Annotated in this window: 51 protein-coding genes (1 of these 51 running past the window's edge); 29 read left to right on the forward strand and 22 right to left on the reverse strand. The window is 71.5% G+C overall.

Annotation, left to right across the window (positions count from 1 at the left end; translation table 11 throughout):
• The 3 genes from ACWIF2_RS06570 to ACWIF2_RS06580 all read left to right on the forward strand — a co-directional run.
• Window positions 1-142: the end of an SAM-dependent methyltransferase gene (locus ACWIF2_RS06570; protein ID WP_454358935.1), read on the forward strand. The gene continues 659 nt to the left of window position 1, outside the view; 142 of the gene's 801 nt are visible here — the last part of the coding sequence; its start codon lies off the left edge, out of view; the stop codon is at window positions 140-142.
• Window positions 143-233: 91 nt separating this feature from the next.
• A complete protein-coding gene (locus tag ACWIF2_RS06575; RefSeq protein ID WP_454358936.1) occupies window positions 234-917 on the forward strand; it encodes a nucleotidyl transferase AbiEii/AbiGii toxin family protein in 684 nt (227 codons plus the stop codon).
• 53 nt (window positions 918-970) lie between these two features.
• Complete coding sequence (locus ACWIF2_RS06580; RefSeq protein ID WP_454358937.1) at window positions 971-1,444, forward strand: MarR family winged helix-turn-helix transcriptional regulator; 474 nt, start codon at window positions 971-973, stop codon at window positions 1,442-1,444.
• 15 nt (window positions 1,445-1,459) lie between these two features.
• On the opposite strand, the gene ACWIF2_RS06585 is transcribed toward ACWIF2_RS06580, so the two are convergent.
• Window positions 1,460-2,650: an MFS transporter gene (locus tag ACWIF2_RS06585; RefSeq protein WP_454358938.1), complete on the reverse strand. Its 1,191-nt coding sequence runs from the start codon at window positions 2,648-2,650 to the stop codon at window positions 1,460-1,462.
• A gap of 71 nt (window positions 2,651-2,721) precedes the next feature.
• Between ACWIF2_RS06585 and ACWIF2_RS06590 the strand changes: the two genes are divergently transcribed.
• The 3 genes from ACWIF2_RS06590 (at window position 2,722) to ACWIF2_RS06600 (ending at window position 5,169) form a co-directional block, all read left to right on the forward strand.
• On the forward strand, window positions 2,722-3,714 hold the full coding sequence (locus tag ACWIF2_RS06590; protein ID WP_454358939.1) for an ArsR family transcriptional regulator: 993 nt from the start codon (window positions 2,722-2,724) through the stop codon (window positions 3,712-3,714).
• Window positions 3,715-3,723: 9 nt separating this feature from the next.
• A complete protein-coding gene (locus tag ACWIF2_RS06595; protein ID WP_454358940.1) occupies window positions 3,724-4,227 on the forward strand; it encodes a glutathione peroxidase in 504 nt (167 codons plus the stop codon).
• Window positions 4,228-4,296: 69 nt separating this feature from the next.
• A complete protein-coding gene (locus ACWIF2_RS06600; protein WP_454358941.1) occupies window positions 4,297-5,169 on the forward strand; it encodes a MerR family transcriptional regulator in 873 nt (290 codons plus the stop codon).
• Between the two features lie 102 nt (window positions 5,170-5,271).
• Here the strand turns inward: ACWIF2_RS06600 and ACWIF2_RS06605 are convergent, their stop codons facing one another.
• The 3 genes from ACWIF2_RS06605 to ACWIF2_RS06615 form a co-directional block, all read right to left on the reverse strand.
• On the reverse strand, window positions 5,272-5,463 hold the full coding sequence (locus ACWIF2_RS06605) for a DUF397 domain-containing protein (RefSeq protein WP_382495485.1): 192 nt from the start codon (window positions 5,461-5,463) through the stop codon (window positions 5,272-5,274).
• 196 nt (window positions 5,464-5,659) lie between these two features.
• Window positions 5,660-6,520 carry a helix-turn-helix domain-containing protein gene (locus ACWIF2_RS06610; protein ID WP_454358942.1) on the reverse strand — a complete coding sequence of 287 codons (861 nt, stop codon included), beginning with the start codon at window positions 6,518-6,520 and terminating at the stop codon, window positions 5,660-5,662.
• 231 nt (window positions 6,521-6,751) lie between these two features.
• Window positions 6,752-7,507 (reverse strand): GOLPH3/VPS74 family protein, encoded by a 756-nt coding sequence (locus tag ACWIF2_RS06615; protein WP_399017842.1) that lies wholly within the window; start codon window positions 7,505-7,507, stop codon window positions 6,752-6,754.
• Between the two features lie 236 nt (window positions 7,508-7,743).
• On the opposite strand from ACWIF2_RS06615, the gene ACWIF2_RS06620 reads away from it, so the two are divergent.
• The 6 genes from ACWIF2_RS06620 to ACWIF2_RS06645 all read left to right on the forward strand — a co-directional run bounded on the left by ACWIF2_RS06620 (window position 7,744) and on the right by ACWIF2_RS06645 (window position 15,980).
• Window positions 7,744-10,416: a D-alanyl-D-alanine carboxypeptidase gene (locus tag ACWIF2_RS06620; RefSeq protein WP_454358943.1), complete on the forward strand. Its 2,673-nt coding sequence runs from the start codon at window positions 7,744-7,746 to the stop codon at window positions 10,414-10,416.
• Window positions 10,417-10,612: 196 nt separating this feature from the next.
• Window positions 10,613-12,490, forward strand: coding sequence for an MFS transporter (locus ACWIF2_RS06625; RefSeq protein WP_454358944.1), 1,878 nt, complete (start codon window positions 10,613-10,615; stop codon window positions 12,488-12,490).
• A gap of 205 nt (window positions 12,491-12,695) precedes the next feature.
• Window positions 12,696-13,373 carry a Crp/Fnr family transcriptional regulator gene (locus tag ACWIF2_RS06630; protein WP_454358945.1) on the forward strand — a complete coding sequence of 226 codons (678 nt, stop codon included), beginning with the start codon at window positions 12,696-12,698 and terminating at the stop codon, window positions 13,371-13,373.
• Between the two features lie 358 nt (window positions 13,374-13,731).
• On the forward strand, window positions 13,732-14,211 hold the full coding sequence (locus ACWIF2_RS06635) for a hypothetical protein (RefSeq protein ID WP_454358946.1): 480 nt from the start codon (window positions 13,732-13,734) through the stop codon (window positions 14,209-14,211).
• A gap of 28 nt (window positions 14,212-14,239) precedes the next feature.
• Window positions 14,240-14,650, forward strand: coding sequence for a hypothetical protein (locus ACWIF2_RS06640; protein ID WP_454358947.1), 411 nt, complete (start codon window positions 14,240-14,242; stop codon window positions 14,648-14,650).
• A 40-nt stretch (window positions 14,651-14,690) separates the two neighbouring features.
• Entirely contained in the window at window positions 14,691-15,980 is a 1,290-nt protein-coding gene (locus ACWIF2_RS06645) for an ATP-binding protein (protein WP_454358948.1), read from the forward strand.
• 19 nt (window positions 15,981-15,999) lie between these two features.
• On the opposite strand, the gene ACWIF2_RS06650 is transcribed toward ACWIF2_RS06645, so the two are convergent.
• A complete protein-coding gene (locus ACWIF2_RS06650) occupies window positions 16,000-16,839 on the reverse strand; it encodes a hypothetical protein (protein WP_454358949.1) in 840 nt (279 codons plus the stop codon).
• A gap of 96 nt (window positions 16,840-16,935) precedes the next feature.
• Here ACWIF2_RS06650 and ACWIF2_RS06655 point away from each other — a divergent pair, with 96 nt between their 5' ends.
• Window positions 16,936-17,724: an SDR family oxidoreductase gene (locus ACWIF2_RS06655; protein WP_454358950.1), complete on the forward strand. Its 789-nt coding sequence runs from the start codon at window positions 16,936-16,938 to the stop codon at window positions 17,722-17,724.
• A 126-nt stretch (window positions 17,725-17,850) separates the two neighbouring features.
• The gene (locus ACWIF2_RS06660) at window positions 17,851-19,422 is read left to right on the forward strand and encodes a sodium:solute symporter family protein (protein ID WP_454358951.1); all 1,572 of its coding nucleotides are present in this window, start codon (window positions 17,851-17,853) and stop codon (window positions 19,420-19,422) included.
• A gap of 20 nt (window positions 19,423-19,442) precedes the next feature.
• On the opposite strand, the gene ACWIF2_RS06665 is transcribed toward ACWIF2_RS06660, so the two are convergent.
• Window positions 19,443-20,558, reverse strand: a complete 1,116-nt coding sequence (locus ACWIF2_RS06665; protein ID WP_454358952.1) for an ADP-ribosylglycohydrolase family protein — start codon at window positions 20,556-20,558, stop codon at window positions 19,443-19,445.
• Window positions 20,559-20,714: 156 nt separating this feature from the next.
• On the opposite strand from ACWIF2_RS06665, the gene ACWIF2_RS06670 reads away from it, so the two are divergent.
• Window positions 20,715-21,284, forward strand: a complete 570-nt coding sequence (locus ACWIF2_RS06670) for an N-acetyltransferase family protein (protein ID WP_454358953.1) — start codon at window positions 20,715-20,717, stop codon at window positions 21,282-21,284.
• Here the strand turns inward: ACWIF2_RS06670 and ACWIF2_RS06675 are convergent.
• A complete protein-coding gene (locus tag ACWIF2_RS06675; protein ID WP_454358954.1) occupies window positions 21,281-23,680 on the reverse strand; it encodes a tetratricopeptide repeat protein in 2,400 nt (799 codons plus the stop codon). The two genes, ACWIF2_RS06670 and ACWIF2_RS06675, sit on opposite strands and share 4 nt — an antisense overlap.
• A gap of 198 nt (window positions 23,681-23,878) precedes the next feature.
• Here ACWIF2_RS06675 and ACWIF2_RS06680 point away from each other — a divergent pair, with 198 nt between their 5' ends.
• Complete coding sequence (locus ACWIF2_RS06680; RefSeq protein WP_454358955.1) at window positions 23,879-24,391, forward strand: DUF2165 domain-containing protein; 513 nt, start codon at window positions 23,879-23,881, stop codon at window positions 24,389-24,391.
• Here ACWIF2_RS06680 and ACWIF2_RS06685 read toward each other — a convergent pair.
• Both ACWIF2_RS06685 and ACWIF2_RS06690 read right to left on the reverse strand, forming a co-directional pair.
• Window positions 24,384-24,944, reverse strand: coding sequence for a hypothetical protein (locus tag ACWIF2_RS06685; RefSeq protein WP_454358956.1), 561 nt, complete (start codon window positions 24,942-24,944; stop codon window positions 24,384-24,386). The two genes, ACWIF2_RS06680 and ACWIF2_RS06685, sit on opposite strands and share 8 nt — an antisense overlap.
• 234 nt (window positions 24,945-25,178) lie before the next feature.
• Window positions 25,179-26,171, reverse strand: coding sequence for a glycosyltransferase family 2 protein (locus tag ACWIF2_RS06690; protein WP_454358958.1), 993 nt, complete (start codon window positions 26,169-26,171; stop codon window positions 25,179-25,181).
• Between the two features lie 96 nt (window positions 26,172-26,267).
• Between ACWIF2_RS06690 and ACWIF2_RS06695 the strand changes: the two genes are divergently transcribed.
• Window positions 26,268-26,738 (forward strand): GtrA family protein, encoded by a 471-nt coding sequence (locus ACWIF2_RS06695; RefSeq protein WP_454358960.1) that lies wholly within the window; start codon window positions 26,268-26,270, stop codon window positions 26,736-26,738.
• Between the two features lie 18 nt (window positions 26,739-26,756).
• Complete coding sequence (locus ACWIF2_RS06700) at window positions 26,757-28,169, forward strand: hypothetical protein (RefSeq protein ID WP_454358962.1); 1,413 nt, start codon at window positions 26,757-26,759, stop codon at window positions 28,167-28,169.
• A gap of 4 nt (window positions 28,170-28,173) precedes the next feature.
• On the opposite strand, the gene ACWIF2_RS06705 is transcribed toward ACWIF2_RS06700, so the two are convergent.
• From ACWIF2_RS06705 to ACWIF2_RS06720, 4 genes are all read right to left on the reverse strand, one after another.
• Entirely contained in the window at window positions 28,174-30,759 is a 2,586-nt protein-coding gene (locus ACWIF2_RS06705; RefSeq protein WP_454358963.1) for a bifunctional FO biosynthesis protein CofGH, read from the reverse strand.
• A 43-nt stretch (window positions 30,760-30,802) separates the two neighbouring features.
• Window positions 30,803-31,009, reverse strand: coding sequence for a hypothetical protein (locus ACWIF2_RS06710; RefSeq protein WP_454358965.1), 207 nt, complete (start codon window positions 31,007-31,009; stop codon window positions 30,803-30,805).
• Window positions 31,010-31,086: 77 nt separating this feature from the next.
• The gene (locus tag ACWIF2_RS06715; RefSeq protein WP_454358967.1) at window positions 31,087-31,932 is read right to left on the reverse strand and encodes an LLM class F420-dependent oxidoreductase; all 846 of its coding nucleotides are present in this window, start codon (window positions 31,930-31,932) and stop codon (window positions 31,087-31,089) included.
• Window positions 31,933-32,046: 114 nt separating this feature from the next.
• Window positions 32,047-32,745 (reverse strand): class I SAM-dependent methyltransferase, encoded by a 699-nt coding sequence (locus tag ACWIF2_RS06720; RefSeq protein WP_454358969.1) that lies wholly within the window; start codon window positions 32,743-32,745, stop codon window positions 32,047-32,049.
• A 135-nt stretch (window positions 32,746-32,880) separates the two neighbouring features.
• On the opposite strand from ACWIF2_RS06720, the gene ACWIF2_RS06725 reads away from it, so the two are divergent.
• From ACWIF2_RS06725 to ACWIF2_RS06740, 4 genes are all read left to right on the forward strand, one after another.
• Window positions 32,881-34,074, forward strand: coding sequence for a sensor histidine kinase (locus ACWIF2_RS06725; RefSeq protein ID WP_454358999.1), 1,194 nt, complete (start codon window positions 32,881-32,883; stop codon window positions 34,072-34,074).
• Window positions 34,071-34,721, forward strand: a complete 651-nt coding sequence (locus ACWIF2_RS06730; RefSeq protein ID WP_454358971.1) for a response regulator — start codon at window positions 34,071-34,073, stop codon at window positions 34,719-34,721. Before ACWIF2_RS06725 ends, ACWIF2_RS06730 begins: the two co-directional genes overlap by 4 nt.
• A 148-nt stretch (window positions 34,722-34,869) precedes the next feature.
• Complete coding sequence (locus ACWIF2_RS06735; protein WP_454358973.1) at window positions 34,870-36,387, forward strand: CehA/McbA family metallohydrolase; 1,518 nt, start codon at window positions 34,870-34,872, stop codon at window positions 36,385-36,387.
• Between the two features lie 46 nt (window positions 36,388-36,433).
• A complete protein-coding gene (locus ACWIF2_RS06740; RefSeq protein WP_454358975.1) occupies window positions 36,434-36,826 on the forward strand; it encodes a nitroreductase/quinone reductase family protein in 393 nt (130 codons plus the stop codon).
• A gap of 15 nt (window positions 36,827-36,841) precedes the next feature.
• Here ACWIF2_RS06740 and ACWIF2_RS06745 read toward each other — a convergent pair whose 3' ends face one another.
• The 6 genes from ACWIF2_RS06745 to ACWIF2_RS06770 form a co-directional block, all read right to left on the reverse strand.
• Entirely contained in the window at window positions 36,842-38,293 is a 1,452-nt protein-coding gene (locus tag ACWIF2_RS06745; protein ID WP_454358977.1) for an aldehyde dehydrogenase family protein, read from the reverse strand.
• Entirely contained in the window at window positions 38,290-40,020 is a 1,731-nt protein-coding gene (locus tag ACWIF2_RS06750) for an N-acyl-D-amino-acid deacylase family protein (protein WP_454358978.1), read from the reverse strand. The genes ACWIF2_RS06745 and ACWIF2_RS06750 overlap by 4 nt, the downstream gene beginning before the upstream one ends.
• A gap of 92 nt (window positions 40,021-40,112) precedes the next feature.
• Window positions 40,113-41,231 (reverse strand): LLM class flavin-dependent oxidoreductase, encoded by a 1,119-nt coding sequence (locus tag ACWIF2_RS06755; RefSeq protein ID WP_454359001.1) that lies wholly within the window; start codon window positions 41,229-41,231, stop codon window positions 40,113-40,115.
• Window positions 41,232-41,340: 109 nt separating this feature from the next.
• Window positions 41,341-42,111: an SDR family NAD(P)-dependent oxidoreductase gene (locus tag ACWIF2_RS06760; RefSeq protein ID WP_454358980.1), complete on the reverse strand. Its 771-nt coding sequence runs from the start codon at window positions 42,109-42,111 to the stop codon at window positions 41,341-41,343.
• A gap of 8 nt (window positions 42,112-42,119) precedes the next feature.
• Window positions 42,120-43,022: an LLM class F420-dependent oxidoreductase gene (locus tag ACWIF2_RS06765; RefSeq protein ID WP_454359003.1), complete on the reverse strand. Its 903-nt coding sequence runs from the start codon at window positions 43,020-43,022 to the stop codon at window positions 42,120-42,122.
• 14 nt (window positions 43,023-43,036) lie between these two features.
• Window positions 43,037-44,287 carry an amidohydrolase family protein gene (locus tag ACWIF2_RS06770; protein ID WP_454358982.1) on the reverse strand — a complete coding sequence of 417 codons (1,251 nt, stop codon included), beginning with the start codon at window positions 44,285-44,287 and terminating at the stop codon, window positions 43,037-43,039.
• Between the two features lie 226 nt (window positions 44,288-44,513).
• On the opposite strand from ACWIF2_RS06770, the gene ACWIF2_RS06775 reads away from it, so the two are divergent.
• Together ACWIF2_RS06775 and ACWIF2_RS06780 are read left to right on the forward strand one after the other, a co-directional pair.
• Window positions 44,514-47,507, forward strand: a complete 2,994-nt coding sequence (locus ACWIF2_RS06775) for a BTAD domain-containing putative transcriptional regulator (RefSeq protein ID WP_454358984.1) — start codon at window positions 44,514-44,516, stop codon at window positions 47,505-47,507.
• A gap of 230 nt (window positions 47,508-47,737) precedes the next feature.
• The gene (locus ACWIF2_RS06780; RefSeq protein WP_189726957.1) at window positions 47,738-47,923 is read left to right on the forward strand and encodes a hypothetical protein; all 186 of its coding nucleotides are present in this window, start codon (window positions 47,738-47,740) and stop codon (window positions 47,921-47,923) included.
• 99 nt (window positions 47,924-48,022) lie between these two features.
• Here ACWIF2_RS06780 and ACWIF2_RS06785 read toward each other — a convergent pair whose 3' ends face one another.
• Window positions 48,023-48,352 (reverse strand): hypothetical protein, encoded by a 330-nt coding sequence (locus ACWIF2_RS06785; protein WP_454358986.1) that lies wholly within the window; start codon window positions 48,350-48,352, stop codon window positions 48,023-48,025.
• 65 nt (window positions 48,353-48,417) lie between these two features.
• Window positions 48,418-48,696 (reverse strand): hypothetical protein, encoded by a 279-nt coding sequence (locus tag ACWIF2_RS06790; protein WP_454358987.1) that lies wholly within the window; start codon window positions 48,694-48,696, stop codon window positions 48,418-48,420.
• A gap of 149 nt (window positions 48,697-48,845) precedes the next feature.
• Between ACWIF2_RS06790 and ACWIF2_RS06795 the strand changes: the two genes are divergently transcribed.
• Window positions 48,846-49,781, forward strand: a complete 936-nt coding sequence (locus ACWIF2_RS06795; RefSeq protein WP_454358989.1) for an SMP-30/gluconolactonase/LRE family protein — start codon at window positions 48,846-48,848, stop codon at window positions 49,779-49,781.
• Here ACWIF2_RS06795 and ACWIF2_RS06800 read toward each other — a convergent pair.
• Window positions 49,724-51,373, reverse strand: coding sequence for a FadD3 family acyl-CoA ligase (locus ACWIF2_RS06800; protein WP_454358990.1), 1,650 nt, complete (start codon window positions 51,371-51,373; stop codon window positions 49,724-49,726). The two genes, ACWIF2_RS06795 and ACWIF2_RS06800, sit on opposite strands and share 58 nt — an antisense overlap.
• Before the next feature lie 94 nt (window positions 51,374-51,467).
• Here ACWIF2_RS06800 and ACWIF2_RS06805 point away from each other — a divergent pair, with 94 nt between their 5' ends.
• The 4 genes from ACWIF2_RS06805 to ACWIF2_RS06820 are packed head-to-tail and all read left to right on the forward strand — an operon-like array spanning window position 51,468 to window position 54,814.
• On the forward strand, window positions 51,468-52,616 hold the full coding sequence (locus tag ACWIF2_RS06805) for a lipid-transfer protein (protein ID WP_454358991.1): 1,149 nt from the start codon (window positions 51,468-51,470) through the stop codon (window positions 52,614-52,616).
• Between the two features lie 10 nt (window positions 52,617-52,626).
• On the forward strand, window positions 52,627-53,040 hold the full coding sequence (locus ACWIF2_RS06810; protein WP_454358993.1) for a Zn-ribbon domain-containing OB-fold protein: 414 nt from the start codon (window positions 52,627-52,629) through the stop codon (window positions 53,038-53,040).
• On the forward strand, window positions 53,037-53,810 hold the full coding sequence (locus tag ACWIF2_RS06815; RefSeq protein WP_454358994.1) for an enoyl-CoA hydratase/isomerase family protein: 774 nt from the start codon (window positions 53,037-53,039) through the stop codon (window positions 53,808-53,810). Before ACWIF2_RS06810 ends, ACWIF2_RS06815 begins: the two co-directional genes overlap by 4 nt.
• A gap of 50 nt (window positions 53,811-53,860) precedes the next feature.
• A complete protein-coding gene (locus tag ACWIF2_RS06820; protein ID WP_454359005.1) occupies window positions 53,861-54,814 on the forward strand; it encodes an alpha/beta fold hydrolase in 954 nt (317 codons plus the stop codon).
• The last annotated feature ends 70 nt before the right edge of the window (window positions 54,815-54,884 follow it).

Consider the following 54,884-nt stretch of genomic DNA (forward strand, 5'->3'; position numbering starts at 1 on the left):
CGAGATCGCCGGGTTCTTCGACGGGCTGGAGTTGGTGAGGCCGGGGGTGGTGCGGGTTTCGGAGTGGCGGCCCGAGGTGTCCGGCGGGGCCGGTGTCGATACTGCTGTGGATGCGTACTGCGGTGTTGGGCGCAAGCGGTAGCGGGTTCGTCGTTCGGTGCGGCGCCGTGGGGGCTGGTCGCGCAGTTCCCCGCGCCCCTAAAGATCCACAGCCCTCGGACGATAATCAGGGAATGATCTCCCCTCCCCCCGCCCCCGAGCCGCGTCACCGTCTCGTCGGGGATCTTCTCGCGGTCGGTGAGGCGTACTCCCTCGTCCTCGCCGGCGGGTACGCGATGCTCGCGCACGGGCTGGTGGAGCGGGCCGGGCCGGATGTGGACGTGGCCACCGAGGACCCCGCCGGGATGGAGGCCATCGCCGATGCCGTCCGGGCCGGGCTGGTGGCGCGGGGCTGGCTCGTGCAGACCCGGGAGACCGAGCCGCTGTCCGCCCAGTTCCTCGTCACGGACGCGGCGACCGAGCAGGAGTACGACGTCGGCGTCCACAAGGAGGTGCTGTGGCGCCCGCCCGTGCTGACGGAGCTCGGGCCCGCGCTCGCCCTCGACGACCTCGTCGGCACCCGGGTGCGGGACCTGGCCGACCGCGGACTCGCCCGCGACCTGGTCGACGTACACGCCGCCGCGGCCCGCTGGAGCCACCCCGAGCTCGAGGAACTCGGGCGCCGCCACGCACCCGACACCTTCGACCTCACCGACCTCCAGGCCCGGCTGACCGGCACGGACTGGATCGACGACCGGGCGTTCACCGTCCATGGCCTCGAGGTCTCCGCCGTCGCCGGACTGCGCCGCTGGGCGCAGGAATGGGCCGACGACATCGCGGAACGGCTCATCGAAGGAGAGGCCCCGGACGAGGAGTGACCGGTACGCACCGAACCGCCGAGGCCGGACCTACCGCTCGGTACCCTGACCCGATGGGGAACGGGGCAGGCGGGCAGGTGGGTGTCGTCGCCGCGCTGGTGCGGGCGGCGTTCCTGGTGGACAGTGTCTACGCGGAGGCCAGCCGGGCGTACGGGCTGACGCCCCAGCAGGGACAGCTGCTGTGCGTGCTGATGCCGCAGCCGTACGGGATGGGGGAGCTCGGGGACACGCTCGGGCTGGCGAAGTCGAGCCTGACCGGGCTGGTGGACCGGACGGTGCGGCGGGGGCTGGTACGGCGGGAGGCCGACCCGCGTGACGGCCGGGCCGTGCGGGTGGGGCTGACGGAGGAAGGGGCCTCGCTCGCCGGGAGGTTCTACGCCGAGACCGTACGCCGGATGGAGGCCCTGCCGTCGGGGCTCAACGGCGTCGAGCGGGAACGGCTGGCCGTGCTGCTGTCGCGGGTCGTCGTCGACAACGAGGTTCCCGAGGTGTTCGCGGAGGCGGAGAGGGACCTCGGCGTCGAGTAGCCGAGATCCCCCGGGTCATGCCTGCCGTGCCAGGGGTGCGGCGGCCCGCTCCTCGCGCCTGCCCGCCGCCATCAGGGACAGCGTCACCGCCGTCGACACCGTGGCCATCAGCGTCATCGCGACCGCCGCAGAGGTCAGTTGGGCCACGGAGCCCGCGAGCGCGGCGGCCACGCCCTGCATCGTGAGCATGCCCGCCGAGTGCAGGCCCAGGGCATGGCCCGTCAGGGCGTCCGTTGTCAGGGCCACCAGGCGCTCCTGCTGCACGAGGCTCGCGCCGAAGCCGACGGAGGCCAGCGTGACCGCGGCGGCCGCGAGCGGAAGCCGAGGGTGCAGGAGAAAGGGCACGTACGGGACGGCCAGGAGCAGCAGGAGCGGGAAACCGAGACGGGGGCGCAGCCGCGGTGGGACCAGACGGCCCACCAGGACGTCCCCGGCCAGCATGCCCAGCGCGGCACAGGCGAACAGGGTGCCCGCCGAGGCGGGGGCGTAGGAGACGTAGAGGGATTCGCAGCCGACGATCAGGCCGTTGGGGATCCAGAGGGCCAGATAGACCTGGCGGCGGGGCGCGGACGACCACAGCAGCGCGTTGGCGCGCCAGGTCGCCGCGACCGAGGGGCGGCCCGTCGTACGGGACGGACGGCGGGTCAGGCCCAGCCGGACGACCGCGGCCGCCAGGAGGTAGAGGGCAGCGGCCACCAGCAGGGACACCCGTGGCGACAGCAGCGCGACCAGGGCGCCGCCGGTCGCGTAGCCGGCGATCTGCATCAGGCCGCTCATCATGTTGAGGACCGAGCGGCCGAGCAGATAGCCGTCCTTGGAGAGGATCTCGTTCAGCAGACCCCAGCGCACTCCCCCGCCCACCGACTCCGCCAGCCCCTTGGCGAGGACGATCACGAAGAGCGCCCAGAGGGGCAGTCCGGGCAGGGCCAGGGCGGCCGTGGCCGCCGCGAAGAGCAGGGGCAGGGCCGTCAGGGCAGCGCGCGGGGGCAGGCGGTCGGCCGCCGACAGCAGGAACGTCGCGCCCAGGACCTGCACCAGGGACGAGCCGAACATGCTCACCGCGGACAGCAGCGGCGACTCGGTCGCCCGGAACACCAGGGTGCCCAGGGCCAGCCCGCCCATCGTCTGGGCCACCGTCTGTGCGGAGGCGGCCAGGAAGAACGGGGTGAACTCGGGGGTGCGGAAAAGGTCGCGGTAGCTGCGCATGCGGGGAGTCTCCGACGGCCCGAACGACGCGGTTATTGTTTCGCGCGGGGGCGAAACTTCGGGGGTGTGCGGTGGGCTGGTGGCAGGTCAACGCCGACACCCTGGCCGGAAGCCGGTTCGTGCTCTCCCCGCTCGCCGAGACCTTCGCCTGCCTCCAGTTGCTGCACCGGGGCACACCCGCGCACCCCGGCGAACAGGCCTGGCTGCGCGACCATCTGCCCGGCTACCGGGCCCGGCTGGCCGCCGACCCCGTGACCGCGCTGCTCGTCCGCGCCGGACTGGGCCGGTCCTGGATCGCCGACTTCCTCACGCCCACCCCGAGGAGCGGGGAGAGCTTCGAGGAAGGAGTGGCACGGGTGCGGGCGGCCCGTCCCTGCGAGTCCCGAGCCAACCTGCGGATCTCCCTCGCGGGCCCGCTCCCCGCAGACCTGGACCGGGACGACCTCCCCGAGCGGGCGGCCGGCCTGCTGTCGTACGTCTGGACCGAGACCGTACGACCGGACTGGAACCGGCGCCGACGGGTGCTGGAGGCGGACGTGGTCGCCCGGACCGCGCAGGTGAGCCGGGGCGGCTGGGCGGCGGCGCTGGACACACTGCGACCGGGCCGGACCCGGTGGCTGGGCGACAACCGGCTCCAGGTGAACCTGCACGAGTACCCGCCCCGCGAGATCTCGGGCGCCGAGCTGCTGTTCGTGCCGGTCACCCCGAAGACCGGCTGGGTGTCCTGGGAGGAGCCCGACCGGTACGCGGTGGTCTACGCGTGCGCGGGCGCGCTCGCCGACCCCGGTGGCAGGACCGTGCCCGCGAGCCTCGGCGCCCTGCTCGGCACCGCCCGCGCCGGGGTGCTGGTCCGGCTCGGCTCCCCCTTGAGCACCAGCCAGCTGGTCGCCGTGACCGGGCAGGGGCTCGGCTCGGTGGGGCGGCATCTGCGGGTGCTGCTGGACGCCGGCCTGGTGGAGCGGCGGCGGGCGGGCAGGTCGGTGCTGTATTCGCGGACGGCGGCGGGTCAAGTCCTGGTCGACGCGGTGGAGGCCGGGCCCCGGGCCGGCACCCGCCGGAGCTAGGCTCCGGGCATGACGACTTCCAACGGTTCCTCTCCCCTCGACGTCGAGATCGGTGCACTGCAGGGCGGTTCCGCCGACCTGTCCCAGTACGCGGGCAAGGCCGTGCTCGTGGTGAACGTCGCCTCCAAGTGCGGCCTGACCCCGCAGTACACGGGGCTCGAGAAGCTCCAGGAGCAGTACGCGGAGCGCGGCTTCACCGTCCTCGGCGTGCCCTGCAACCAGTTCCTCGGGCAGGAGCCCGGCAGCGCCGAGGAGATCGCCGAGTTCTGCTCGGCGACGTACGGCGTGACCTTCCCGCTGACCGAGAAGGTCGAGGTCAACGGCGACGACCGGCACCCGCTGTACGACCGCCTGACCGGCTTCGCCGACGCCGAGGGGCACAGCGGCGACATCCGCTGGAACTTCGAGAAGTTCCTCATCGGCCGGGACGGCCAGGTGGTCGCCCGCTTCTCGCCGCAGACCGAGCCGGAGTCGGCCGAGGTCGTGACGGCGGTGGAGTCGGCGATCGGCTGACGCGGCCCCTTGACCTTGCCCCTGGGGCAGGGCCGAGCGTCCTGGTCACCGGGCGGAACCGTCCGCCCGGTGACGGAGGATGAGGCCGTGGACGACGAACTGCTCACCATCGGGGCGTTCGCCGCGCGGGCCAGGCTGTCGGCCAAGGCCCTGCGGCTGTACGACCGGCTGGGGCTGCTCGCCCCGGCGCATGTCGACGAGGTCAGCGGCTACCGCTACTACCGCGCCGGCCAGGTCGAACGGGCCCGGCTCGTGGCCATGCTGCGCCAGCTGGACATGCCGCTCGCCCGGATCGCCGAGGTGGTCGCGGCGGACGACGGGCCCACGGCGGCCGCTCTGCTCGGCACGTACTGGGCGGATGTCGAGGCACGGGTCGCGGGGCAGCGGACGCTCGCCGAGTACCTCCGTGGACGACTGTCGGGGAGGAGCTCCGAGATGTACGAGAAGTTCGCGGTCGAGACGGTGGACGTGCCGGCGCAGGTGGTGATCAGCGAGGCACGGCATGTGCTGGCGGGCGAGCTGCCCGCGTGGATCGGGGCGTCGCTGGGCCGGCTGGAGTCGGCGGCGCGGGAGTGCGGCGGCATCACGGCGCCGCCGTTCGTCGTCTACCACTCCGAGGTCTCGATGGAGAGCGACGGCCCGGCCGAGTCCTGTGTGCCCGTGGCCGACGAGGCGGCGGCCCGGGCGTGGGCCGAGCGGCACGGCCGTACCTGGGAGGCGAAGGTACGGGTGGAGCCGGCCCGGCGTCTCGCCTACACCCGGATCACCAAGGCGCAGGTGGCGCATCCGCAGATCCTGGCCGCCTTCGAGGCGGTGGAGGAGTGGATCACCCGGGAGGGTCTGGAGCAGGCGGGCCCGTGCCGCGAGGTGTACTTCGTGGAGGACTGGGACGGTGCCGGGGCACAGGACCCGGTGTGTGACGTGGCGTTCCCGGTGAGCTGAGCCCACTGGGGTCCGGGCACGAGCGGAGCCCTCTCGGCAAGGACGGCGATGCTGGTCGAGAGGGCTCTGTCGGTGGTGCTTGTGCGGTTGTCGAGCGCGCGGTCAGGCCTTGACCGAGGTCACGAAGGCGTTCCACGCGTCGGCGGGAAACGCCAGCTTGGGGCCCTCGGGGATCTTGGTGTCCCCGAGCTCCAGGGCGGCTTCGACGGTCGACCTGACCATCACGCACGCGCCGTTGTTGTTGGTGTAGGAGGACGTCGTCCACGTTTCCGTGGCGCCCAGACGAATTGCCATGTTCGCTCCGTAGCCAGTTGCGTTTACGCCAACCCGTGCTGGTGGTTGGCGTGATCGACGCTACTCGCCAACATCCTCGTTCGGAGCAGTCATTCACTCGACCGGATGGCATATTCCAGGGGACACTTCCAGTCAGGCGTGTCAGGGGTGTAACATCCCGCGCTTTGCCCGACGGAAGGTCACTTCTCCCCCTCGACTAGCCGCGCGCGTACTCCTTCGCCACCCGCTCGATGAGCTGCCGCGACTGGTCCACGTTCAGCGACTGGGCGCGCAGATGCTCGTACATCACCGTGTACTTCTGCACGTCGAGCGGCTTCTCCAGGTACAGGTCGCTGGTGACGCCCTCGATGTACACCACGCTCGAGTCGGCCGCGTCGGCGAACTCCAGGATCGAGTACTGGCCGTTGATGCCGGCGTGCGCACCGACCTCGAACGGCAGGACCTGCACGGTGATGTGGGGCAGCTGCGACATCTCGACGAGGTGCTCCAACTGCTCGCGCATCACCGGGCGGCTCCCGACGATCCGGTGCAGGGACGCCTCGTCCAGGACCACCCACAGCCGCAGCGGGTCCGTGTCGGCGGTGATACGGCCTTGCCGGCGCAGCCGGACCTCGACGCGCTTGTCGTTGTCCGCCTCCGACGCCTCGGGCGAGCCGCCCCGGATGATGGCATCGGCGTACGCGCGCGTCTGCAACAGGCCGGTGATGATCTGGGGTTCGTAGACTCTGAGCGACTCGGCGTCCGTCTCCAGGCCGATGTAGACGCTGTACGGGATGTCCCCGAAGGCATGCCACCAGCCCTGCTGCCGCGAGTCCTTGGCCATCTGCATCAGCGAGTCGACGATGCGCTGGTCCTCCACCTCGTAGACCCCGCACAGATCGCGCACGTCACGCTGGCTGATGCTGCGCCGGCCGTTCTCCAGCCTGCTGATCTTCGACTGCGACACCAGCAGCCGCTCGGCGACCTCTTCGGCCGTCATGCCCTTGAGCTCGCGGAGCCTGCGGAGCTCCTGGCCCAGCCGGCGCCGCCTGACGGTGGGATTGACATTGGACGCCACGGGACGTGCACCTCCGGCTGCGTGCCTCTACTTTGCGTATCTGCTGTTGAGCAGACTGCCACCAAGGTGCTTACTACCGCTGGGAAACGGTGGATATGCGACGGGTACACGCCAGTTCGGACAGGCACGCCGAGCGGGGCGGGGAGAGTGTGTGCTCTCCCCGCCCCGCTCGGACAGCGGCTCCCGTGACCGGGTCGTGGGTGCGGCGGCGTGCCGGTGGTGCGGCGCGGCTCAGTGGGCCGGGACGCGGGCCATGCTTCCGCGGTGTGGCTGCATCGGAACACCGCGGGCGGGTTCCGGTGCGGACCTGGCCCCGCCGGCGGCCTGGCGGCCGGGCGGTGCCGGGTTGCGGCGCGGCTGCGCGGCCACGCCGTTCTGGACGTCCATCACGGCGTGCGCGACGAGACCGCCCATGGGGTCGTGCCTGATCAGGTCCCGCAGCCGGGACCGGGACGAACGTCCCTCGTTCCCCGGATACAGGTGCTTGCCGAGGCCGACCGCGTGTGCCAGGGCGGCGAGCGCGGCGGTCCGCGGGTCCGGCGGTACGCCGGTGCGGATCGCGGAATCCAGCCTGGCCCTGATCTCCCGGCTGATTTCGGTGTCCGTCGCCTGGTAGCGAGTCGTCGGCAGCACTCCGCACATCTGGCCGGCCACGGCATGCACCATGCCGCACCTCTCCAGATGCGAGAGGTAGGTCTGGCGCAGCCCCAATCGTGGCCCGCCGATCCAGTGGACGGCCCGCACGGGAGCGCCACGCCTTCGCAGCAACTCCAATGCGCAGTCCAGTGTTGGATCTCCAGTCGGCCGTGGTGCCACCACGGCGATACGATCCCCGTCTGGGGCTATCCGTCCGGCCAGCGCCAGCTCTACTAGCTGTGCTCCGGCCAGACCGAGGTCGAGCGACTGCGGCTGTGCAGTGGTACCCGTGGTCGGGTCCAATGCCAGCAGCAGAAGCTCCTCCGGAAGTGTTCTGCGGCTCCTGCCCATCCATGCCTCCCCGCGTGGATGAAAGACAGGGTGACCCCTCTCACATTGGTCTGTCGAGGGTGCGTGACCGGTTCGTAGTGGAACCAGTAGGTATGTCGTTCTCGTCTACCGGTTCGGTTCGACCCGTACACAGGACACTGGTACATGGTTCGGACAGCGCCGGGGAGCGGTGTCACGGCGGCGGTTCACGGTTCGTTACGCGTACGCGGGGAGTGCGGCGCGAGGAGGAGGCATCGGTGGCGGGCGAGTCCCCCGACAGGTCGAAGAAGCGCGAGTCGTCGGCACAAGAGACGTCGGGGAGCGCGAGTCCGGTTCCGGAGGCCAGGAGCGAGGCGGCCGCGGAGGCCCGCGACCCGCGCCTCGCGGTGGCCCGGGACGCGGAGAAGTCCTCCGCTCGCGGTGGCGTCGATACGGCGACCCGCGTGTTCTCCGTACGCGCCCCGGACGAGCCGACGGACACCCCGCCCGACTCCCCCGGCCCCAAGAAGCCCACGGACGCGACGCCTGACGCCGAGCAGGGCGATGGCGACGCGGGCGCCGAGGGCGCGGCGGGTGACGCCGAGGACACCGCGGGCAGTGACGGGCGGCTGAGGGACGCGGTGGCCGCGTGGGTCGCGTCGGCGGAACCGGACGAGGAGCCCGTCGCCGCCGAGGATCGGGACGAGCGTGCCGAGAGTGCCGGGAAGGACTCCGGGGACGACCAGGAGGCCGCCGAGAGCACTGACGAGCCCACGAAGGCCGAGACGGACGACCAGGAGGCCGAGGGCGCTGACGAGCCCGCCGAGGCCGACGCGGACGCCCGGGACGGCCAGGAGGCCCCCGAGAGCGCGGACGAGAGCCCTGACGGGGCTGCGGACGCTGCGGACGCCCCTGAGGCCCAGGAAGCCGCAGAGCAGGCGTCCGAGGGCGCCGAGGCGAGCCAGGACGAGGACGACGAACCCGAGGCGGACCGTTCCGCCACCGCCACCGCCACCGCCACCGCCGGCGAGACGGACACGGACGCCCCCGAGTCCGACACCGACGCGCCCGAGTCCGGCACGAAGCCCGACGAGGCCGACGGCACGGCGAGCGACGCCGGCAGCACCACGAAGGCCGACAGCGCGGCGGACGCCGACGACAAGACCGCCGAGCCCAAGGACCCGCGCGCGGCCGACGACACCGAGGCCCCGGCCAAGGCCGACAAGGCCGACGACACGGCGGACACCGACGACAAGACCGCCGAGCCCAAGGACCCACGCGCGGCCGACGACACCGAGGCCCCGGCCAAGGCCGACAAGGCCGACGACGCTGAAGGCGACGGCACCGGCGAGGGCGAGGGGCAGGAGAAGGATCAGAAGTCGGATGACGGGGGCGGCCCCGTCAAGCCCGGCGTCGATCAGCCCACCGCCGTCTTCAAGGCGCCGCGGCCGGCGGTCGATCAGCCGACCACGATGCTGAAGATCGGGGGCGCGGCCAAGGGCAAGGACGCCCCCGAGAGGGACGCCGAGCGGACCAGCAAGTTCGTCGCGCTCAAGCAGCTGGACGACCCGGCGACGAAGAAGCCGGCCGCCTCCGCCCCGGCCCCTGCCGAAGCCACCGCCCCCGTCCCCACCGTCAGCCCCGAGCGGACCACGCAGCAGCCGTTGCCGCCGCGGCCGCCGCTCGACATGCTGGCCGAGCTGACGAACACCCCGCCGCCCCCGGACACCCCGCTGCGGACGGCCGTACGGCGGGTGAAGATCTGGACGCCGCTGGCGCTGCTGCTCGTGATCGTCTTCGCGGTCGTGCAGAGCGTGCGCCCGCTGCCGACGCCCACGCTCGAGCTCACCGCGAAGGACAGCTACACCTTCGAGGGCGGCAAGGTCGACATCCCCTGGCCGGCCGACGGCCAGGCCGCGCTGGATGTGCAGGGCATCGGGACGTTCGGCTCGTCCGGCGAGCAGAAGCCCGTGCCGATCGCGAGCGTCGCCAAGGTCATGACCGCCTATGTGATCCTGCGTGAGCACCCGCTGAAGAGCGGTGAGGACGGGCCGAAGATCGGGATCGACCAGGCCGCCGAGGACCAGTCCGACGCCGGCCAGGAGTCCACCGTCGATGTGACGAAGGGCGACAAGATCACCCAGCGGGAGGCTCTGGAGAGCATCCTGATCGCGTCCGCGAACAACGTGGCGCGACTGCTCGCCCGCTGGGACGCGGGGTCCGAGAAGGCGTTCGTGCAGAAGATGAACGACGCCGCCAAGGACCTCGGCATGAAGAACTCGACGTACACCGACCCCTCGGGCCTGAACAACACGACCGTGTCCACGGCCGTGGACCAGGTGAAGCTCGCCCGGGCCGCCATGGAGCAGCCCGCCTTCCGCGAGGTCGCGGCGATGATGTCGTACGTCGACTACAAGGGCACCAAGCACGACAACTGGAACCGTCTGGTCGGCTCCAACAACGTCACCGGCATCAAGACCGGCACCACCACCTCGGCGCTCGGCAACCTCGTCTTCGCCGCGAAGAAGGACGTCGACGGCGAGACCCACCGGGTCATCGGCGCCGTGGTGCGCCAGCCGGCCGGCGGTCCGGACAACACGATCCTGGGCGCCGCCCTCCACGAGGGCGACAAGCTGATCAGGGCCGCGCAGGGCGCGCTGGAGTCGGCGACGATCCTGAAGAAGGGCGACATCGTCGGGTACGCCGACGATGGTCTCGGCGGCCGTACTCCGGTCGCCGTCACCGAGGACGTCACGGCCGTCGGCTGGGCGGGCCTGTCCGTCAAGCTGACGTTCGCCCCGGACGAGCTGCCGCACACGGCCAAGGCCGGCCAGAAGGTGGGCACGCTCACCGTCGGTGACGGCAGCACGAGCGCGGTCAAGGTTCCGGTCGCCCTCCAGGAGGACCTCGTGGAGCCGGGCTTCGCCGACAAGCTCACGCGCATCGGCTGAGCCGGGACGCCCAACCGCACCACCGCACCCCGTCGGCAGCGGCCCGTCCGGGCTCCGCTCGGCGGGGTGCGTGCTAGCGTCCCGAATCGGGGCAGTCCGCCGTCCGCGGCGGCGCGGCCGCGAACCGAGGGTGAACGGTACGCGGCCGGGAAGCAGAAGCTGAGAACAGAAGACGGGACACGGGGAGTGCCTTTCAGTGGCCACTGCGGAGCCGACACGCACCGAGAAAGCCGATCCGGGCCCGGGATCCGGCCCGCGAATAGGCGTGCCCACGACGCTGGAGACCGACGAGCGGGACGCTGACGGCACGACCGGCCGTGAGCGCGACACCCGGCTGCGCACCGCAGTACTGACGCTGCGTGAGCGCATGCTGCGCCACCCCGTCCTGTCCGTCACCGGCCTCGCCGGAGTGCTCCACGTCGTCTGGTTCTTCACGTTCGCGAACAGTGGCGGTGACCTCGCCGCGCAGGACGCGTGGGCCGAGTTCGTCGGCCGGCACCCGGACTCGGCGTACAACCTCGCCTGGTACGGCGGGATGCACCCGGTCTCGTACAGCGTCGTGTCGCCGTATCTGATGTCGGTACTCGGCGTGCGGACGACGATGATGATCGCGGGGACGGTGTCGGCCGGGCTGCTGACGCTGCTCCTGCTGCGCAGCAGGTCCGTCCGCAACCCCCTGTGGGCGTCGCTGGCGGGCGTGTTCGGGCTGTTCTGCAACGCGGTGTCCGGACGGGTGACGTTCGGCCTCGGCATGATGTTCGCGCTCGGCGCGGTCGCCGTCGTGTTCTGCTGGCCGTACCGGTGGCGTTACAAGCGCTGGGCGAAGGCCCTGAGCGCGGCGCCGCTGGCCGCGCTGGCCACCATGGCGTCGCCGGTCGCGGGTCTGTTCGTGGGTCTGGTGGCGGTCGCGCTGTTCCTGCAGAAGCGGCGGCCGGGCGCGTGGGCGCTGGGGCTGGCGCCGAGTGCGGTGGTGGCGGTGTCGGCGTTGCTGTTCCCGTTCTCGGGGACGCAGCCGATGATATTCGGCTCGGTGATCCTGCCGGTCGCGTTCTCGGCCTGCGCCTACCTCCTGGTGCCGAAGGACTGGAAGACGGTCCGGCTGACGGCGGCGGTGTACGGGCTGGGCGTGGTGCTGGTGTGGCTGATCAGCTCCCAGATCGGGTCCAACATCACGCGGCTCGCAATGCTGTTCGCCGGCGTCGCGCTGGTGGCCGCGCTGCCGTACACGGTGCCGCGCGGCCGCAGGTGGTACGCGGCTGTGGTCGCGATGGTCGCCTTCGCCGGGTGGATCGGCTTCAAGACGGTCGACGACGTCGTGCACATGGCCCCGGCGGCGTCCTGGTCGCGCGAGCTGGCGCCGCTGCTCAACCAGTTGCAGGAGGTCGGCGCCGAGAGGAGCCGGGTGGAGGTCGTCCCCGCCCGCTCCCACCGGGAGGCCGCAGCGCTCGCGCCGTACGTCAACCTGGCCCGCGGCTGGAACCGCCAGGCCGACATGGAGCGCAACCCCCTCTTCTACGACGACACGCTCAACTCGGCGAACTACCGCGAGTGGCTGCAGCGCTGGGGCGTGCACTACGTCGTGCTGCCCAAGGGCGAGCCGGACGGCGACGGCGGGGTGCGGGAGCGGGCGCTGGTGCAGCGCGGGCTGCCGTATCTGACCCAGGTCTGGGGCGACGCCAACTGGCAGCTGTTCAAGGTCACCGACCCCACCCCGCTGGCCGAGCCGAACACCGTCGTCGAGCGGGCCGAGCAGGGCGAGATGGTGCTCCGGGTGAAGAAGCCGGGCCGGATCCTGGTCCGCATCCCGTACACGCCGTGGCTGAGCGTCGTCGACTCCGAGGGCAAGAGCCTGAAGCCGCCGCAGGAGACGGAGGAGTCCAGGAACCGTCCCGACGGCGAGCCGAAGACGTACGTCAACGTCAACGGCTGCCTGATGGACACGGAGGAGGACGCCCAGGGCGTGCGCTGGACGGAGCTGCTCGCACCGAAGGCCGGGACGTACCGGCTGGCGGCGCCGTACCAGTTCCCCCGGGGGCTTCCCTGCCCGAAGGAACTGCGGGACGAGCAGCACTGAAGCCCGCGGGGTTTCATACAAATGTCCCCATAGAGCAGAGGTCCCCATACAACGGATTGCTGTCATAAAAGTGGGTAATATCCCGCGCACACAGTGGCCGGTGGGGGACCTCGACGGCGTGAAGGGGGCAACGCGCGCCGTCGGCCGCCCCTGATCACCCCTTCCTCCGTGGCTGCACAGGTGTGTTCCAGGGGGGAGTGGTGACATGTTCGACGTGGCCGAGGAGAGCGTGTTAGCCCGGCTGGCACCGGAAGACCGGCAGCAATTCCTTGCTCTCGGTGCCCGACGTCAGTTCGACGCAGGCAGCGTCCTGATGCGTCAAGGCGAAGTCGCGGACATGGTCTATGTCCTGCTGGACGGCTATGTAAAGGTGACCGCGATCAGCGAGGAGGGGGACCTGGTCTTTCTCGCCGTACGCTCCCGGGGTGAGCTCGTCGGTGAGATCGGCGTCCTGGACGGCAGCCCTCGACCGACCACAGTGACAGCGACCGGAGCGGTTGTGGCGCTGGGCATCGGCGGACCGGCATTCCTCGACTTCCTCGCCCGGCGTCCTTCCGCGGCAGCCGCCGTCACCCGGAGCGTGACCGAGAAGTTCAGGTTCTCGATCCAGCGACGACTGGACGACGTCGGCTCCGTCCGCGCCCGCCTCGCCAGGGTCCTGCTCGACCTCGGCGTGCGCTGGGGCCTGTCGGGACCGCGCGGAACGGAGATCGCGGTCGGACTCAACCAGGGCGAACTCGCGGCCCTGGTGAGAGCGACGGAGCGCTCGGTGAACGAGGCGCTCGCGGACCTCCGGTCGTACGGAACCGTATCCATCGGTTACCGGCGCGTGGTGATCCACGACTGGGACGGTCTGCGCAAGGCGGCGGGCAGCACACCCTGATCCCGGGCGCGCGTGGCTCCGTGCGGGCGCGAAGCCGGCTTCCCGACGAGAGAAATTTGGCCAAATCCCGCAGCAGGACGGGGAGTCGGGAAGCACCACCGGCCTCTAATGGTGCGGTACCCGCCGTTTGACTGGCCCCTACCCCTGTTCGCCCTGGATTCGATGGCATCGCCTGCACGGGGAGAAGACCATGGACCAAAACGAACGTCCCTCAGCACGGGTGCGGATCACGCCGGAAGGCGCCGCACAGGTGACCGTGCACGGCCTCCCTCCACGCACACCCTTCCGGTTCTGCCTGGTCGACAAGCGTGGACGGGGAGTCCTGGAGTCTCCGGAATCGCTCACGGACGAGGACGGAGTGGCCGCGGGCGTGCTGCCCTGGACGGTCGACTGGTCGAAGCTGCGCTGTGTCGTATCACTGCCGCTGACCGGGAGCAGGATCGAACTGCCGGAGCCCGCCCATGCCGATCTGCACCGGCCGACGTACACCGATGAGCGACGCACTTTCACCGGCCTGATGCGTCGCGGACTCAAGGAAAGCGGCTTCGAGCAGGCCTTGGGCCGCGCGCTCGCGTCAACGCCCCACTCGGGGCTGCCGGTCCCGCTTCGGAACGCGGTGGAGGAAGCCCGCAGCTACGGGCCTGGCCGGGTGCTGGTGAGTCAGGAACGGGCCAAGGGCCAGCCCGTTTTCGCCGTGTACCACCAGGCCCCTCAGCAGCAGCGTCCCCAACTCGTCGAGCAGGTGCCGGCCGGCGCGGTCGGCCCGTGGCAGGGCACATCTGTCGATTCCTGGCCGGCCGCCGGGTCGGCCGACACGCGCGCCTGGGAAATCAGCTGACACGACGTACGGGGAGGGAGTGGCCGTCATGGCATTCAGCGACGTGCTGGACATGTTGGACGACTGGTTCGACGACGCGCTCGACTGGGTCGCGGAGCAGATCGAAGGGCTGCTGGTGGCGACGTTCGCCGCGCTGGGGTCGGCGGCCGCCTGGGTGGTCAACACCGTCGGACGGTATTTCAAGAGCGTTCTCGACTGGTTGTTCGGCTTCTCGTGGGTCCGCCAGCAGGCCGGGAGGCTGTTCGTCTGGCTCAAGGGCGGCGAAGCCACGGTGGTCGTTCCCACCCCGTACCAGATCGAGGAGGTGAAGAGCCTCGATCAGCTGAAGAACCTGCCACCCGTCGCGAAGCGAACCGTGACGCTGACCGACACCGAGCGTCAGGCGTTCGGCCAGACAGGACTGGACACCGGAAAGCTGTACGTCGTCGATCACGGCTGAACCGCCGGCGACGGCGCGCGGCAGAAACGTGGGGGAAGCCATGCGGATCGTCTCGTTGTTCCCGCCCGAGTTGTCCGGTTCACTGGCCGGGCAGATCAAGGAAATACTCCCGGAGAAGCTGCTGGGGGAGGCATTCCGGCTGGTTTTGGCGCCGTCGCCGTCGGATGTCGAAACCCTGGTGCACGGTGCTTCTCGTCTGGCCTACCTGGAGTGCGAGAGCCGGTTCGCCGAGAGGACCTCGCAGGTGCGTGCCTTCGCGGTCTCCGGCCATCGCGACCAGGAGCACGGTGAGCAGCTTCTCGCCCAGCTCCAGGACGTGCCCATTCGCCTGCCCGTCGGGGTGCCGCTGCTGCACGTACACCTCGACGGTGCGAGCCCGGCGGCGCACGACAGCGACCGTGACGATTCCGCCCCTGACCGGCGCGGCACCGATCCCGCGTCGCTCTACCAGCTGATCCGTCCCAGCGCCGGGCTGGACGACCTGGTCCTCGCGGAAGCGACCAAGAACCGGCTCCTGCGGAATGTGACGGTGCTCCGCCATCGCGACACCCTGCGGGACTGGGGTTTTTACGACATTCCCGGCTACGAGAACCGCCTGGGAAGTTCCCTGAACTTCGTCGGCCCCTCCGGGACCGGGAAGTCACTGGCAGCCAAGGCCGTCGCCCACGAGCTGGGCCGCCCCCTGCTGGTGGTGGATTACGCGCAGCTCGAATCGGCCTATGTGGGCGAGACGTCCAAGAACATCAAGGCCGTATTCGATGCCGCCAGGGAACAGCAGGCCGTCCTCTTCTTCGACGAGGCGGATTCCTTTCTCGGCGCCCGGGTGCGAGAGGTCCGGCAGTCGTACGACACCGCGGTCAACAGCACCCGGGCGGTCATGCTCATGCAACTTCAGGAATTCGACGGTGTGGTGCTCTTCGCCACCAATCTGCCCTCGAACTACGATCAGGCGTTCTTTCGCCGGATCCTCGATCACGTCGAGTTCCCGCTCCCGGACGAGCAGTCCCGCGCCCGCATCCTCGCTCTGCACACCCCTGCGCGCTTGCCCGGGAAGGAGTCACTGGACTTCGCCGCACTGGCCGCGCGCAGCGAGGGACTGAGCGGTGGCGACCTGGCCAACGTCATGTACCTGGCCTCTCTGCGCCTGCTGGAGCGCGTAACTGCCGGGGAGGAGCAGGCCGTGCTGGCGGAGACGGACGTCATCGATGCCGTGGACGACGTCCGCAACGGCAAGAGCATGATGGGTGAGGGGCGGCCCACGCCTCCGCGACTACGCGAACTCACCGAGCAGGACCTCGGTCTTGCGTCGGATTCCCCGAACGACGAATGACGTCAGGAGACCGGAGGACTCACCGCAGCTCGCCGACGTAACGGTCCGTGCCCGGCACCGTAGGGACGAACGGTGCCACCAGTTCCACCCTGCCGAGCCCCGATTCCGCCACCGCCGTGTCGAGGCCGGTGAAGTGGCTCTGCCAGCACTCCCTGGGGTCCGTCTGGAGGAACCACAGCAGGGTCAGGCGGGTGTCGACGCCCTCGACCTGCTTGACGTAGGTCATGCGGTCGCCGGGGAGCGGGGTCGGGCGGAAGGCCGTCACCATGGCCGCCGGGGAGCCCGCGAGGCGCTTGGGGAGGTGGCGGGAGCGCAGCCACTCCAGGAGTTCGGCGCGCTGCTCGGGGGTGTCGGCCTCGACGACCTGGAGGACCAGGCCGGCGTAGGGGTGGTCGAGGGCGTGCTGGTCCCTCGGGCCCGCCGCGCCGTCCCGGTACACGGTCGCCTCGTGGTCCTGGAACGCGGTGAGGACGTGGGTGCGGTCCTGGTAGACGCGGCCGTCGCGGTTGAGGCGCTTGTTGATGGAGACAGTCCAGCGCATGTGGTCGTCGTAGCGGCCGGCGGTGATCCAGTAGGTGGAGAGGTAGCAGCCCGTGGTGACGGGCTGGGCGATCGCCGACTTCTCGGGGTAGCGCAGGAGTTGCAGGTCCCGGGTCGCCACCCAGCGGCGGCCCGCGTACATCCAGGGCATGGCCATCGCGCCGGCGTAGTAGTGGTCGTCCTCGTACCAGCGGTTGTAGGCGTACTCGTGGCCCGGGTGCGGTTCGACCATGGTGATCAGGGCGTGGCCGGGGTGGGTGCCGTAGGGGCCGACGGCGGCCAGTTCGGCGTACAGCTCGCTGCGGGTGTCGTCGCTCATGCCCTTCCCCTTCGTCGGTGACAGGCCCATACTCTGACGCTCCGTCAGATAAAGCGCCAGGGGTCCGGTCCGGTCCGGCTTCGGGGAGGTTCTGTCATGTCAGTGCTCGCGGGGAAGACGGTCGTGGTGTCGGGAGTCGGGGCCGGTCTTGGGCGGCAGGTCGCGGCGGCCGTCGTACGGGACGGCGGGCGGGCCGTGCTCGGTGCCCGGACGGAGGCGAACCTGGCGAAGACGGCCGCCGAGCTCGATCCGGACGGGACGCGCACGGCGTACCGGGCGACCGACATCGCCGACGAGGCGCAGTGCGAGGCGCTGGCGGGGCTGGCGGCGGAGCGGTTCGGGCGGATCGACGCGGTGGTGCATGTGGCCGCGCTGGACAGCTACTTCGGCGGTGTCGAGGACGCGGACTTCGAGACGTGGCGTGCGGTGCTGGACGTGAACCTGCTGGGCACGCTGCGGATGACCCGGGCCTGTCTGCCGGCACTGAAGAAGGGCGGCGGCGGGTCGGTGGTGTTCGTCGGGACGCAGTCGGCGGTGGCGGCTCCGTCCCAGGTGCGGCAGGCGGCGTACGCGGCCTCGAAGGGTGCGCTGACCAGCGCGATGTACTCGCTGGCGCGGGAGCTGGGGCCGTACCGGATCCGGGTCAACACCGTGCTGCCGGGCTGGATGTGGGGGCCGCCGGTGCAGGCGTATGTGCGCTTCACGGCACAGACGGAGGGCGTACCCGAGGCGGTGGTCCTGGAGCGGCTGACCGGGCGGATGGCACTGCCCGAGCTGGCGGCGGACTCGGATGTGGCCGACGCGGCGGTGTTCCTGGCGTCGGACCGGGCCCGGTCGATCACCGGACAGTCATTGCTGGTCAACGCAGGGGAGTTAATGCGATGAGTTCATGTAGGTGAACCAAGGCCATCACGCCGAACATTTTTACCCCTCCTTGACCTTACCGTCACTTGTCGTGTTCACGCGGTAGCGTCCACGATGAGCGCCGGGCTGACCCCTGGGAGGGCGCACATGAACGGTCTCGACTGGGCCGTGCTCATCGGCTACTTCGCCGTGATGGTCGCGATCGGCGTCTGGTCGCACAAACGCGTGGACAACGTCAGCGACTTCTTCACCGCCGGCGGCAAGATGCCCTGGTGGCTCTCCGGCATCTCCCACCACATGTCGGGCTACAGCGCGGTGATGTTCACCGGGTACGCGGGCATCGCCTACACCTACGGCGTCACCTCCTTCGTCACCTGGTCCTTCCCGATCGCCCTCGGCATCGCCATCGGGTCGAAGCTGTTCGCGCCGCGCATCAACCGATTGCGCTCGCGCCTGCATGTGGCCTCCCCGCTGGAGTACCTGAAGAACCGTTACGACCTGAAGACCCAGCAGGCGCTGGCCTGGTCCGGCATGCTGCTGAAGATCGTCGACGTGGGCGCGAAGTGGGCGGCGATCGCGACGCTGCTGTCGGTGTTCACCGGGATCTCCCTGAACCAGGGCATCCTCATCACCGGTGCCATCACGGCGATCTACTGCACGATCGGCGGCCTGTGGGCGGACGCGCTGACCGAACTCGGCCAGTTCATCATCCAGTTGCTGGCCGGCATCGCGATGTTCGTGGCCGTCTTCGTCCGGCTCGACGACCACGGCGGCTTCTTCGGGGTCTGGGACTCCCCCGAACTCCAGGGCCATGAGAAGCCGCTGGTCGGCCCGTACGGCACGGTCTTCCTGCTCGCGTTCCTCTTCATCAAGCTCTTCGAGTACAACGGCGGCATGCTCAACCAGGCCCAGCGCTACATGGCCACGCCGAACGCGAAGGAGGCCGAGCGGTCGGCGCGGCTCTCGGCGGTCCTGTGGCTGGTCTGGCCGCTGGTGCTGTTCTTCCCGATGTGGATGTCGCCGCTGCTGGTCGAGTCGCAGAAGCCGGACGGCTCCGACTCCTACGCCCTGATGACCGAACAGCTCCTGCCGCACGGCCTGCTGGGCCTGGTCATCGTCGGCTTCTTCTCGCACACGATGGCCATGTGCTCCTCGGACGCCAACGCCATCGCGGCGGTGTTCACCCGGGACTGCGCGCCGGTGATCTGGGCCAGGGCACGGACGTGGAACCAGAGCCAGGGCCTGCGGGTCGCCCGGATCGCGACGGTCGTCTTCCTCGGCCTGTCCATGGCGGCGGCGACCCAGGTCAACTCCCCCGCGTTCAAGGACATCATCACGGTCGTCATCAAGTGGGTGGCCGGTCTGATGGGCCCGATGGCCATCCCGATGATGCTGGGCCTGCTGCGGGCGTTCCGCCGCTCCGGCCCGACGGCCGCGCTCGTCAGCTGGTCGATGGGCCTGCTCGCGTTCTGGCTGGTGAACTACCCGATCCACTGGAACGTCGAGGGCGGCGTCCCGCTCCAGTACCAGGTCTCGATACCGCTGGCGGTGTCCCTGGTCCTCTACATCCTCGTCGGCTACATCAAGCCGGAGGACACCCCGGAGCGGCTGGCGCTGATCGAGAAGATCAACACGGACGGGGACGGGGCGGCGGCCGCGGCGGTCCCGGCGCCGGCCGGTCCCGCGGACGAGGTGGTACGGACGACGGCCCGGGAGTGACCCTTGGGTGCCTGTGCCGGTCAGGCCCGGGGGTAGCGGGCGAGCCACCCCGGCGACGATCCCCCGGGCCCGTGCAGGGCGGGCCCCTGGGTCATCTCCATGGCGAAGTCGTCGGCCAGCTCCAGGACGGTGGGACGGCCCTCCAGCTCGGCCAGCCAGGCCGGGGGGAGGGCCGTTTCCCCGTGCAGGGCGCCCAGCAGGCCGCCGGTCAGCGCGCCGGTGGCGGCGGACGGGCCGTCGTGGTTGACGGCGAGACACAGCCCGTGCCGGACGTCGGCGGCGACGAGGGCGCAGTACACGGCGGCGCCGACGAGGCTCTCCGCCGTACCGGCTCCGCACAGCTCGCTCACGCGCTCCGGGCCGGGCATGCCCTGCCGTACGGCGCCCAGCGCGTGCTGGAGGGCGTCCGACACGGGCTGGTGCCCGGGCCGGGCGGCCAGCATCGCGAAGGCCCGCTGCACGGCACCGTCGAGGCTCTCGCCGAGGGCGAGGGCATGCACGATCACGGCGTACGCGCCCGCCGCGAGCGAGGCCGTGGGGTGCCCGTGGGTCTGCGCCGCGCACTCGACGGCGAGCTGCGCGACCAGCTGCGGCTCCCATCCCACCAGCAGTCCGAACGGGGCGGACCGGGTGGCGGCCTCGGGTCCGGCCGCACCGGGGTTCTTGGGCGCGTCCGGGGTGCCCATGATCTCGTCGCCGAGCCCCAGCAGCAGGGAGCGGTCGGGATCGCGCCGCGCGTACAGCCACTCCTCCCGCGCGAGCCAGCCGTCGTCCTTGCGGCGCTCGTCGGGTCCCCAGTCCCGCTGGGTGGCGGCCCAGCGCAGATACGCCCGGTGCACATCGGTGGGCGGATGCCAGGCTCCGGTGTCGCGGCGCACCTGGGCCCGGATCAGTCCGTCCACGGAGAACAGGGTGAGCTGCGTGATGTGCGTGACAGCGCCGCGTCTGCCGTAGGCGGGGGCCAGATCGACCAGCCCCTCGGCCCCGTGCGCCTCCCTGATCCCGTCGATCCGCAGCCCGTCCACGGGCGTGCCCAGCGCGTCCCCCACGGCCACGCCGAGCAGCGTGCCGCGCACCCGGCTGCGGAAGTCCTGCTGCTCCGTACGGCCCCAGACGGCGCCGGCAGTCGCACCCACCTTGACCTCCCAGGGACCGTCCATACGTACGACAGCTAGGCACTGTAATCGAACGGGGACGGTGGGTTCAGCGGGCGGAATACCGTCTTCACTTGCGGTTTACGGACCGTCGCTCTCAGCGTTCGAGACATCGGACAGGCGTGCGAGGATCCCTGGGTGAACGATCTACGTGTGCGCCCGGCCACCGAGGCCGATCTGTCCACCCTCGTCCGCCTCCGCGACGACGCGGCCCGATGGATGCTGGCCCGGGGCATCACCGGGCAGTGGCAGCCGGGAGAGCTGGACGAGTCCCACTTCCGCCGGGTCATGACACGGGGCGAGGTCTGGCTCGCGGAGGCGGGCGGGGGCGTCGCCGGCGCCTGGGAACTGTGGTGGGAGGACGAGGCGGCCTGGGGCCCACAGCCACCTGTGGCCGGGTACGTGCACCGGCTCATGGTGGACCGGAGCGCGTCCACGCCCGGGACGGGGCGGCTGCTGCTGGAGGCCGCGGAACGCCGCGTAGCTGCGGCGGGCCGAACCCACGTACGCCTGGACTGCCTGGCCGGCAACACCGCGCTCACCGCGTACTACCGCGAGGCGGGCTACCGAATAGTGGGCCACAAGGAGGGCAAGCCCCAGCCGGGCGGCACGCCCAAGTCCTTCACGCTGCTGGAGAAGGAACTCGGGCGTCTGGCATTCACCGGCGGCGCCTGGTCCGAGTTCCTGGAGTTCGCGACGGAGCGCTAATCCACGCCCGCGAGGAACGGCCCCAGTACCGCGCGGTCCGCATCCGAGAGGCGTTCCAGTGCCCCGGGATCCAGTTCGCGTACGCGTTCCACATCGGCGCGGGCCTCCTCGGGCCGGGACATGGTCGCGTGGAGCGCGGCCCGGCGGCACAGGGCCCAGACGTAGCCCGGGCGGAGTTCCACGGCCCGGTTCAGGTCCGTGAGGGCTTCGGTGTGGCGGCCGAGGTGGGCGAGGGACGCGCCCCGGCTGGCGTAGGCCGAGGTGTAGGCGGGGTCCAGGGCGAGCGCGTGGTCGAGGTCGGCGACGGCCTCCTCGTCGCGACCGGCGGCACGCAGGGCGTCACCGCGTTCGCAGCGGGCCCACGGCCAGTCGGGGGTCAGGGCGAGGGCGCGGTCGAGGTCGGCCAGTTGGCGGGCGGAGTCGCCCAGGGCCCGCCACACCCGGGCGCGGCGGGCGAGCGCCCAGGCGTAGTCCGGCTTGAGGTCCAGTGACCGGCCCAGGTCGGAGAGGGCAGCTTCCAGGTCTCCCCGGCGTTCGTGTGTGGCGCCCCGGGACGCCCAGGCGAAGTCGTTGGCCGGGTCCAGGCGGATCGCTTCGGTCAGGTCCCGGATCGCCTCCGAGTCGTGCCGGGCGATGCGGTGGTGTTCGCCGCGCAGGGCGACATACCCGGCGTGGTTCGGCTCCAGCGCCACCGCCCGGTCCAGGTCGGCGATCGCCGCGTCGTGGTCGCCCCGGTCCCCGCGGATCCCGGCCCGGTGGCGGTAGGCGACCGCGAGTCCGGGATCGAGGGCGACGGCCCGGTCGTACTCGGCGAGGGCCTGCGCGTACGCGCCCTCGCCGCGCAGCTCGTCGCCCCGGACGACTCGGGCGCGGGCCTGGGCCGGCGCGTCGAGTACCGCACGGCTCAGGAGCAGGCCGAGGGCCGCGCCGATCCCCTCCGCGTCGAGTGCGTCCGTCAGCTTCGTCCCCCACTCGGCCACCGGCTCCACATCGGCGTCCTGTCCGGCGTCCACCAGGACTCGTGCCCATCGCACGGCCATGACCTCACCGGCTTCACAGGCGTGGACGAAGTCCCCCAGCGCCTGCGGCAATGCGTCCCGCTCACCCGCGCAGAGGAGGTGGTACGACTCGGCCTGGCGCAGGTCCCGCCAGGTGTCGTGCGACCAGAGATCTTCCAGCCCTCGTCCGGCCTCCTCCCGCCATTCCCGGAACGTCCGCGCCAACCGCCGCTGCCGCTCGGCCCATCCGCGTGGCGACCGCCGCCGTTCGGCGCGCAGCATCGGCGCCCGTACGACGTCGTGGTAGCGCAGCCGTCCCCCGGCGCGCTCGACGACGAACGGCATGCCCCGCAACCACGCGTAGAGGGAGGGAAGTTCCTCCTCCGGGCAGTCGGCCGCCGCACGGAACACATCCCCGTCCAGCCACCTCGGCAGCGCGCAGGACAGCGCGGCGGCCCGGCGGGCCGGGTCCTGCTCCCACTTCAGGAAGCGGTCGACCGCCGTGGCGCTCGGGTCGCCGACGTCCTCCGCGTCGGTGGGGCGGGACTCGGCGAGGGTGGAGACCAGGACGGGGAGGCCACCGGTGAGGCGCAGAACCTCCTCGACGACCGGTTCGGCGGTCACCCCCTTCCCGGCCAGCAGGCCGCGTGCCTCCGCCTCGGTGAAGGGGGCCAGCGGGACCTCCGCCACGAAGTCCCGCACACCGCCCCAACGGGTCGCGCCCAGGGGGCGTTGGCCCGCCGTGACCACGACGAGCGTTGCGGGCACGGCACCGTGGCGGTCGGTTGTCATCGTCTCGTGCAGCCAGTGGTCCAGGTACGGGGCCGTCCGCTCGTACGTGTCGAAGAACAGGGCGATCCAGGGGACCGAGGCCGTCGCGTCGGTGAGTTCACGCAGCAGCACGGGGGTCAGCACCTGCTCGGGGGCGAAGACCAGTTGCACGTCCTCGTGGTTGCGGAAGCGGGCCATCACGCTCTCCCGGAGCCGGTCCACCCCGCCCGCGAACTGCTCCGTGTCGAGCATGCCCGCGAGGGGGCCGACCACCGGGACCATCCCCAGCGCGATCACGCCGCCCCGGGCCACCACTCTCCCGCCCGTCGACGGGCCGGTGTCCTCCGGCTGCCCGTCCAGTGCGGCGAGCGCGGCCACGGTCGCCTCATGGCGGCGCTCCTCGTGGGCGGCGAGCAGGCGGTTCAGCTCCTTCAGCCTGCGCCCCTGGGCGGTGAACTGCCGGCTGATCTCCGCCATCACCTCCGGCACACTGCCGGCGCTGTCGTCCACGTACGCGGTCAGCGCGCCCTGTTCACGGGCGATCTGCTCCAGATCCCGCAGCAGGAAGGTCTTTCCGACGCCCGCGTTGCCGTGCAACATGGAAGCGGAAGCGGTGGCGTTCGTCATCCGGGGCGGTGGCGAAGTTCGCGCGGAACAGGGCCCGTTCGGCCCTCCGGCCGATGAAGCCGGCCCGGGTGCGTTGCCGTATCAGGTCCTGCATCGACGGTCCCGGCTGCGCCATCCGTACGTTCCCCTCGTCTCGCCCGGTCGGCTTCCGCCGTCATTGTCTCGCGCTCGCCCCGGCGTCCGGGGAGAATGATCGGCATGGCCACCTCCCCAACTTCACGCGGCGTGCTGCCTCTTGCCGCCATGCTGCTCACCGCCACCATCGCTCTCTACATGGCGCTCGTCGCCTTCGGGAACATCACCGACTTCGGCACCAACCAGCAGTTCGTCCGGCATGTGCTGGCCATGGACACCACGTTCAAGGACGAGGACCTGATGTGGCGGGCCATCACCAGCGAGGCGCTTCAGGACGCCGCCTACATCGCGATCATCGCGTGGGAGACCGTCGCCGCGTTCGTCCTCATAGCCGGGACCTGGCTGTGGGCCAGACGTGATCAGCGGCGTGCCCGGCAGTTGTCGACCTACGGACTGCTGATGGTGATGCTGCTGTTCGGGGCCGGGTTCATCGGGATCGGCGGCGAGTGGTTCTCGATGTGGCAGTCGAAGAGCTGGAACGGACTGGACGCGGCGACCCGGGTCTTCCTGTTCAGCGGTGTCGTGCTGATCGTCAACCAGTTGCCGGTCGCGCGGACGGAATCCTCCACTACCTGACCACGGTCACGGTCGTACCGACCGTGCCGAACGCCCACAGTGCCGTGCCGTCCGCCTTCCGCATCCGGACCCCGCCCGTCTTCGTGCCGGAGGCGGCGGGCGGCGGTGAGGCGCCGTCGACCGCGTTGGAGAAGGCGACGGAGACGCCGGACTTCGCGGCGAAGTACATGATGTGCTCGATCTGGACGCCGTCCGAGCCGGTCGTACTCTCCATGCGCGACGACACCGTGTACGAGCCGGGGTCGGGGCTGACCGTGCCCGGCCACACGGTGAACGTACGGCGGCTCCCCTCGCTCGCGTCGACCAGCCACACCCGCTTCTCGCCGAGGGAGTAGACGACGCGCCGGCCGGTGCCGGAGCCGTCGGGCACCCGGGTCGGGGCGGACGCGGAGGGGGTGGGCCGCACGCCCGCAGACGCCGCGCTGCTCGGCTTGGCCGAGGAGGCGGTGGGATGCGGGCCCCGGTCCGCCTGCACGGCCAGGACCGTCACCGCGGCTATCGCTCCCACGGTCAGCCCGGTCGTCCAGGCCCACGAAGGAAGTCGGGCAGGCACGGGCACGCATCTCCTCAGTCACGGGACCCCGTACAGCAGGCGGGGTTCCGATCATCGTACTGCGCGCCCGCCTCTTCAGGGGCGGTGGACACCACGCCGTCCCAGCCCTCTCCCGGAAACCGTGAACACTTTTCGCGAAAGTGTTCACGGTTTCCGACACACGTCCCGACCCCGGCCGATTCGGCCACAGCGACCGTCGGTCTCAGCGGCCGTCGGTCTCAGCGGCCGTCGGTCTCAGCGGCCGTCGGCGGTCTTGCGGACGGGCACCGGGCCCGTGCCGGCGCCATGGGCGGTGTGGAGCGGCGCGCGGGCGGGGGCCGGGTAGGAGAGGTGGACGAGCCGGGACTGCTCCTGCCGCATGTGCGTGAGGGACTCGAGGATGTAGCCCACGAGCAGGACGAGGGCCGCGATGGTCATGATGGCGGCGGCGAGGATGGCCGTGGGGACCCGGGGCACGGTGCCCGTCTCGATGAAGTCGGCGATGACGGGGATGCCGAGGATGAGCGAGACCAGGGCCAGCACGCCCGCGATCACGGTGTGGACGAGCGAGGGGCGCTCGCGCCGCGCCAGGTCCAGGATGACCCGCAGGATGCGCCAGCCGTCCCGGTAGGTGCGCAGTTTGCTCTCGCCGCCGGCGGGCCGGACCCGGTAGTCCACGACGACCTCCGCGGTGGGCAGCCGCAGGTGCAGCGCGTGGATCGTCATCTCGGTCTCGGTCTCGAACTCGCGGGCCAGCGCCGGGAAGGACTTCACGAAGCGCCGCGAGAAGACCCGGTAGCCGCTGAGCATGTCGGTCACGTCGTTGCCGAACAGGGACCGCACGGTCCCGGTGAGCACCTTGTTGCCGACCGCGTGTCCTGCCCGGTAGGCCCCGTCGACCGTCACCCGGCGGGCGCCGACGACCTGGTCGTAGGGCCCTTCGAAGAGCAGGTCCACCAGGTCCCGGGCGCGGGTGGCGTCGTAGGTGTCGTCGCCGTCGATCAGGAGGAGCGCGTCCGCGTCGACGTCGGCGAAGGCGCGCCGGATGACATTGCCCTTGCCCTTGCGGGGCTCCTCCCGGACGATCGCGCCCGCTCCCCGGGCGATCTCCACCGTGCGGTCGGTGGAGGCGTTGTCGTACACGTAGACGACGGCCTCGGGGAGCGCCGCCCGCAGGTCGCGGACCACCTTGCCGATGGCCGCCTCCTCGTTGTGACACGGCACGACACACGCGATCGTCGGTTGCACGGCTGCTCCTCTCGAACCGGTACCGAATACGACGAAAATAATGCGATATGGGCGGGTCTGGTCGGCGAGGGCGCGCCGGGCCGTTAGTCTCACCGTGTGCCGGTCCTCGCAACTGTCGCGCTGCGTGCGCGTGACGCCGTCAAGGGCGTCTGGCGCGAGGCCGCCAAGTTCGGAGTCGTCGGCGCCTTGGCCTTCGTCGTGGACAACGGCGGCTACAACCTGCTGGTCTTCGGCCTGCCCGGCGGCGCGGAGGGCGGGCCGATGCGGGCCTCCCCGGTGCAGGCGTCCGTCATCGCGACGACGGCGGCCGCGCTGTTCAGCTGGGCCGGGAACCGCTACTGGACCTACCGCGACCAGCACCGCGAGAAGGTGACCCGCGAACTCGTCCTGTTCCTGGTGGCGAACGGCGTCGGGCTCGCCATCACCGCGGGCACGGTCTTCGCCTCCCGGCAGCTGCTCGGGCTCGACTCGGCGCTCAGCGACAACACCGCCCGGATCTTCGGCTGGGTGCTCGCGACCCTGTTCCGCTTCTACGCCTATCGGCGCTACGTCTTCGTCGTCCCGTGAGCCGTTAGCATCCGACTTATGGGACAAATCGGATGGATGCCGCGGGTGCGGCGCTGGGTCTGGGTACTGGCCGCCGTCGCCGCGGTCTGCTGTCTGGGCACGATCCTGGTCTTCGCCCCGGGCTACCTGAGTCCCGACAGCCTCGAGCAGCTCCGCCAGGCCGAGGGCAAGCTGCCCCTGACGGACTGGCACCCGCCGGTGTTGAGCCTGGTGTGGCGTGCGCTGATCGCCGTGACCGGGTCGTTCGCGTCCATGGCCGTTGTCCAGTCACTGCTCTTCTGGGGCGCGCTCTGGACTCTGGCCTGGTGCGTCTACAAGCTGACCGGGAGGCGCGCCGGTTCACTCGCCGTGCTCGGGCTCGGGCTGACCCCTTGGGTGATGACGTTCGTAGGGGTGGTGTGGAAGGACGTCCACGCGGCGTTCGCGCTGCTCGCCGCCTGCGCGGTCGCGTTCACCGGGCTGCGGCTGCGGGACCGGGACCTGCGCCGTCCCGCCCTGCGGTGGGGGCTGCTCGGGCTGGGCGTGCTGTTCCTCGCGTACGCCATGCTGGTTCGCAAGAACGCCTTCTTCGCCGCGATCCCCGTCTTCGTCATGCTGGTCCTCGCGCTGTGGCGCACTCCCGGACGCCGTACGTGGGTGATGTGCACGGCGTCGCTCGTGGCCGCCCTGGTCGTGCCGGCCGCAGCCATCTCCCTGTTCGCCCGGCCCCTGGAGACGAAACAGGGCGCGCAGATCATGCTCGACGACCTGGTCCACGTCCTGAGGGTGGACGAACTCCGGTCGGCGGACGTGTCCCCCGGCCTCAGGGGACGGCTGGTGTCCGCCGCCGAGGAGTGCAGACGGGTCGGCGCCCTGTCGGACGCCTACTGGGCCTGTTACGCCCGCCCGGCGGACGGGCTGCGCGGAGACTCGGGCGAGATCACGTCCCTGTGGCTGGACGAGATGAGCGGGCATGTGCCGGGGTATCTGCAGTACCGGCTGCGGCTCTTCGCGAGTCTGCTGTTCGAGACCGGCTATCACTACAAGGCGGGGATCACCCGCAACGACCTGGGCATCGAGGTGGCGCACCCCCGTCTCGAGGACATGCTCGGCACCTACGTCGACGGCATGGCCGGGGACCTGCGGTGGCTGTTCCGGGGCTGGTTCTGGCTCGCCGTGGCGCTGGTACTGGCCGTCCGCCCGGGCAAGAGCGTGTTCTCCATGCCGGTCCGGGCGCTGGGCATCAGCTCGGCGGCCTACATCCTCGGCTATCTGCCGATCATGCCCGCGACGGACTACCGCTACATCTACTGGCCGGCGATCGCCTGCTCCCTCGGGCTGGTCCTGCTGTGGCTGGGCCGGGGCGCGACGCCCCCGCCACCGAAAGGCCCCGGCGCCCCGGCCGACCGCGCCCTGGCGACGCATCAGCCGGCGGACGCCGGGGGCCAGTAGACCGTCAGTCCAGTACGGGCAGCAGTTCCGGCAGATGGCCGTCCGATTGCAGTGCCGCCCGCTGCCGCTCTTGCGGGATGTCTCCGTAGAGGGTGTTCCGCGGCTTCGCCGGGCGGCCCGCCGCGTCGGCCACCGCGATGAGGTCCTTGACCGACTTGTACGAGCCGTACGACGAGCCCGCCATACGGGAGATCGTCTCCTCCATGAGCGTGCCGCCGAGGTCGTTCGCGCCGGAGCGGAGCATCTCGGCCGCGCCCTCGGTGCCGAGCTTCACCCAGCTGGTCTGGATGTTGGGGATGTGCGGGTGCAGCAACAGCCGGGCCATGGCCGTGACCGCGCGGTTGTCCCGCATGGTCGGGCCCGGGCGGGCGATCCCGGCCAGGTACACCGGCGCGTTGGTGTGCACGAACGGCAGCGTCACGAACTCGGTGAAGCCGCCCGTGCGCTGCTGGATGCCCGCGAGGGTGCGCAGGTGCCCGAGCCAGTGGCGGGGCTGGTCGACATGGCCGTACATCATCGTCGAGGACGACCGGATGCCCAGCTCGTGGGCCGTGGTCACGACCTCGATCCAGTCCGCCGCGGGCAGCTTGCCCTTGGTCAGGATCCAGCGGACCTCGTCGTCGAGGATCTCCGCTGCCGTGCCCGGGATGGTGTCCAGGCCCGCCTCCTTGGCGGCGGTCAGCCACTCGCGGATGGACATGCCGGTGCGGGTCGCGCCGTTCACGACCTCCATCGGCGAGAAGGCGTGCACATGCATGCCCGGGACGCGTTCCTTCACCGCCCGCGCGATGTCGAAGTACGCCGTGCCGGGCAGGTCCGGGTGGATGCCGCCCTGCATGCAGACCTCCACCGCGCCGACGTCCCAGGCCTGCTGGGCCCGGTCGGCGACCTGGTCCAGGGAGAGGGTGTAGGCGTCGGCGTCCGTGCGGCGCTGGGCGAAGGCGCAGAAGCGGCAGCCGGTGTAGCAGACGTTGGTGAAGTTGATGTTGCGGGTGACGATGTAGGTGACGTCGTCGCCGACGGCCGACTTGCGTACGTCGTCGGCGACCCGGGCGAGCGCGTCCAGCGCGGGGCCGTCGGCGTGCAGCAGGGCCAGCGCCTCGTCGTCGGTGAGCTTCGTGGGGTCGTCGGCGGCCGTGCGCAGGGCCTCGCGTACGTCGGTGTCGATGCGCTGCGGTGTCATGCCGGGGGCGGCGGCCTCGCGCAGGGCGCCCCAGTCGCCGTACACCTCGTCGAAGTCGTCCCGGCGGTCGGAGGTACGGCCCTCGGTGTCGATCGCGGCGTGCAGGTCGGTGCGGCCGGTGGCCGTGAAGACCTCCTCCGGCTCCTGCCACGGCAGGCCCTGCGGAAGGGCGTCGGGGCGGGCAAGCCCGGTCTCCGGGTCGGCCAGCGCCGCCACGTGCGGCCGCAGCCGCGGGTCCAGCCAGGGCTCGCCGCGCCGCACGAACTCCGGGTACACGCAGAGGCGTTCGCGCAGCTCGAACCCGGCGGCCCGGGACTTCTCGGCGAGCTGCTCGATCTGCGGCCAGGGGCGCTCGGGGTTGACGTGGTCGATGGTGAGCGGCGAGACGCCGCCCCAGTCGTCGATGCCGGCCTTGATCAGCCGCTCGTACTCGTCGTCGACGAGGTTGGGCGGAGCCTGGATGTTGCCGCTCGGGCCCATGAGCAGCCGGGCGACGGCCACCGTGGCGACCAGTTCGTCCAGTTCCGCGTCCGGCATGCCGCGCATCGCGGTGTCCGGTTTGGCGCGGAAGTTCTGGATGATCAGCTCCTGCACGCCGTGGTAGGCCCGGGTCACCTTGCGCAGCGCGAACAGCGACTCGGCGCGCTCCTCGTAGTTCTCCCCGATGCCTATGAGGACGCCCGAGGTGAAGGGCACGGAGGAACGCCCGGCGTCCTCCAGGACGCGCAGGCGTACGGCGGGCTCCTTGTCCGGGGAGCCGTGGTGAGGGCCGCCCGGCTCGGACCAGAGCCGGGTCGCGGTCGTCTCCAGCATCATGCCCATGCTGGGCGCGACCGGCTTCAGGCGCTGGAAGTCGGTCCAGCTCATGACGCCCGGGTTGAGGTGGGGCAGCAGGCCCGTCTCCTCCAGGATCCGGATGGAGATGGCCCGTACGTAGGCGAGGGTGTCGTCGTAGCCGTGCGCGTCGAGCCACTCACGCGCCTCGGGCCAGCGGTCCTCGGGCTTGTCGCCGAGGGTGATGAGGGCTTCCTTGCAGCCGAGGGCGGCGCCCTTGCGGGCGATGTCCAGGACCTCGTCCGGGGACATGAACATCCCGTGACCCTCGCGGCGCAGCTTGCCGGGGACGGTGACGAACGTGCAGTAGTGGCACTTGTCCCGGCACAGCCGGGTCAGGGGGATGAAGACGCTCTTCGAGTACGTGATGACACCGGGCCGGCCGGCCGCCTCCAGGCCGGCGTCCCGGACCCGGGCGGCCGAGGCCGACAGGTCCTCCAGGTGCCCGCCCCGGGCCTGGAGGAGCACCGCCGCCTCGGCGACATCGAGGGAGACGCCGTCCCTGGCCCGTTTCAGGGCGCGACGCATGGAGTTCTCGGTGGGGCCCGTTCCGGAGGTCGCGGAAGTCGTCATCCTTCGAGCATACGAGTGCGCTGATCAACCCGGGTGAGCCCCGTCAGTGGAAGGCCAGCCAGCCTATGCCCAGGGCGGAGGTGAGCCCCGCCGCGACAACGGCGGCCGGCCTGTTGCGGTGCAGCGCGAACCAGACCAGCGCGGCGGTCACGAGCACGGCGACCGTGCCGATCGCGGCACGCAACAGCCCTTGGCTGTAGCCGTACTCGCTGAAATTACGGACAAGCCAGGACAACCAGGCAAGCCTCATGAGGCTCTCTCCCCCCGTGGTGAACTGACCGGTAGTTTAGTAGAGGGCGCCAACCTCCCTTGCCGGTGGGGGAGTTGTCAGAGATACCCGGCGAACCCGTCCAGCGCCTTCAGCACCTCCGCCTCCCCCGCCGGAGGCAACTGCACCACGACCTCCTCGATGCCGAGGCCGGCGTAATGGGCGAGCTTGCCCGGGGTGGGGTGGACGGCATAGGGGACGACCTGGAGGGCCTCGGGGTCGCGGCCCGCTTCGGCCCAGGCGGTGCGCAGCCGGGGCAGGGAGTCGGAGAGGCCGCGGCCGCCGATGGGCAGCCAGCCGTCGGCGTACTCGCAGATGTGGGCGAACAGCTTCGGCCCGGCGGCCCCACCGAGCAGCGTGCGCGGCCCGACGACCGGGCCGCGCGGCTTCCGCACGGGCTTCGGGTGCGCGTGACTGGCCCGGACACTGCCGAACTCCCCCTCGTACGCGACCGGTTCCTCCGACCACAGCGCCCGCATCAGCGCCATCCGGTCCCGGCCCAGCTCGCGCCGGGTGCGCCACCGCACGCCGTGGTCGGCGGCCTCCTCGACGTTCCAGCCGAAGCCGACCCCGAGGGTGAACCGGCCGCCGGAGAGGTGGTCCAGGGTCGCCACCTGCTTGGCCAGGTCGATCGGGTCGTGCTGGGCGACGAGCGTGATGCCCGTGCCGAGACCGAGCCGCTCGGTGACGGCGGCGGCCTGGCCGAGCGCCACGAACGGGTCGAGGGTGCGGCCGTACTCGCGCGGCAGCTCGCCGCCCGCCGGCCACGGAGTGGTCCGCTCGACGGGGATGTGCGTGTGCTCGGGCAGATACAGCCCGGCGAAACCGCGGCCCTCCAGCTCCTGGGCGAGCCGGGTGGGGGTGATCGTCTCGTCGGTGAGGAAGATCGTTACGGCGATACGCATGGCCTATCTCTACCCGAGGCGGACCCGCGCGTCCATACCAACCGGTCGGGCTTCATTCCAGCGCCGTGTAGGCGGCGGTGGCGGAGATCTGGCCGAGAAGGTCCGAGGGGACGGTCACCGGCCGGCTCCGACGACCTCGTACGGCTCGTCCCGCATGTCCTGCGCATCACGGTGCGGGCTCCGTAGCTGCCAGACCGTGGCCGGAGGAAGGTTCGCCCACACCGACCAGCGGCCGGTGGCGTAGCGGCGCTGGTAGCCGTCCATGACCTCCTGGGCGGCGTGGTGCCGGTGGGCCTCGGCACGGGAGGAGAACAGGGTGCGGGCCTGCCCGGTGCCCAGGTAGGCGAAGTAGGTCAGGGTGCCGCCCGGGTGCAGCAGCTCAAGAAGGCGGGCCACGATCGCGTCGGCCCGGTCGGGGGTGAAGTTGGTCAGGGGCAGGCCGGCGACGATCACGTCGTAGCGGCCCGCGCCGGGCAGGTCCTCGACGTAGGAGCGGTGCACCCGGACCCGCTCGGGCTCGCCCGCCAGCCGGGGGTGGGTGTCGACGAGCCGGCACAGCCGGTCGGCGAAGCGCGGGTTGGCCTCGACGACGTCCAGACGGCTGCCCGGGGACAGTCGGTGGATGAGGGCGCGGGTGACCGCACCGGTTCCGGCCCCCGCCTCCAGAACGGTCAACGGCCGCGGGGCCAGGGTGCGCACCGGTTCGGTCAGCGCGCGGGCCAGGGCCCGCCCGCTGGGGGCGACGGCGCCGGTGGTGCGCGGATCGCGTGCCGCTTCGGTGAGGAACGTCCAGTCCATGGTGCGTAGATCCATGGTTTCGACGCTAGGAACGAGGCCATGCCCGGAGATCACTCGTTGTGCGGCCGTCCTCCCCTACGAAAGTAGGGGGTCGCATGCGACCGGGGTCGGACGACCGTCCTGCCGGGCCCGCCTAGGATCCCGGGAGTGATGCGGAGAGAGAGCTTCCGGTGGAGCACGTGCGGGCGCTGGTGCCTGGTCGTGCTGCTGACCGCCCTCGCCGTGCTGAACAGCGCCTCCACCGCCGGCGGCCGGTATCTGACGCCGTCCACCGTCCTGGCCGTGCTGTGCGGACTGGCCCTGCTGGTGCGCCGGTCGCCCTGGTACGCCTCGGCCGTGCCGGCCACCGTGGCGACCGGGCTGTGGGGGTGGCCGCTGCTGCCGCTGCTGCTCGTCGCGCTGTTCGACCTGTCGGCGCACCGGCGGGCCCGGGTGGCGGCGGGCTGCGCCGCGGTCGCGCTGAGCGCCAACCTGCTCATCCCTCCGGCGATCTCGCTGTGGACCCCGCAGCAGTACGGCTCCACCCTGTTCGTGCTGCTGGCCCTGGTGGGCGGGATGTGGGCGGGCAATCGCCGGCGGCTGCTGGAGGCGCTGGGCGACCAGGTCAAGCATCTGCGGATCGAGCGGGAGTTGCGCGAGGAGGCGGCCCGGTCCGCCGAACGGTCCCGGATCGCGGCGGAGATGCACGACGTACTGGCGCACCGGCTGAGCCTGATCGCCCTGCACACCGGCGTCCTGACGACCAGGAGCGAGCAGTTGCCCGAGCCGGTCGCGGCCCGGCTGACCCTGCTGCGCACCGCCTCCACCGAGGCCCTGGCCGATCTCCGCGACATTCTCGGGGCCCTGCGCGATCCCGGGGCCGAGCGCGCCGAAGCCGCTCCCGTCCCCGTCCTGCGCGATGTGGACGAGCTGGTCGAGCAGGCCCGGACAGCGGGACAACGGGCCGAGCTGCGGGTCGAGGGCCGGCCCGAGCAGGCGCCGGCCGCGCACCGGCTGGCCGTCTACCGCCTCGTCCAGGAGGCGCTGACCAACGCCCGTAAGCACGCCGGGGGTGCCCCGGTGCGCATCCACCTCGGCTACCTGCCGCCGGCCACCACCGTGCAGGTCACCAACGCGCCCGGCAGCCCGGCCGTGCATGCCGTCGCCTCCGGTTTCGGGCTGGTCGGCCTGCGCGAACGCGTCACCGCCCTCGGCGGCCATCTGCACGCGGGCCCGGGCGGGGCCGGCAGCTGGCGACTGGCGGCCCGTATCCCCCACCCCTCCCCGGCCCTCGCCGAGACCACCAAGTCCCCCGAGACCTCCGAGGCCTCCAAGCCCCCCGACCAGAACGGCACCCCCGCATGATCCGCGTCCTGATCGCCGACGACGACGCCCTGGTCCGCCTGGGCCTGACCGACCTCCTCGACGGGGACCCGGGCATCGAGGTCGTCGCCCAGGCGGCCGACGGACTGCACACCGTCGAGCAGGCCACCGCGCATCGCGTCGACGTCGCCCTGGTCGACGTACGCATGCCCCGCATGGACGGCATCACGGCCACCGCCCGGCTGCGTGCCCTGCCCCAGCCGCCGAGGGTGATCACGCTGACGACCTTCGATCTCGACGAGTACGTCTACGACGCCCTCGCGGCCGGGGCCGACGGCTTCCTGCTGAAGGACACCGACCCGGCCGAGATCCTGCGTGCCGTCCACCTCGTCGCCGCCGGCTCGGCGATGCTCCACCCCAGTGCCGCACGCCGTCTCATCGACCGCTACCACCGGTCGGGCGGGCCGCAGGCGACCGCCGCCCGGGCCGGGCTCGACCGGCTCACGCCCCGGGAACGCGACGTACTGGCCCTGCTCGCCCAGGGCGAGACCAACGCCGACATCGCCGCCCGGCTCGGCATGCGCGAGAGCACCGTCAAGGCCCACGTCAGCCGCATCCTCACCGCGCTGGAGGTCACCAACCGGGTGCAGGCGGCCCTGCTGGCCCGCGACGCCGGCCTCACCGCCTGAAGTCCCCGGCCCACGCGGCCTGTTCCCCTGCCGCCCGCCGCCGGATCCCCTTCCCTTGTCCGCGAGTTCACGGCTGAATACAACGGTGGCACGCACCACCCCTGCACCACCCATGCCTTGTCACCGACGACACCTTGGGAGCAGCAGCATGTGCGAGGACCATCAGGAGGACGGCCACGGCGGGCTCGCCCGGCGGGCTCTGTTCGTGACGGGAGCGGCCGCCGCGCTTACGTTGGGAAGCGTGAGCTTCGCTGCAGCGGCCGACGGGGACCAGGAGACGAGAACGGTACGGGGCACCCTGCCGCCCGGCTCCCCCGACTTCGTGTACGTGCCCGTCGAGGTCCCGGCCGGGGTCCGGGAGATCAAGGTCTCCTACACCTACGACCGGCCGTCCGTCCCGGCCGGCACCACCGGCAACGCCCTCGACATCGGCGTCTTCGACGACCGGGGCACCGATCTCGGCGGCCGGGGCTTCAGGGGCTGGTCCGGCGGGGCGCGCACCGAGTTCTTCCTCCGCGCCGACGACGCGACGCCCGGCTACCTCCCGGGCCCGGTGCGCGAGGGCACCTGGCACATCGCGCTCGGCCCGTACACGGTCGCCCCGCAGGGCCTGTCGTACGAGATCACGATCACGCTGACGTACGGCGAGCCGGGCGAGACCGCCCGGCCGGTGTATCCGCCCGAGCGGGCCAAGGGGCGGGGGCGGGCCTGGTACCGGGGCGACTGCCATCTGCACTCCTGGTACTCCGACGGGCGTCGCACCCCCGCCGAGATCGGGGCCCTGGCGCGGGCCGCGGGGCTGGACTTCATCAACTCCTCCGAGCACAACACGCACTCGGCGCACGCGCACTGGGCGGATGTGGCCGGGGACGATCTGCTGGTCATGCTGGGAGAGGAGATCACCACGCGGAACGGGCACGTGGTGGCGCTCGGCACCGACCCGGGCACCTTCGTCGACTGGCGCTACCGTGCCCGCGACAACCGCTTCGGCCGGTTCGCCCGCCAGATCCGCCGCGCCGGCGGCCTGGTCGTCCCGGCCCATCCGCACGCCACCTGCGTCGGCTGCAACTGGAAGTTCGGCTTCGGCGAGGCCGACGCGGTCGAGGTGTGGAACGGCCCCTACACGCCCGACGACGAGGTGACGCTGGCCGACTGGGACAGCATGCTCGTGGCGTCCGTACGGGACGGGCGTGACTGGATCCCCGCGATGGGCAGCAGCGACGCCCACCGCGACCCGGACCCCGTCGGCAGCCCCCAGACGGTCGTCCTGGCCGACGACCTGACCCGCCGGGCCATCCAGGAGGGCATCCGGGCCGGACGGTCGTACATCGCCGAGTCCGCGAAGCTCGCGCTGTCGTTCCGGGTGTCCGGGGGCCGCGGCGAACACGCCGGCATCGGCGAACGGCTCGCCGTCGGCCGCGACACCCCGGTCACCGTCCGCCTGGACGTCACGGGCGCCCCGCGCTGCACGGTCCGCTTCGTCACCGACCAGGGCGTGCTGCACACGAGCGCACCGCTGCCGGTGGCGGGTGCGGGCGTCGTGGAGTGGCGCACGACACCGTCGTACGCGGCGTACGTACGGGCCGAGGTGCGGCACGAGGCGGCGGCGGGACCGATCCCCGGGCCGCTGGCGGCGTTCACGAACCCCATTTTCCTGGGGCGTTAGCGATGCACGCCCTGCCCGCCCTCACGTGCCGAGGAGTCCGCTGACGATGTCCCGTGTCGCCGACGTCAGGTTCCGCGCCGCCACCGCCTTCCAGCGCCGCGTCAATCCACTCCTGCGCCGCCTGCCCCTCCAGACGGTCATCGAGACCAAGGGCCGCGTCTCCGGGCTGCCCCGGCAGACGCCGGTGGGCGGGCGGCGGGTCGGCGACGCCTTCTGGCTGGTGTCGGAGTTCGGTGAGCGGTCGCAGTACGTCCGCAACATCAAGGCGGATCCGCGGGTGCGGGTGCGGATCCGGGGTCGGTGGCACACGGGGACCGCCCGGCTGGTGCCGGACGACGACCCCGTGGCGCGGCTGCGGCGGCTGCCGCGCGTCAACGGGCTGGGAGTGCGGGCGCTCGGGACGAATCTGCTGACGGTGCGGGTGGACCTGGACGGCTGAGGACACTGAGAAGCCTCAGCCCGGCCACACGATCGCCTGCACCTCGCTGTAGGCGTGCAGGGCGTACGAGCCGACGTCCCTGCCGACCCCGCTCTTCTTGAACCCGCCGAAGGGTGCCTCCATGTTGCGGCCGACGGTGTTGACCCCGACCCCGCCGGCCCGCAGCCGCCGCGCCACCCGGAAGGCGCGGGCCACGTCTCCCGACCAGACGTAGTCGATGAGGCCGTAGTCGGTGTCGTTGGCCAGTTCCACACCCTCCTCCTCGTCGTCGAAGGGGATGACGACCACGACCGGCCCGAAGATCTCCTCGCGGGCCACGCGCATGTCGTTGGTGCAGTCGGCGAGGAGGGTCGGGGGAACGTAGAAGCCCGTGGGGAGCGCGGGCCGTTCGCCGCCCGTGACGACCACCGCGCCTTCCTTCCGGCCCAGTTCGACGTACGACTCCACACGGTCCCGGTGCGCCGCCGAGATGACCGGCCCGACCACCGTGTCCCGCTCCCTCGAGTCACCGACCTTCAACCGGCCCGCATACACGGCCAGTTGCTCGACGAGACGGTCGTACACCCCGCGCTGCGCCAGCACCCGCGTCGGTGCGGTGCAGATCTGGCCGCTGTAGAAGGAGAAGGTGGTCCCGATCCCGGCCACGGCCGAGCCGAGGTCCGCGTCGTCGAAGACGACCGCCGCCCCCTTCCCGCCCAGTTCCATCAACTGCCGCTTCATACCGCGCCCGCACACCTCGGCGATGCGCTGCCCCACCGCAGTGGAGCCGGTGAAGCTGACCATGTCGACGTCCGGCGACTCCACGGCCGCCTCACCGACCTCGGCCCGCGAACCGCTGACCACGTTCACCACGCCCGGCGGCACGCCCGCCGCCTCCAGGGCCTCCGCCATCCGGTAGACCGACAGCGGGTCCTGCGGGGCGGGTTTCACCACCACCGTGTTGCCCATGGCCAGGGCCGGGGCGACCTTGCCGGCCGCGTTGGCCCAGGGGTTGTTGTACGAGGTGACGCAGGTGACGACCCCGACGGGCTGGCGGACGGCCAGCGCGCCCATCACACCGGCCCGGCCCATGGGTCCGGCCTCGTTGATCTGGGGCGGGATGGCCCACTCGGCGGGCTCCACGCGCGCGTAGCGCCGGAAGCGGGCGGCGGCGACCCCGACCTGCATGGCGCGTGCGGTGGCCGTGGTCGCGCCGGTTTCCGCCCGGGCCAGCTCCGCGTACTCCCCGATGCGTCCGGCGATGATCCCCGCCGCCTTGCCGAGGACGGCCGCCCGTTCCTCCGGCGAGGTCCGTGACCACGGCCCGAAGGCCTCGCGGGCTGCGGCACAAGCCGCGAGCACCTGATCCCGCGAGGCCTCCGGCGCCCACCCGACGGTCTCCTCGGTCGCCGGGTCGATCACCGCGTAGTGCCCGCCGTCCGGCTCCGCCCAGGAGCCGCCGACGAACAACGCCTGTCGCCCCTTCACCTGGTGCTCACCGTCTCCGTGTCCCGGCCCGAGCGCAGCACACGCCCCGGTACGGCACCGGTCACCACGTCGTCCCGGATCGCCTCGACGCCGTTGACCCACACGGCCCGTACGCCGAGCGCCCGGGAGTCCAGCCGGGGGCTGTCACCCGGCAGGTCGTGCACCAGGGTGGCAGGGCCCGCGTCGATCCGCTCCGGGTCGAACAGGACGAGGTCAGCGTGCCAGCCCTCCCGTACCCGCCCCCGCTCCCGCAGGCCGAAGAGCCGGGCCGGGTCGTCGGTCAGCATCCTCACCGCCTGCTCCAGACCGACCAGCCGCCGGCCCCGCAGACAGTCCCCGAGGAACCGGGTCGTGTACGGCGCCCCGCACATCCGGTCCAGATGGGCGCCCGCGTCGGACCCGCCGAGCAGCACGTCCTCGTGCTGCCAGGTCTCCGCCCGCAGTGCCCAGGACGCCGGGTCGTTGTCCGTCGGCATCGGCCACAGCACCGTACGCAGCTCGTCGGCGGCGCAGATCTCCACCAGGCACTCGAAGGGCTCCTGGCCGCGCTCCTCGGCGATGTCCTTCACCACGCGCCCGGTCAGCCCGGCGTTCGCGTCGCTGTAGGTGTCGCCGATGACGTACCGCCCGAAGTTCGCCAGCCGCCGGAAGACGCCCGCCTCCTTGGACGTGGCCCGGCGCAGCAATTCCGCCCGCACGGCCGGATCGCGCAGCCTCTCGATCCGCTCGGGCACGGGCAGCGCGAGCACCGGCCCCCACCCGGGGATGAGATTGAGCGCGCAGAACGTGCCCAGCGACATGTTCATCGGCGTGAGGATCGGCATGGTCAGCGCCACGACCCGCCCGCCCGCCTTCCGTGCCTGCTCGCTCGCGAGGAGCTGCCGGGGCACGCGCTCGGGAACGGCCGCGTCGACCGTCAGCACGTTCCAGTTCAGCGGCCGCCCCGCCGCCGCGCTCATCTCCACGAACAGATCGATCTCGGCGTCACTGAACTGATCCAGGCAGCCCGCGACGATCGCCTCGATCTGCGTGCCCTCGTGCTCACCGACGGCCCTCGACAGCGCGAGCAGTTCGGCCGGCCCGGCGTGCCGGGAGGCGACCGGCCGCCCGTCCCCGTCGGAGTGGCTGGTCGACTGGGTGGTGGAGAACCCCCACGCCCCGGCGTCCATGGCCTCGCGCAGCAACCGCACCATCTCGGCGAGCTGCTCCGCACTCGGCTGCCCGCCCACCGCCTCCGGCCCCATCACATACCGCCGCAGCGCACAGTGCCCCACCATGAACCCGGCGTTGACCGCGATCCGCCCCTCCAGGGCGTCGAGATACTCCCCGAAGGAATGCCAGCTCCACGGCGCCCCCTCCTCCAACGCCACCAGCGCCATGCCCTCGACCTTCGACATCATGCGGCGCGTGTAGTCGGCGTCCTCGGGCCGGTCCGGGTTCAACGGCGCAAGCGTGAATCCGCAGTTCCCGCCCGCGACAGTGGTGACACCGTGATTGAGCGAGGGCGTGGCGTACGGGTCCCAGAAGAGCTGTGCGTCGTAGTGGGTGTGCGGATCGACGAAGCCGGGGGCCAGGACGAGACCGGCGGCGTCTTCGGTGGTGCGGGCTTCCTGGGTGACCTCACCGATGACGGCGATACGCCCGTCCTTGATGCCCACGTCGGCGGTGATGGCGGCCGCACCGGTCCCGTCCACGACGGTCGCGCCCTTGATGACGTGATCGAGCATGAGCATTCAACTCCTTTGAGTCCGTCGCCTTTCTTGGGGGCGCGGGGAACTGCGCGACCAGCCCCCACGAACCCGCACCCGCCAACGAACGCTCAAACCCCCTGCCGAAACCGCGAAGTCCGATGCACAGGATCCGTATCGATCTTCGGAATCACGTACTCCCCGACCAACCGAATCGTCTGCAACGTCTCCTCCTTCGGCACCCCCACCGGCAACCCGAAACTCAACTGATCCGCCCCGGCCCGCTCCCACCGCTCACACTGCCGACGCACCTCGTCCGGATCCCCGCAGATCAGCAACTCCTCCTCGATGAGCACCTCCACGAACTCCTCCGTGTACTCCGGCAGCGTCTCGGGCCACACCGGAAACCCCTCGGGCCGCGGAAACGTGTCGTGGTACCGGAACACCAGCGAGGGCAGATAGTGCAGCCCCCCGCTCGCCGCGATCCGCACAGCCTCCGCGTGCGTCGGCGCGCAGATCGCCGTGGTCGTCACCATCACGTTGTCGTTGACGAAGTCACCCACCGGCTCCGCGTCCACGATCGCCGACTTGTACTGCTCCAGCACCCACTCCATGTCGGAGACCTTCTGCACGCTGAAGCCGAGCACGCCCAGCCCCTTCTTCGCGGCCATGGCGTACGACGGCGGCGACCCGGCCGCGTACCACATCGCCGGGTGGGACTTCCCGTACGGCTTCGGCAGGATCTTCCTCGGCGGCAGCGACCAGTGCTTGCCCTGGAAGCCGGCGTACTCGTCCTGGAGCCACATCTTCGGGAACTCGGCGATGGTCTCTTCCCAGAGTTCCTTGGTGTGGTTCATGTCGGTGATGCCCGGCAGGAACCCGAGGATCTCGTGCGATCCGGCGCCCCGCCCGCTGCCGAACTCGAACCGCCCCTCGCTGAGGTGGTCGAGCATGGCGACCTTCTCGGCGACCTTCACCGGGTGGTTGACCGGGGCGAGCGGGTTGAAGATCCCCGAGCCGAGATGGATCCGCTCGGTCGCGTGTGCCAGGTACCCGAGGAAGACGTCGTTGGCGGAGAGGTGCGAGTACTCCTCCAGGAAGTGGTGCTCGGAGGCCCAGGCGTACTTGAAGCCCGACTTGTCCGCCTGGATGACGTACTCGGTCTCCTCCATCAGCGCCTTGTGCTCGGCGAGCGGGTCGGTCTCGGCCCGCTTGCCGACGTATCCCTGTACGAAGAGCCCGAATTCCACGGAGATCCACCGCCCCACGGTCACTTCTGACGAGTCGTCAGATTCATGGCTCCGACTGTTCCACCGGCCCCCGGGAGCGTCAATAGCTGACGAGGCGTCAGATAAAGCATCAGATAACGCTCACCCCGGCCAGCCACCCACCGTCGATCACGAACGGCTGCCCCGTGATGTACGACGAGTCCTCCGAGGTGAGGAACAGTGCGAGCCGGGCCACCTCCTCCGGCTGCCCGACCCGCCCCAGCGGCACGAGCTTGCGGTACAGCCGGTCGAGCCCCCGGGAAACCTTCTCGGCGTCGGCGTCCGGGTCCAGCCGGGCCGGGTTGGACATCGCCGTGTCGATGGCGCCCGGACAGACCGCGTTGACGCGTATCCCCCGCCCGGCCAGCTCCAGCGCGGCGACCCGGGTCAGCCCGACCACGGCGTGCTTGCTGGCGGCGTACGCGCCCACCGCGGCCATCCCGGTCAGGCCGGTGTAGGAGGAGGTGTTGACGATCGTGCCGCCGTCATCCATCTCCGGGGCTACCGCCCTGATGCCGAGGAAGCAGCCCACCTGGTTCACCCGGACGACCTGCATGAACTCCTCGAGGGGCGTGTCGAGGAGGGAGTTGAAGCGCAGGATGCCGGCGTTGTTGACGAGCCCGTCGACATGACCGTAGGCGTCCTTGGCGGCGGTGACGGCGGCCTGCCAGTCGTCCTCCCGGCCCACGTCGAGATGGACGTACCGGGCGCCGATCTCCTTCGCGAGGGCCTCGCCCTGGTCGTCCAGTACATCGGCGACGACCACACGCGCCCCCTCGGCGGCGAACAGCCGGGCCTCCTGCTCGCCCTGGCCGCGCGCGGCGCCGGTGACGATGACGACCCGTCCGTCGAGCTTGCCCATGGCTCTCCTCACAGATGGGGGGCGACCTCGGCGCCGAACGCCGCGATCTGGTCGGTGAGTTCGGTACGGCTCCGGCTGCGGAACCGCACCTGGATCTGGTGCACGCCCATCGCCCGGTAGGCCCGCAGCGACTCGGCGAGTTCCTCCGGACCGCCGGAGAGGGTCCGGCGGCCCACGTCCCAGCGGGGCGTGCCGATGTACAGCGGCTCGGTGATGGCGCCCGCGGTGAACGCACCCTGGAGGCCCGCCTGTTCGCGCAGCTCCCGGATCCGCCCGATCTGCGCGGGCAGCCGGTCCCTCGGATCCCCCTGCGGCAGCCAGCCGTCGCCCTTGAGCGCGGCCCGTCGTACGGCGGCGGGCGAGGAGCCGCCGACCCACAGGGGGACGTGGTCCTGCGCCGGGCGGGGCCGCTGGCCGAGTCCCTCGAAGTCGTACAGCTTGCCGTGGTGCTCGGGGAACTCCTCGGGCCCGAGGGCGGCGCGCAGGGCGTCGAGGCTCTCGTCGAGCACGGCCCCCCGCTGCCGGAAGTCCACGCCCAGGGCCTCGAACTCCTCCTGGACGTGCCCGGCGCCGACCCCGAGGACCAGCCGGCCTCCGCTGAGGTGGTCGAGCGTGGCGTACTGCTTGGCGGTGAGCAGGGGGTGCCGCAGCCCGACGATCGCGACATGGCTGAGCAGCCGGACGCGTTCGGTGGCGGCGGCGAGGAAGGAGAGCGTGGCGACGGGGTCGTACCAGATGGTGCTCATCGCGGCGGCCAGCCGGCGCGGGATGCCGACGTGGTCGCAGCTCGCGAGGTAATCGAACCCGGACCGTTCGGCGGCGCGGGCGATCTCCAGCAGGTCCTCCGGCCCGGCCTCCGCTTCCCAGCCCTCCGCGTAGAGGGTGCTCTGCGACTGGACCGGAAGCTGCATCCCGTAGCGCAGGCTCACCGCGCACCACCGCCGCCCGGGCCCGGCCACAGGCCCTCGTCCGTGAGCCCGAGCAGCTCGATGGCGTTGCCCCGCACGATCCGCTCCACGACCTCCGGCGCCAGATGCCCCATCTGCGCCTCGCCGACCTCGCGGGACTTGGGCCAGGTGCTGTCGGAGTGCGGGTAGTCGGTCTCGTAGAGCACGTTCCCGACGCCGATGGAGTCGAGGTTGCGCAGCCCGAAGGCGTCGTCGAAGAAGCAGCCGTAGACGTGCTCGGCGAACAGCTCGGACGGCGGCCGGTGCACCTTGTCGGCGACTCCGCCCCAGCCCCGGTTCTCCTCCCACACCACGTCCGCCCGCTCCAGGATGTAGGGGATCCAGCCGATCTGCCCCTCGGCGTACATGACCTTGAGGCCGGGGAACTGCTCGAACTTGCCGCTCATCAGCCAGTCGACCATCGAGAAGCAGCAGTTGGCGTAGGTGATGGTGGAGCCGACGGCGGGCGGGGCGTCGGCGGAGGTGGACGGCATACGGCTGGAGGAGCCGATGTGCATCGCGACGACGGTGCCGGTCTCGGCGCAGGCGGCGAGGAAGGGGTCCCAGCCGTCGGTGTGGATGGAGGGGAGCCCGAGGTAGGGCGGTATCTCGGAGAAGGCGACGGCACGGGCCCCGCGCGCGGCGTTGCGCCGGACCTCGGCCGCCGCGAGCTCGGCGTCCCACAGCGGTATGAGGGGCAGGGGGATGAGCCGGCCCCGCGCGTCCGGGCCGCACCACTCCTCCAGCATCCAGTCGTTGTAGGCGCGGACGCAGAGCAGGCCCAGTTCGTGGTCCTTGGCCTCGGTGAAGGTCTGGCCGCAGAAGCGCGGGAAGGTCGGGAAGCACAGGGCGGACTGGACGTGGTTGACGTCCATGTCGGCGAGCCGGGCCGGGACGTCGTAGGAGCCGGGCCGCATCTGCTCGTACGTGATGACTTCGAGGCGTATCTCGTCCCTGTCGTACCCCACGGCGGTGTCGAGGCGGGTCAGGGGGCGGCGGAGGTCCTCGTAGACCCACCAGTCACCGACCGGGCCGTCGTCGCCGGGCTGTCCCATCACGGGCCTGAAGCGCCCGCCGAGGAAGGTCATCTCCTTCACGGGCGCACGGACGATACGCGGACCGACGCCCCGGTACTTCTCCGGAAGCCGGTCCTGCCAGACGGTCGCGGGCTCCACGGTGTGGTCGTCCACGGAGATGATCAGCGGAAACGAGCTGTCGTGGGTGTCCATGGCGCTCACGGTAGCGCTGATCTGACGGATCGTCAGCTACGCGAGTGGGGGTCGGTTCCGGCCCCGATGGCGGGATCCGCACGCTGAGGACCGACATCTGCGGAGAGAGTGTGCGGACCTTGTGGACTCCCGTGCGTCGCCCTGTGATCGGTGTCTCCCACGGCTGACGTATCCGCCGCGCACAAGGCAAACTGGCCTGGTTGCTCAGGATGTCTAGGGGGACTGCATGGACGGTGTACCGGACGGTGTGCCGCGCGTACCGGAGCAGTGGCGTCCCGACTCCTCATCGAAGTCACCGGAGTCGGCGGAACCGATGGCCTCGACGACGCTGCGCTTCAGCGTGCTCGGACCGGTGCGCGCCTCGCGCGGCGACGAGCCGATCACCACCGGCTCCCCCCAGCAACGCGCCCTGCTCGCCGCCCTGCTGCTGCGCGAGGGCCGTACGGCCACGGCCGCGGAGCTGATCGACGCCCTGTGGGGCGAGGAGCCGCCCTCGCAGGCCCTGGCGGCGCTGCGGACGTACGCCTCCCGCCTGCGCAAGGTGCTGGACCCGGGCGTCCTGGTCAGCGAGTCCGGCGGCTACGCGGTGCGCGGCCTCGCCGAGGGCGCCCTCGACCTGGCCGTCGCCCAGGACCTCGCGACCGAGGCGGAGAAGGCCAGGTCGGCGGGCGACCTCTGCCACGCCCGCGACACCCTGCGGCGTGCCCTCGCCCTGTGGGACGGGGAAACCCTGGCCGGCGTACCGGGCCCGTACGCCGAGGCGCAGCGCGTCCGCCTGGAGGAATGGCGGCTCCAGCTCCTCGAATCCCGCCTGGACATGGACCTGGAGCAGGGCTGCCACGCGGAGGCCGTCTCGGAGCTCACGGCCCTCACCGCCGACCATCCCCTGCGCGAGCGGCTCCGCGAGCTGCTGATGCTGGCGCTGTACCGCAGCGGCCGTCAGGCGGAGGCTCTCGCGGTGTACGCCGACACGCGTCGCCTGCTCGCCGACGAACTGGGCGTGGACCCGCGCCCCGGCCTGAGCGAGCTGCAGCAGCGGATCCTCCAGGCGGACCCGGGCCTCGCGGAGCCGTCCTCCCCGGCCCCCGAGCCCGCTTCCGTCCCGGTACGCCCGGCGCAGCTTCCGGCGACGGTGCCGGACTTCACCGGCCGCTCCGGCTTCGTCCGCGAGCTGGGCGACATCCTGACCGCCGCCGAGGGCCGTGTCATGGCGGTCTCGGCGCTGGCCGGGATCGGCGGCGTGGGCAAGACGACCCTCGCCGTGCACGTGGCCCACCGGGCGCGCACGGCGTTCCCGGACGGGCAGCTGTACGTCGACCTCCAGGGCGCAGGTGCCCGGTCGGCGGAGCCGGAGACGGTCCTCGGCTCGTTCCTGCGCGCGCTCGGCACCGCCGACTCGGCGATCCCCGACTCCCTGGAGGAGCGGGCGGCGCTGTACCGCTCGGTGCTGGCCGGCCGCCGCGTCCTGGTGCTGCTCGACAACGCCCGCGACGCCGCCCAGATCCGCCCTCTGCTGCCCGGCACGGACGGCTGCGCCGCGCTGGTCACCTCCCGGGTGCGGATGGTGGACCTGGCGGGCGCCCACCTGATCGACCTGGACGTGATGTCCCCGGACGAGGCGCTGGCCCTGTTCACGAAGATCGTGGGCGAGGAGCGCGTGGCGTCGGAGCGGAAGGCCGCCCTGGACGTGGTCGCGGCCTGCGGTTTCCTGCCCCTGGCGATCCGCATCGCGGCGTCCCGTCTGGCGGCCCGCCGTACCTGGACGGTGTCGGTCCTCGCGGCGAAGCTCGCCGACGAACGCCGCCGGCTGGACGAACTCCAGGCCGGCGACCTGGCCGTGAAGGCCACCTTCGAGCTGGGCTACGGCCAACTGGAGCCCGCCCAGGCCCGCGCCTTCCGGCTGCTGGGCCTGGCCGACGGCCCGGACATCTCCCTCCCGGCGGCGGCCGCGGTGCTGGACCTGCCCGTCGAGGACACCGAGGACCTCCTGGAGTCCCTCGTCGACACGTCCCTGCTGGAGTCGGCGGCGCCGGGCCGCTACCGCTTCCACGATCTCGTACGGCTCTACGCGCGTGCGTGCGCGGAACGCGACGAGTGGCCGCCGAGCGAGCGGACGGCGGCGGTGTCGCGGCTGCTGGACTTCTATCTCTCGTCGGCGGCCGGGGTCTACGCGATCGAGCGGCCCGGTGACCGGCTGGTGGACCATCTGGAGCCGACCGCCTATCCGGGGCTGCGGTTCGACAACCGGCACGCGGCGCAGGACTGGCTCTACGCGGAGGCCATCTGCGTCCTCGCCTGCGTACGGCAGTCCGCGGGGCAGCCGGAGACGCTCCCCCGGGCGATCGACCTGCTGTGGGCCGCGCACGACCTCTCCGAGTCGGGCGCCAACTCCAGGGAGTACGAGGCGACGGCCACCGCGCTCCTGGACGCGGCCCGGCTGCACGGGCTGGGGCGGGCCGAGGCCAGGGCGCTGACGACGCTCGTCAACGTCCACCACGTGAGCGGCCGCTTCGAGCAGGCGGACCAGGAAGCGGAACAGGCCATCCTCCTCGCCCAGGAGGCCGACGATCTGCTGCCCGTCTGCTGGGCCCGCAACGCGCGCGGCATCATCGCGCTGTACCAGAACCGGCACGAGGACGGCGAGGAGCACCTCTCCCGGGCTATCGAGCACTTCCGGGCCCTGTGCGACCGGCCGGGCGAGGCCGCCGCGCTGTGCAACCTGTCCCGGATCCACCTCGCGACCGGGCGGACCCAGAGTGCGGTCGCGCTGGCCCAGGAGGGCATCGCCATCTACGACGCCATGGGCAACTCCATGCGCGGGGCCAACGCCCGCTACGCCCTCGGCCTGGCCCTCACCCAGAGCGGAGAGCTGGGCAACGCGGCCGACCGGCTCCAGGAGGCGCTGGAGGTGTTCCGCGACAGCAGGCAGCGCCTCTGGGAGGGCATGAGCCTGTTCCGGCTGGCCGAGCTGGATCTCGCCGCCCGGCGTCCCGCCCAGGCCGCCTCGAACGCCGAGATGGCGCTCACCGTGCTCCGCGGCATCGGCGGGGAGTGGCGGCGCGGCAACGTCCTCACCGTCCTCGGCCGCGCGCTCAGCGGTATCGGGCAGACGGGCCGGGCCCAGGTCTGCTGGCAGGAAGCGGCCGGGATCTACGAGGAGCTTGGCTCGCCCGAGGCCGCCGAGGTGCGCGCGCTGCTGTCCCCGGTGCAGGCGGCCTGACGACGGCTCCTCGGACCGGCCGGCCGCGTTCATCGTTCGTTTATCGCCCCACGCCATGCTTGACGTAGTCGATCCGTCGCGTCGGGGGGCAGACGGGTCACTGCACCGGGCCTCGCACCTCAGCACTAGGGTGAACGGCCCGGGCGGGCCCGCCCGGTCACCCTCGGGGGAGTGACCGGACGGGCCCGCGGACCTCAGTACTCGACCCACGCCAAGGAGAGTTGACGATCATGGGCGACGAGCTCAAGCCGCAGGACCTGCACGCGACGGACGCGAAGGCCGGCGAGGTGTCGACGGAGGACCTGCACGCCACGGACGAGGGCGCCGTGAAGAAGCAGGACCTGCACGCCACCGACGAGCCGCTCGAGACGAAGGACCTGCACGCCACGTCGGAGCCCTTCAAGCCGACGAAGTAAGCCACTCCCACACGGGGTTCGGCCGCGGCGGCGCGGAGGGGGAGCCGTCGCGGCCGATGCATGTCCGGCGGACGCCCGGGTGGCGCGAACGGGGTCCCGTCACAGGGCGACGACCCGCACGCTCGCCCCGCAGAGCTTTCCCATGTCGTCCTCATCGGACGTGAAGAGCACCACGCCCCCGGGCTGCCGCCCCGCGATCACCGCCAGGGCGGCGTCGATCGCGTACTTGTGGCCGTGCAGCCCCGTGTCCTGGAGCAGCGTGACGGCGGCGTCGGCGACCTCGCGCGTCACGGGTTCCACCACAACACGCGACATGGCCCACGCCCAGGCAGCGCGCTGCACGCGGCCGTGGTAGGCCTCGATCAGCGTCATGGAGCTGGTGACGACGCGGATGCCGGAACTGTGGGCGTCCTTGAGTCGGGCAAGCATCGCCCGATCACCCAGTACGGCTCGTGACAACGCCTCGCAGTCCAGCACGTAGCAGGACGGCACCATCAGCTCGCCCTCCGGCGCTGTCCACCGTCCGGAGCGCCCTGCTCCGCGAAGTGGCGTTCGAACTCCCTGCGCTCGGCCTCGGCCGCCGCGCGCTCGTCGTCGCTGACGGGGCCGTGTTCCTCCTCCAGCCAGGCCACCAGCTCACCGAGCCGGTCCTGCTCACGCTGACGCTCTATGGCCCGGGTGACGTAGGCACTGAAGCCGCCGGACCCGACGTCCTGCCGGATCTCCTCGGCGAGCTCCTCCGGCAGCGTGACGGTGTACTTCTTCGTTGCCATACCACTTACCATACCGCTTTTGGGCGTCCGCGTCCTGGCGGAGGCCCGTGCGGCTCCGGACGTCGGGTGTCAGTGCGGACATCGACCGCCGCCGCGCGCGATAGTGAGTCCCACAGATCCCCAGTCCGCTCAGACGTGAAGGTGGCCGTATGCCCGGCGAGCAACCGCACCTGTACGAGACCCTGGACGAGCGGTTCCGGAGCGGTCGGTGTGCGGCCGGGGACTCGCGGCTGGAGGTGTTGTACGAGGGGTGCCGGTGGGCCGAGGGGCCGGTGTACGTGCCCGCCGGGCGGTATCTGCTCTGGAGCGACATTCCCAACGACCGGCTGCTGCGGTGGGACGAGACCACCGGGGCCGTCGGTGTCTTCCGCTCCCCGGCCGGGTATCCGAACGGCAACACCCTGGACGGGCAGGGCCGGCTCATCACCTGTGAGCAGGGCAATCGGCGGGTGACGCGGACCGAGCACGACGGGTCGGTCACCGTGATCGCCGAGCGGTTCCGGGGGAAGCGGCTCAACAGCCCGAACGACGCCGTCGTGAAGTCCGACGGGTCGGTGTGGTTCTCCGACCCCGAGTTCGGGATCTCCAGCGACTACGAGGGGCATCGGGGGGAGAGCGAGATCGGGGCCCGGAACGTCTACCGGGTGGATCCCGGCAGCGGGGACGTGCGGCTGGTGGCCGACGGGTTCCAGGGGCCCAACGGGCTCGTGTTCGACCCCGGCGAGCACCGGCTGTACGTGTCGGACAGCCTCGCCAACCACATCCGCGTCTTCGACGTGCAAGATGTGCAAGGCGAAAGCACCCTGACCGGCGGCGAGGTCTTCGCCGAGTGCGCGAACGGCAGCTTCGACAACATCCGGTTCGACGACGCGGGGCGGCTGTGGGCCGGGGCCATGCACGGGGGCGTGCACTGCTACGACCCCGACGGCACCCTCCTGGGCCGCGTCCTGGTCCCCGGCACCGTCGCCAACATCCGGTTCGGCGGCGCCCGGCGGAACCGGATGTTCATCGCCGCCGACACCACCCTCTACTCCCTCGTGATGTCCGTGACCGGGACCCCGCCCCTGCCGCCGGCCCGCCCCTGAGCCCGCAGCGCCCCCTTCAGGACCTTCCCGCTGGCGTTCCTCGGCAGTTCCGCCACGAACTCCACCGCCCGCGGGACCTTGTAGTTCGCCATCTCCCGGCGTGACCAGGCGATCAGGTCGTCCCCCGTGACCAACGCCCCCGGCCGCCGTACGACGTACGCCCTGCCGACCTCCCCGAGCCGGGCGTTCGGTACGCCGATCACCGCCACGTCCGCCACGTCCGGGTGGAGGCCCAGGAGCTGCTCTATCTCGGCGGGGTAGGCGTTGAAGCCGCCGACAATGAACATGTCCTTGAGGCGGTCGGTGATGCGCAGATTGCCCTCGGGGTCCAGGACGCCGATGTCGCCCGTGCGCAGCCAGCCGTCCTCCGAGAGCACCTCGGCGGTGGCCGGTTCGTCCTCGTAGTAGCCGGTCATGACGTTGAAGCCGCGGACCAGGACCTCGCCCGGCGCCCCGGGGCCCAGCGGCCCGCCCTCGGAGTCCACGACCCGTACCTCCGTGCCGGGGATCGCCCGGCCCGACGTCGACGCGATCACCGTCGGGTCGTCGCCGCGCCGGCACATCGTGACGACGCCGCCCGCTTCGGAGAGGCCGTACGCGGTCAGGACCGTGCCGACGCCGAGTTCGGCGCGCAGGCGCTCGACGAGACGCAGCGGCACCACCGCCGCTCCCGTCACGACCAGGCGCAGGGCCGACAGGTCGTGCGCGTCGCGTGCCGGGTGGTCCAGGAGGGACTGGAGGAGGGTCGGGGGGCCGGGCAGCACCGACACCCGTTCCGCGGCGATGTTGGCCAGGACCGTGTTCACGCCGAACACCGGCTGGGGGATCATCGTCGCGCCCCGCATCAGGCAGGCGATCACCCCGGCCTTGTAGCCAAAGGTGTGGAAGAAGGGGTTGACGATGAGGTACCGGTCGCCTTCCGTCAGACCCGCCAGCTCGCTCCAGATGTCGTACGCCCGCAGCGTCTGCGCATGGGTGATGACAGCGCCCTTGGGGCGGCCCGTCGTGCCCGAGGTGAAGATGATGTCCGAGGGCCAGGAGGGCTGTATCGCCCTTGCCCGGTCCCGGACATCGCCCTGGCCCACGCCCTCTCCGCTCGCCAGGAAGTCCTTCCAGGTCAGGAAGTCGGCCGGAGCGTCCTCGGAGAGCACGACCGCCCGCTCCAGGGCGGGCAGGCCGGGCAGCGGGCCGGTGCCCGGGCCCTCCCCCGCCGCTCGCCGCAGCGACGCCACGTACGACGTGCCGAGGAACGTGCCCGTCACGAACAGCAGCCGCGCCCCGCCGCGCCGCAGGACGTCCGCCGCCTCCGCGCCCTTGAACCGGGTGTTGAGGGGGACGAGGACCCCGCCCGCCGACACCGCGCCCAGTGCCGCGACGATCCAGTCGAGGGTGTTGGGCGCCCAGATGGCGACCCGGTCGCCCGGCGCGATGCCGTTGGCCAGGCAGGCCGCCGCCGACCGTTCGATACGGGCGCCCAGTTCGGCGTACGAGATCCTCGTGCGGCCCTCCACCACCGCCTCGGCATCCGCGTACCGCTCGGCAGCGGCCCGGACGAGTTCCGGAATGCTTCCCCACTCCAGATCACCGCGCACAGCACGCCTCCCGAATCCCGTAGCTGACTATCCGTCAGATTAGCTGTAGCCTGATGGTCTGTCAGCAGCCCTTCAGCAGCGTGGAGGTGTGCGCATGGCCGGACTCAAGGACGCCACCGCCATAGTCGGCATCGGACAGACCCCCTTCGCCAAGCAACTGCCCGAGGACGAACGCACCCTGGCCTGCCGGGCCGTGCTGGCCGCACTCGACGACGCCGGGATCGCGCCCGGCGAGGTCGACGCCCTCGCCTCCTACACCATGGAGGAGACGGACGAGGTCGAGCTGGCCAAGGCCTGCGGCTTCGGGGACCTCACCTTCTTCAGCAAGGTCGGGTTCGGGGGCGGCGGTTCGTGTGCCACGGTCGGCCATCTCGCCGCCGCCATAGCCGCCGGGCAGGCTAGCGTCGGGGTCGCCTGGCGGTCGCGCAAGCGGGGCAGCGGGCCCCGGCCGTGGACCAACACCACCGTCCAGCTCCCGACTCCGGCCCAGTGGACCCGGCCGTACGGCCTGCTCAGGCCCGTCGACGAGATCGCCATGCTCGCCCGGCGCTATCTGCACGAGTACGGGGCCACCCGCGACCACCTGTTCAACGTCGCCCTGGCCTGCCGCAACCGCGCCAACCAGAACCCCGCCGCGATCATGTACGACCGGCCCCTCACCCGCGAGATGTACATGACGTCCCGCTGGGTCAGCGAGCCGCTCTGCCTCTTCGACAACTGCCTGGAGACGGACGGGGCACTGGCCTGTGTGGTCGTCTCCGCCGAGAGGGCCCGGGACTGCCGCCGGAGACCCGTCTACGTCCACTCCGCCGCCCAGTCGCTCCCCGCCCAGCACCACGGCATGGTCAACTACTGGAACGACGCCCCCCTCACCGGCCCCGCCTGGAGTGCCGCCCGGCATCTGTGGAAGCACTCCGACCTGGCCCCCGAGGACGTGGACGTCGCCCAGATCTACGACGCCTTCACTCCCCTGGTGCTGCTCTCCCTGGAGGGCTACGGCTTCTGCGGGCGCGGCGAGGGCGGGGCGTTCACCGAGGGCGGCGCACTGGAGACCGGCGGGCTGCTGCCCGTGAACACCGGCGGGGGCGGCCTGTCCGAGGCCTATGTGCACGGCTTCAACCTCATCAACGAAGGGGTGAAGCAGCTGCGCGGGACCAGTACCGCTCAGGTGCCGGACGCCTCCGTCTGCCTGGTCACGGCGGGTGAAGGGGTGCCGACCTCTGCCCTTCTGCTGAGGAACTGAGGAGTTGCCGATGCTGCGTCCCGTCCCCGACCCCTCCGGCGCCCCCTTCTGGGAGTACGCCGCCCGGGGCGAGCTCCGCGTCCAGGCCTGCGCCGCCTGCGGCGAACTCCGCTTCCCGCCCCGGCCGTGCTGCCCGCACTGCCAGTCCTTCGAGGCGGAGTGGCGCCCGGTCTCCGGCGGCGGCCGTGTCTGGTCGTACGTGGTTCCGCATCCGCCGCTGCTGCCGGGCTACGCGGAGCTGGCGCCGTACAACGTGGTCGTCGTCGAGCTGGACGAGGCGCCGCGCATCCGGCTCGTCGGCAATCTGGTCGCCGGGCCCGGTGAGCCGATCGACTCGTTGCCGGTGAAAAGCATTCGCATCGGTGCCCGTGTGCGGGTCGTCTTCGACGACGGCCTGCCGCGATGGGTCCTGGAGCGGTCATGAGCAGCGTGCTCGTCAGCGCGGACAAGGACAGCGGGGTCGCCGTCGTCACCCTGAACCGGCCCGGCCGGCTCAACGCGATCGACCTGGAGATGGCCGGGCGACTGGCGGACGTCTGGCGGGAGTTGCGGTTCGACGACACCGTACGGGCCGTCGTGCTCACGGGCGCCGGGGAGCGTGCCTTCTGCACCGGCATCGACCGGGACGCCGTCGTGCCGCAGCCGAACTCGCCCTACGCGCAGGACGATCCGCTGCTCGGCATCGGGCCGAAGGCCAACGACCTGTGGAAGCCGGTCATCGCCGCCGTACGCGGGATGGCCTGCGGGGGCGCCTTCTATCTGCTCGGCGAGGCGGAGTTCATCGTCGCCGACACCACCGCCGCCTTCTTCGACCCGCACACCACCTACGGCATGGTCAGCGCCTACGAGTCCGTCCTCATGGCACAGCGCATGCCCTACGGGGAGGTCGCGCGGATGGCGTTGACGGGGACGGCGGAGCGGATCTCCGCGCGGCGGGCGTACGAGGTCGGGCTGGTCTCCGAACTCGCCCCGGAGGGTGGGGCTCCGGCGGCGGCGATCGCGTGTGCCGCCGTCATCGCCGGGCATCCGACGGAGGCCGTGCAGGGGACCGTACGGGCGTTGTGGGCCGCGACCGAGGCGGGGCGGGCTCAAGGGGTCGCACAGGCGCCGCATCTCATCGCGCTCGGGAACGCGGCGGGTGAGCGGCAGGCCCGGCTGTTCGCGGGGCGGGGGCGGGCGTATCGGTTGCGTTAGAAAATCGTTTACTCCTACACGCGTATGCTCGACCCGTGGTTGAGCATCGGATGATCGACGTGAACGGCATACAACTGCACATCGCGGAGCAGGGCGAGGGCCCGCTCGTGGTGCTGCTGCACGGTTTTCCGGAGTCCTGGCACTCCTGGCGGCACCAGTTCGGGCCGCTGGCCGAGGCCGGTTTCCGGGTGGTCGCGCCCGACCAGCGCGGGTACGGCGGCAGTGACCGGCCCGAGGACGTGTCCGAGTACAGCATCTTCCACCTGGTGGGCGATGTGGTCGGGCTGATCCACGCGCTGGGCGAGGAGCAGGCGTTCGTGGTCGGGCACGACTGGGGGGCGCCGGTGGCCTGGCACACCGCGCTGCTGCGGCCCGACGTGGTGCGCGGGGTGGCCGGGCTGAGCGTGCCGCCGCCCTTCCGTGGCGGGCAGCCGCCGCTGAAGACCATGCGGGAGCGGTTCGGCGGGCACTTCTACTGGAACTACTTCGAGGAGCCGGGCGTCGCGGACGCCGAGTTCGGCGCCGACACCCGCACCGCCCTGCGCAAGCTGCTGTACTCCGCCTCCGGTGACGCGCCCGACGCCGGACGCCCGGAGCAGGCCCTGGTCGAGGACCTGGGGCGCGGCTGGCTCGCGGACGCCCCGAACCCCGACGTGCTGCCCGACTGGCTCACCGAGGCGGACCTCGACACCCTCACCGAGAGCTTCGAGCCGGGCTTCACCGGCGCGCTCAACTGGTACCGCAACCTGGACCGCAACTGGGAGCTGACGGCCCCGTGGCAGGGCGCGGTGGTGTCCTCGCCGGCGCTGTACGTGTACGGCGACCGCGACTTGGTCCCGGCCTTCCCGGGGACGCCCGAACTGATCGAGGCGCTGCCGGAGTTGCTGCCGGACCTGCGGCGCAAGCCGGTCGTGCTGCCGGGCTGCGGCCACTGGACGCAGCAGGAGCGGCCCGCCGAGGTGAACGAGGTACTGATCGACTTCCTGACGGAACTGCGGGGCTGAGAACCCCTGAGACGCGGGGCCCGGCGGCCGGCCTCACCTCGGCCGGGTAGAAACAGCCGGGCCCTTCGGG

It is taken from the genome of Streptomyces sp. NPDC055506, assembly GCF_053643595.1.

What these genes read in the sequence shown, in the direction of transcription:
- ACWIF2_RS06820 (WP_454359005.1), top strand. Translation starts at nt 53,861, where the DNA reads ATGATCGACGTGAACGGCATACAACTGCACATCGCGGAGCAGGGCGAG.
- ACWIF2_RS06770 (WP_454358982.1), bottom strand. Translation starts at nt 44,287, where the DNA reads ATGGACACCCACGACAGCTCGTTTCCGCTGATCATCTCCGTGGACGAC.
- ACWIF2_RS06710 (WP_454358965.1), bottom strand. Translation starts at nt 31,009, where the DNA reads ATGAGGCTTGCCTGGTTGTCCTGGCTTGTCCGTAATTTCAGCGAGTAC.
- ACWIF2_RS06605 (WP_382495485.1), bottom strand. Translation starts at nt 5,463, where the DNA reads ATGGCAATTCGTCTGGGCGCCACGGAAACGTGGACGACGTCCTCCTAC.
- ACWIF2_RS06810 (WP_454358993.1), top strand. Translation starts at nt 52,627, where the DNA reads ATGCTGCGTCCCGTCCCCGACCCCTCCGGCGCCCCCTTCTGGGAGTAC.
- ACWIF2_RS06815 (WP_454358994.1), top strand. Translation starts at nt 53,037, where the DNA reads ATGAGCAGCGTGCTCGTCAGCGCGGACAAGGACAGCGGGGTCGCCGTC.
- ACWIF2_RS06705 (WP_454358963.1), bottom strand. Translation starts at nt 30,759, where the DNA reads ATGACGACTTCCGCGACCTCCGGAACGGGCCCCACCGAGAACTCCATG.
- ACWIF2_RS06630 (WP_454358945.1), top strand. Translation starts at nt 12,696, where the DNA reads ATGTTCGACGTGGCCGAGGAGAGCGTGTTAGCCCGGCTGGCACCGGAA.
- ACWIF2_RS06740 (WP_454358975.1), top strand. Translation starts at nt 36,434, where the DNA reads ATGTCCCGTGTCGCCGACGTCAGGTTCCGCGCCGCCACCGCCTTCCAG.
- ACWIF2_RS06735 (WP_454358973.1), top strand. Translation starts at nt 34,870, where the DNA reads ATGTGCGAGGACCATCAGGAGGACGGCCACGGCGGGCTCGCCCGGCGG.
- ACWIF2_RS06615 (WP_399017842.1), bottom strand. Translation starts at nt 7,507, where the DNA reads ATGGGCAGGAGCCGCAGAACACTTCCGGAGGAGCTTCTGCTGCTGGCA.
- ACWIF2_RS06575 (WP_454358936.1), top strand. Translation starts at nt 234, where the DNA reads ATGATCTCCCCTCCCCCCGCCCCCGAGCCGCGTCACCGTCTCGTCGGG.
- ACWIF2_RS06650 (WP_454358949.1), bottom strand. Translation starts at nt 16,839, where the DNA reads ATGAGCGACGACACCCGCAGCGAGCTGTACGCCGAACTGGCCGCCGTC.
- ACWIF2_RS06660 (WP_454358951.1), top strand. Translation starts at nt 17,851, where the DNA reads ATGAACGGTCTCGACTGGGCCGTGCTCATCGGCTACTTCGCCGTGATG.
- ACWIF2_RS06775 (WP_454358984.1), top strand. Translation starts at nt 44,514, where the DNA reads ATGGACGGTGTACCGGACGGTGTGCCGCGCGTACCGGAGCAGTGGCGT.
- ACWIF2_RS06720 (WP_454358969.1), bottom strand. Translation starts at nt 32,745, where the DNA reads ATGGATCTACGCACCATGGACTGGACGTTCCTCACCGAAGCGGCACGC.
- ACWIF2_RS06675 (WP_454358954.1), bottom strand. Translation starts at nt 23,680, where the DNA reads ATGACGAACGCCACCGCTTCCGCTTCCATGTTGCACGGCAACGCGGGC.
- ACWIF2_RS06700 (WP_454358962.1), top strand. Translation starts at nt 26,757, where the DNA reads ATGGGACAAATCGGATGGATGCCGCGGGTGCGGCGCTGGGTCTGGGTA.
- ACWIF2_RS06640 (WP_454358947.1), top strand. Translation starts at nt 14,240, where the DNA reads ATGGCATTCAGCGACGTGCTGGACATGTTGGACGACTGGTTCGACGAC.
- ACWIF2_RS06730 (WP_454358971.1), top strand. Translation starts at nt 34,071, where the DNA reads ATGATCCGCGTCCTGATCGCCGACGACGACGCCCTGGTCCGCCTGGGC.
- ACWIF2_RS06680 (WP_454358955.1), top strand. Translation starts at nt 23,879, where the DNA reads ATGGCCACCTCCCCAACTTCACGCGGCGTGCTGCCTCTTGCCGCCATG.
- ACWIF2_RS06725 (WP_454358999.1), top strand. Translation starts at nt 32,881, where the DNA reads ATGCGGAGAGAGAGCTTCCGGTGGAGCACGTGCGGGCGCTGGTGCCTG.
- ACWIF2_RS06805 (WP_454358991.1), top strand. Translation starts at nt 51,468, where the DNA reads ATGGCCGGACTCAAGGACGCCACCGCCATAGTCGGCATCGGACAGACC.
- ACWIF2_RS06585 (WP_454358938.1), bottom strand. Translation starts at nt 2,650, where the DNA reads ATGCGCAGCTACCGCGACCTTTTCCGCACCCCCGAGTTCACCCCGTTC.
- ACWIF2_RS06645 (WP_454358948.1), top strand. Translation starts at nt 14,691, where the DNA reads ATGCGGATCGTCTCGTTGTTCCCGCCCGAGTTGTCCGGTTCACTGGCC.
- ACWIF2_RS06790 (WP_454358987.1), bottom strand. Translation starts at nt 48,696, where the DNA reads ATGGCAACGAAGAAGTACACCGTCACGCTGCCGGAGGAGCTCGCCGAG.
- ACWIF2_RS06655 (WP_454358950.1), top strand. Translation starts at nt 16,936, where the DNA reads ATGTCAGTGCTCGCGGGGAAGACGGTCGTGGTGTCGGGAGTCGGGGCC.
- ACWIF2_RS06715 (WP_454358967.1), bottom strand. Translation starts at nt 31,932, where the DNA reads ATGCGTATCGCCGTAACGATCTTCCTCACCGACGAGACGATCACCCCC.
- ACWIF2_RS06765 (WP_454359003.1), bottom strand. Translation starts at nt 43,022, where the DNA reads ATGCAGCTTCCGGTCCAGTCGCAGAGCACCCTCTACGCGGAGGGCTGG.
- ACWIF2_RS06785 (WP_454358986.1), bottom strand. Translation starts at nt 48,352, where the DNA reads ATGCTTGCCCGACTCAAGGACGCCCACAGTTCCGGCATCCGCGTCGTC.
- ACWIF2_RS06595 (WP_454358940.1), top strand. Translation starts at nt 3,724, where the DNA reads ATGACGACTTCCAACGGTTCCTCTCCCCTCGACGTCGAGATCGGTGCA.
- ACWIF2_RS06750 (WP_454358978.1), bottom strand. Translation starts at nt 40,020, where the DNA reads ATGCTCGATCACGTCATCAAGGGCGCGACCGTCGTGGACGGGACCGGT.
- ACWIF2_RS06760 (WP_454358980.1), bottom strand. Translation starts at nt 42,111, where the DNA reads ATGGGCAAGCTCGACGGACGGGTCGTCATCGTCACCGGCGCCGCGCGC.
- ACWIF2_RS06580 (WP_454358937.1), top strand. Translation starts at nt 971, where the DNA reads ATGGGGAACGGGGCAGGCGGGCAGGTGGGTGTCGTCGCCGCGCTGGTG.
- ACWIF2_RS06795 (WP_454358989.1), top strand. Translation starts at nt 48,846, where the DNA reads ATGCCCGGCGAGCAACCGCACCTGTACGAGACCCTGGACGAGCGGTTC.
- ACWIF2_RS06780 (WP_189726957.1), top strand. Translation starts at nt 47,738, where the DNA reads ATGGGCGACGAGCTCAAGCCGCAGGACCTGCACGCGACGGACGCGAAG.